This window comes from Chitinilyticum piscinae (assembly GCF_015223195.1).
In the GTDB taxonomy this organism is placed as follows: Bacteria; Pseudomonadota; Gammaproteobacteria; order Burkholderiales; family Chitinibacteraceae; genus Chitinilyticum; species Chitinilyticum piscinae.
In genome coordinates this window covers 338544-394534 of the sequence record NZ_JADFUA010000003.1, presented here as the reverse complement: position 1 = coordinate 394534, position 55991 = coordinate 338544, and the positions used below count along the sequence as shown (strand labels likewise).

51 protein-coding genes, 1 tRNA gene and 1 pseudogene (2 of these 53 cut by a window edge) are annotated in these 55991 nt (G+C 60.4%); 19 read left to right on the top strand and 34 right to left on the bottom strand.

Going from position 1 to position 55991, the window contains the following annotated elements:
* Positions 1-1453, bottom strand: partial view of a chitinase gene (locus INR99_RS07780; protein ID WP_228098144.1) — the 5' portion only. It extends 248 nt beyond the left edge of the window; 1453 of the gene's 1701 nt are visible here — the first part of the coding sequence; the start codon lies at positions 1451-1453; its stop codon lies beyond the left edge, outside the window.
* 324 nt (positions 1454-1777) lie between these two features.
* Between INR99_RS07780 and INR99_RS07775 the strand changes: the two genes are divergently transcribed.
* Positions 1778-2014: an RNA-binding S4 domain-containing protein gene (locus INR99_RS07775; protein ID WP_194115750.1), complete on the top strand. Its 237-nt coding sequence runs from the start codon at positions 1778-1780 to the stop codon at positions 2012-2014.
* Between the two features lie 50 nt (positions 2015-2064).
* Here the strand turns inward: INR99_RS07775 and INR99_RS07770 are convergent, their stop codons facing one another.
* The 7 genes from INR99_RS07770 to INR99_RS07740 all read right to left on the bottom strand — a co-directional run bounded on the left by INR99_RS07770 (position 2065) and on the right by INR99_RS07740 (position 7148).
* Entirely contained in the window at positions 2065-3084 is a 1020-nt protein-coding gene (locus INR99_RS07770; protein WP_194115749.1) for an ATP-binding protein, read from the bottom strand.
* A complete protein-coding gene (speD, locus tag INR99_RS07765; RefSeq protein WP_194115748.1) occupies positions 3077-3463 on the bottom strand; it encodes an adenosylmethionine decarboxylase in 387 nt (128 codons plus the stop codon). The genes INR99_RS07770 and speD overlap by 8 nt, the downstream gene beginning before the upstream one ends.
* The gene (locus tag INR99_RS07760) at positions 3464-3622 is read right to left on the bottom strand and encodes a hypothetical protein (RefSeq protein WP_194115747.1); all 159 of its coding nucleotides are present in this window, start codon (positions 3620-3622) and stop codon (positions 3464-3466) included.
* 3 nt (positions 3623-3625) lie between these two features.
* Positions 3626-5104, bottom strand: coding sequence for a DUF4178 domain-containing protein (locus tag INR99_RS07755; RefSeq protein WP_194115746.1), 1479 nt, complete (start codon positions 5102-5104; stop codon positions 3626-3628).
* Positions 5105-5186: 82 nt separating this feature from the next.
* On the bottom strand, positions 5187-6290 hold the full coding sequence (locus INR99_RS07750) for an SPFH domain-containing protein (RefSeq protein WP_194115745.1): 1104 nt from the start codon (positions 6288-6290) through the stop codon (positions 5187-5189).
* 28 nt (positions 6291-6318) lie between these two features.
* Entirely contained in the window at positions 6319-6750 is a 432-nt protein-coding gene (locus tag INR99_RS07745; RefSeq protein WP_194115744.1) for a DUF4124 domain-containing protein, read from the bottom strand.
* Positions 6747-7148 carry a DUF350 domain-containing protein gene (locus tag INR99_RS07740; protein ID WP_194115743.1) on the bottom strand — a complete coding sequence of 134 codons (402 nt, stop codon included), beginning with the start codon at positions 7146-7148 and terminating at the stop codon, positions 6747-6749. Before INR99_RS07740 ends, INR99_RS07745 begins: the two co-directional genes overlap by 4 nt.
* Positions 7149-7212: 64 nt before the next feature.
* On the opposite strand from INR99_RS07740, the gene INR99_RS07735 reads away from it, so the two are divergent.
* Together INR99_RS07735 and INR99_RS07730 are read left to right on the top strand one after the other, a co-directional pair.
* Entirely contained in the window at positions 7213-8724 is a 1512-nt protein-coding gene (locus INR99_RS07735; protein ID WP_194115742.1) for a polyamine aminopropyltransferase, read from the top strand.
* Positions 8724-10331 (top strand): FAD-dependent oxidoreductase, encoded by a 1608-nt coding sequence (locus tag INR99_RS07730; protein WP_194115741.1) that lies wholly within the window; start codon positions 8724-8726, stop codon positions 10329-10331. Before INR99_RS07735 ends, INR99_RS07730 begins: the two co-directional genes overlap by 1 nt.
* A gap of 85 nt (positions 10332-10416) precedes the next feature.
* Here the strand turns inward: INR99_RS07730 and INR99_RS07725 are convergent, their stop codons facing one another.
* The 8 genes from INR99_RS07725 to INR99_RS07690 all read right to left on the bottom strand — a co-directional run bounded on the left by INR99_RS07725 (position 10417) and on the right by INR99_RS07690 (position 19703).
* A complete protein-coding gene (locus tag INR99_RS07725) occupies positions 10417-12303 on the bottom strand; it encodes a potassium transporter Kup (protein ID WP_194115740.1) in 1887 nt (628 codons plus the stop codon).
* A gap of 238 nt (positions 12304-12541) precedes the next feature.
* Positions 12542-14506 carry a PhoX family protein gene (locus tag INR99_RS07720; protein WP_194115739.1) on the bottom strand — a complete coding sequence of 655 codons (1965 nt, stop codon included), beginning with the start codon at positions 14504-14506 and terminating at the stop codon, positions 12542-12544.
* Between the two features lie 207 nt (positions 14507-14713).
* Positions 14714-15289 (bottom strand): 50S ribosomal protein L25/general stress protein Ctc, encoded by a 576-nt coding sequence (locus INR99_RS07715; protein WP_194115738.1) that lies wholly within the window; start codon positions 15287-15289, stop codon positions 14714-14716.
* 137 nt (positions 15290-15426) lie between these two features.
* Positions 15427-16377 (bottom strand): ribose-phosphate pyrophosphokinase, encoded by a 951-nt coding sequence (locus INR99_RS07710; RefSeq protein ID WP_194115737.1) that lies wholly within the window; start codon positions 16375-16377, stop codon positions 15427-15429.
* 61 nt (positions 16378-16438) lie between these two features.
* Positions 16439-16515: transfer RNA gene (locus INR99_RS07705), tRNA-Gln, on the bottom strand.
* A gap of 22 nt (positions 16516-16537) precedes the next feature.
* Complete coding sequence (gene ispE / locus INR99_RS07700; protein WP_194115736.1) at positions 16538-17401, bottom strand: 4-(cytidine 5'-diphospho)-2-C-methyl-D-erythritol kinase; 864 nt, start codon at positions 17399-17401, stop codon at positions 16538-16540.
* The gene (gene lolB / locus INR99_RS07695) at positions 17398-17976 is read right to left on the bottom strand and encodes a lipoprotein insertase outer membrane protein LolB (RefSeq protein WP_194115735.1); all 579 of its coding nucleotides are present in this window, start codon (positions 17974-17976) and stop codon (positions 17398-17400) included. The genes ispE and lolB overlap by 4 nt, the downstream gene beginning before the upstream one ends.
* Positions 17976-19703, bottom strand: coding sequence for a tetratricopeptide repeat protein (locus INR99_RS07690; RefSeq protein WP_194115734.1), 1728 nt, complete (start codon positions 19701-19703; stop codon positions 17976-17978). Before INR99_RS07690 ends, lolB begins: the two co-directional genes overlap by 1 nt.
* 119 nt (positions 19704-19822) lie before the next feature.
* On the opposite strand from INR99_RS07690, the gene mutM reads away from it, so the two are divergent.
* From mutM to INR99_RS07670, 4 genes are all read left to right on the top strand, one after another.
* Positions 19823-20641: a bifunctional DNA-formamidopyrimidine glycosylase/DNA-(apurinic or apyrimidinic site) lyase gene (mutM, locus tag INR99_RS07685; RefSeq protein WP_194115733.1), complete on the top strand. Its 819-nt coding sequence runs from the start codon at positions 19823-19825 to the stop codon at positions 20639-20641.
* Positions 20642-20753: 112 nt separating this feature from the next.
* The gene (locus INR99_RS07680; protein ID WP_228098143.1) at positions 20754-22757 is read left to right on the top strand and encodes a dynamin family protein; all 2004 of its coding nucleotides are present in this window, start codon (positions 20754-20756) and stop codon (positions 22755-22757) included.
* A gap of 117 nt (positions 22758-22874) precedes the next feature.
* Positions 22875-23624 (top strand): copper homeostasis protein CutC, encoded by a 750-nt coding sequence (locus INR99_RS07675; protein WP_194115732.1) that lies wholly within the window; start codon positions 22875-22877, stop codon positions 23622-23624.
* A 317-nt stretch (positions 23625-23941) separates the two neighbouring features.
* Positions 23942-24766 carry an undecaprenyl-diphosphate phosphatase gene (locus INR99_RS07670; protein WP_194115731.1) on the top strand — a complete coding sequence of 275 codons (825 nt, stop codon included), beginning with the start codon at positions 23942-23944 and terminating at the stop codon, positions 24764-24766.
* A gap of 57 nt (positions 24767-24823) precedes the next feature.
* On the opposite strand, the gene INR99_RS07665 is transcribed toward INR99_RS07670, so the two are convergent.
* The 7 genes and pseudogenes from INR99_RS07665 to INR99_RS07635 all read right to left on the bottom strand — a co-directional run bounded on the left by INR99_RS07665 (position 24824) and on the right by INR99_RS07635 (position 31269).
* On the bottom strand, positions 24824-25741 hold the full coding sequence (locus INR99_RS07665; RefSeq protein WP_194115730.1) for an ABC transporter ATP-binding protein: 918 nt from the start codon (positions 25739-25741) through the stop codon (positions 24824-24826).
* Positions 25742-25751: 10 nt separating this feature from the next.
* Positions 25752-26594 (bottom strand): hypothetical protein, encoded by an 843-nt coding sequence (locus tag INR99_RS07660; protein ID WP_194115729.1) that lies wholly within the window; start codon positions 26592-26594, stop codon positions 25752-25754.
* Positions 26595-26603: 9 nt separating this feature from the next.
* Positions 26604-27266, bottom strand: coding sequence for an ABC transporter permease subunit (locus INR99_RS07655; protein ID WP_194115728.1), 663 nt, complete (start codon positions 27264-27266; stop codon positions 26604-26606).
* A 251-nt stretch (positions 27267-27517) separates the two neighbouring features.
* A complete protein-coding gene (locus tag INR99_RS07650) occupies positions 27518-27940 on the bottom strand; it encodes a hypothetical protein (RefSeq protein ID WP_194115727.1) in 423 nt (140 codons plus the stop codon).
* A gap of 113 nt (positions 27941-28053) precedes the next feature.
* Positions 28054-28147, bottom strand: a pseudogene (locus INR99_RS17985) (prepilin-type N-terminal cleavage/methylation domain-containing protein); the annotation flags it as partial.
* A 79-nt stretch (positions 28148-28226) separates the two neighbouring features.
* Positions 28227-28403 carry a type IV pilin protein gene (locus tag INR99_RS17800; protein WP_194115725.1) on the bottom strand — a complete coding sequence of 59 codons (177 nt, stop codon included), beginning with the start codon at positions 28401-28403 and terminating at the stop codon, positions 28227-28229.
* 151 nt (positions 28404-28554) lie between these two features.
* Entirely contained in the window at positions 28555-31269 is a 2715-nt protein-coding gene (locus INR99_RS07635) for a beta strand repeat-containing protein (protein ID WP_194115724.1), read from the bottom strand.
* A 314-nt stretch (positions 31270-31583) separates the two neighbouring features.
* On the opposite strand from INR99_RS07635, the gene INR99_RS07630 reads away from it, so the two are divergent.
* The 5 genes from INR99_RS07630 (at position 31584) to INR99_RS07610 (ending at position 41233) form a co-directional block, all read left to right on the top strand.
* Positions 31584-31967 (top strand): response regulator, encoded by a 384-nt coding sequence (locus INR99_RS07630; RefSeq protein WP_194115723.1) that lies wholly within the window; start codon positions 31584-31586, stop codon positions 31965-31967.
* Positions 31968-31996: 29 nt separating this feature from the next.
* Positions 31997-32359: a response regulator gene (locus INR99_RS07625; protein WP_194115722.1), complete on the top strand. Its 363-nt coding sequence runs from the start codon at positions 31997-31999 to the stop codon at positions 32357-32359.
* A gap of 36 nt (positions 32360-32395) precedes the next feature.
* On the top strand, positions 32396-32911 hold the full coding sequence (locus tag INR99_RS07620) for a chemotaxis protein CheW (RefSeq protein WP_194115721.1): 516 nt from the start codon (positions 32396-32398) through the stop codon (positions 32909-32911).
* 45 nt (positions 32912-32956) lie between these two features.
* On the top strand, positions 32957-35143 hold the full coding sequence (locus tag INR99_RS07615) for a methyl-accepting chemotaxis protein (protein WP_228098142.1): 2187 nt from the start codon (positions 32957-32959) through the stop codon (positions 35141-35143).
* 75 nt (positions 35144-35218) lie between these two features.
* A complete protein-coding gene (locus INR99_RS07610; protein WP_194115720.1) occupies positions 35219-41233 on the top strand; it encodes an Hpt domain-containing protein in 6015 nt (2004 codons plus the stop codon).
* 96 nt (positions 41234-41329) lie between these two features.
* Here INR99_RS07610 and INR99_RS07605 read toward each other — a convergent pair whose 3' ends face one another.
* The 6 genes from INR99_RS07605 to INR99_RS07580 all read right to left on the bottom strand — a co-directional run bounded on the left by INR99_RS07605 (position 41330) and on the right by INR99_RS07580 (position 45006).
* Entirely contained in the window at positions 41330-41611 is a 282-nt protein-coding gene (locus INR99_RS07605; protein ID WP_308431464.1) for a TfoX/Sxy family protein, read from the bottom strand.
* Complete coding sequence (locus tag INR99_RS07600) at positions 41608-41886, bottom strand: hypothetical protein (RefSeq protein WP_194115719.1); 279 nt, start codon at positions 41884-41886, stop codon at positions 41608-41610. Before INR99_RS07600 ends, INR99_RS07605 begins: the two co-directional genes overlap by 4 nt.
* An 18-nt stretch (positions 41887-41904) precedes the next feature.
* Positions 41905-42654: an adenosylcobinamide-GDP ribazoletransferase gene (gene cobS, locus INR99_RS07595; protein WP_228098141.1), complete on the bottom strand. Its 750-nt coding sequence runs from the start codon at positions 42652-42654 to the stop codon at positions 41905-41907.
* A complete protein-coding gene (locus INR99_RS07590) occupies positions 42654-43274 on the bottom strand; it encodes a histidine phosphatase family protein (protein WP_194115718.1) in 621 nt (206 codons plus the stop codon). Before INR99_RS07590 ends, cobS begins: the two co-directional genes overlap by 1 nt.
* A complete protein-coding gene (gene cobT, locus INR99_RS07585; RefSeq protein ID WP_194115717.1) occupies positions 43271-44323 on the bottom strand; it encodes a nicotinate-nucleotide--dimethylbenzimidazole phosphoribosyltransferase in 1053 nt (350 codons plus the stop codon). The genes INR99_RS07590 and cobT overlap by 4 nt, the downstream gene beginning before the upstream one ends.
* Before the next feature lie 116 nt (positions 44324-44439).
* Positions 44440-45006 carry an NAD(P)H-dependent oxidoreductase gene (locus INR99_RS07580; protein ID WP_194115716.1) on the bottom strand — a complete coding sequence of 189 codons (567 nt, stop codon included), beginning with the start codon at positions 45004-45006 and terminating at the stop codon, positions 44440-44442.
* A gap of 149 nt (positions 45007-45155) precedes the next feature.
* Between INR99_RS07580 and arsN2 the strand changes: the two genes are divergently transcribed.
* The 3 genes from arsN2 (at position 45156) to mobA (ending at position 47534) form a co-directional block, all read left to right on the top strand.
* A complete protein-coding gene (gene arsN2, locus INR99_RS07575) occupies positions 45156-45602 on the top strand; it encodes an arsenic resistance N-acetyltransferase ArsN2 (RefSeq protein ID WP_194115715.1) in 447 nt (148 codons plus the stop codon).
* Positions 45603-45617: 15 nt separating this feature from the next.
* Entirely contained in the window at positions 45618-46349 is a 732-nt protein-coding gene (locus INR99_RS07570; protein ID WP_194115714.1) for a peptidylprolyl isomerase, read from the top strand.
* A gap of 153 nt (positions 46350-46502) precedes the next feature.
* A complete protein-coding gene (mobA, locus tag INR99_RS07565) occupies positions 46503-47534 on the top strand; it encodes a molybdenum cofactor guanylyltransferase MobA (protein WP_194115713.1) in 1032 nt (343 codons plus the stop codon).
* Here mobA and INR99_RS07560 read toward each other — a convergent pair whose 3' ends face one another.
* Positions 47535-47906, bottom strand: coding sequence for a SirB2 family protein (locus tag INR99_RS07560; protein ID WP_194115712.1), 372 nt, complete (start codon positions 47904-47906; stop codon positions 47535-47537).
* A 126-nt stretch (positions 47907-48032) separates the two neighbouring features.
* On the opposite strand from INR99_RS07560, the gene INR99_RS07555 reads away from it, so the two are divergent.
* Entirely contained in the window at positions 48033-48767 is a 735-nt protein-coding gene (locus INR99_RS07555) for a pseudouridine synthase (RefSeq protein ID WP_194115711.1), read from the top strand.
* A 73-nt stretch (positions 48768-48840) separates the two neighbouring features.
* Positions 48841-49584, top strand: a complete 744-nt coding sequence (locus INR99_RS07550) for a TlyA family RNA methyltransferase (RefSeq protein WP_194115710.1) — start codon at positions 48841-48843, stop codon at positions 49582-49584.
* 109 nt (positions 49585-49693) lie between these two features.
* On the opposite strand, the gene cysN is transcribed toward INR99_RS07550, so the two are convergent.
* The 4 genes from cysN to nadD form a co-directional block, all read right to left on the bottom strand.
* Positions 49694-51130: a sulfate adenylyltransferase subunit CysN gene (gene cysN, locus INR99_RS07545; RefSeq protein WP_194115709.1), complete on the bottom strand. Its 1437-nt coding sequence runs from the start codon at positions 51128-51130 to the stop codon at positions 49694-49696.
* 121 nt (positions 51131-51251) lie between these two features.
* Complete coding sequence (gene cysD, locus INR99_RS07540) at positions 51252-52178, bottom strand: sulfate adenylyltransferase subunit CysD (protein WP_194115708.1); 927 nt, start codon at positions 52176-52178, stop codon at positions 51252-51254.
* Positions 52179-52344: 166 nt separating this feature from the next.
* On the bottom strand, positions 52345-52716 hold the full coding sequence (gene rsfS / locus INR99_RS07535) for a ribosome silencing factor (RefSeq protein WP_194115707.1): 372 nt from the start codon (positions 52714-52716) through the stop codon (positions 52345-52347).
* A gap of 107 nt (positions 52717-52823) precedes the next feature.
* Positions 52824-53468, bottom strand: a complete 645-nt coding sequence (gene nadD, locus INR99_RS07530) for a nicotinate-nucleotide adenylyltransferase (protein WP_194115706.1) — start codon at positions 53466-53468, stop codon at positions 52824-52826.
* 200 nt (positions 53469-53668) lie between these two features.
* Here nadD and INR99_RS07525 point away from each other — a divergent pair, with 200 nt between their 5' ends.
* Both INR99_RS07525 and INR99_RS07520 read left to right on the top strand, forming a co-directional pair.
* Entirely contained in the window at positions 53669-55843 is a 2175-nt protein-coding gene (locus INR99_RS07525; protein ID WP_194115705.1) for a patatin-like phospholipase family protein, read from the top strand.
* 60 nt (positions 55844-55903) lie between these two features.
* A protein-coding gene (locus tag INR99_RS07520) for a hypothetical protein (protein ID WP_194115704.1) crosses the window boundary here: on the top strand, positions 55904-55991 show its 5' portion. The gene runs 221 nt beyond the window's last position; 88 of the gene's 309 nt are visible here — the first part of the coding sequence; the start codon lies at positions 55904-55906; its stop codon lies off the right edge, out of view.

Below are 55991 nucleotides of genomic sequence, written 5' to 3'. Positions count from 1 at the left end.
GTGCCGGGAACTGGAAGTTGGTGCCAGCCACCTTGAAGCCGGTCAGCAGCATGTCGGTCATGGCGACGTGGAAGTCCGCGTTGCCCATGGTGTGATAGCTGTTGTCCAGCCCGGTGATCGGCCCGGAGTTGTAGTCCTGCACGTGCAGCAGGGTCAGGTCGTTGCGCATGGCGTAAATCACCGGCAGGTAGGCGCCGGCACGGGTGTCGCACCCTGCGCAATTGCCACCGTAGAAGCTGTAGCCCAGTTGCACGAAGAAGGTTTCCGGTGCCATGGTCAGCGTGAACTTGCTGCCGTACTTCGCCTTCAGCTGCTTCAGCGCGCTGATCAGGTTCACCACGACCGGAGTGGTCGGGTTGGCCAGATCATTGTCACCGGGGTTGAGCTGCAGCGAGTGGCCCTCGAAATCGACGTCCAGACCATCCAGACCATATTTGTCGATGATGGCGGAAACCGAATTGACGAAGCTGGTCACCGCTGCGGCATTTTCCAGACGAACCTGGCCGTTGGCGCCACCGATAGAGATCTGCACCTTCTTGCCTTGTGCCTGCTTGGCCTTGATCGCCGCGATGAACTCGGCTTCCGATTCCACATTCGGGCATTCGGCAACCGAGCACATCTTGAACGCAACCTGGCCGGAGGTCGACGAGGTCGGCTCGGCAAACGACAGGTTGATGATGTCCCACTTGTCCGACACATCGCTCATGCGGATGTAACCTGACCCGTTGGCAAAGCTGGCGTGCAGATACCCGACGAGTACGTGCTTGGGCAGGCCGTCACTGGTGCCGGTTGGTGTCGGGGTCACGGTCGGAGTCACCACGGGGGTGGGCGTGGCCGTCGGCGTCGGCGTGCCGGTAGGCGTGGGCGTTGCCGTGGGGGTGGGTGTTGCAGTTGGTGTCACGGTCGGCGTCGGGGTGGCTGTCGGCGTCGGGGTATTGCCGCCGCCCGAACAGTTGCCCAGATCTTTCCACACGCCCCATTCGGTCGATTTGCTCGGGTCATCACCCTGCGTCCACCACTTGGCACTGTAGTTGTGACCATTGAAGCTCACGGTTGCTCCGCCGTTGTAAGCGGTCGCCGGATTCCAGGCCGTGTAGCAATTTCCGGACGACGTTGGGATCACGGTGGGGGTGACTGCCGGCGTCGGTGTTGCGGTCGGTGTCGCCGTCGGCGAGGGGGGCGCGGTTGGTGTGGGCACCGGTGTGCCGGTCACGGAGCTGGCACCAAGATCCTGCCAAAGTGTCGGTGTGCTGTTGGGTGTCCAGCCGGCGCCAACATAGGCGGTGTGGGTAACCAGAGCCTTGTAGTCGTGGCCGCTATAGCTGACGACGGTGCCTGCGCTGTAGGTGCTGCCTTCCTGCCAGACCGGTGCCGCGTGCGCCAGCGCCGAAAGCAACAGACTCGATAGTGTGAGCGACAGCAGGGTGCGCCCACGGGTGAAACGAGTGGTCATTCGGTACTCCTCCAATTGTGTTTTGCTTTGCTTGTTGTATGCGGAGCCTGTCCGCAGCCTATTCTTGAGCTTTCGGCAAGTGCGGTGCAAGTGCATGATTGAAAATAAGAAAGTTAGATTTCGGTAATGTTGACTACACCGCGTCGCGAAGCCTGAGTTGCTGCGGTTTGCCGGCTGCCGGCGGCCATCACGCCATGAGTGCGACTGTTGCCGCCGGCACACAGTCCGCCGTGGCAAGCTGTTGGGGGGCGGCAAGGTTTTCATGCGGGCCAAGGCGTGCGCTGCTATGCTGCCTGCCTGTATGAATCAGGCAGGACAAGCACAATGCAAGCATTTGAAGTCGAGCTGGATCAGGAGTACATCGCCCTCAATGATCTGCTGAAGATCACGGGCGTGGTCGATACCGGGGGAGCCGGCAAGCTGATGGTGGCCTCGGGGGTGGTCAAGGTTGATGGCGTACAGGAGCTGCGCAAGACCTGCAAGATCCGCCCCGGGCAGGTGGTGGTTGTCGGGGATGACGATGTGATGATCACCGTGGTAGCCATGCCCCCTGAAGAATAGTCGGGGTATGTCATGGTGGCCCTTTATTGATGTTGGCTTTGGCCTTATGGCTATGCGGGTATCTGGCTAGCGCGCGCATGCAGCGCATTAAGCAGTTCCGGTTCGGCTTGCCAGTTGCCGGAATTGGCTTGCTGCAGATGCCCGGCGCGTTCCAGATAGAGCTGGGATAGTGCGGGTTGACCCTGTGCCTGACCGATCCGCGCGGCGATCTGGCACAGCTCGGCCTCGACATAGGTCATGCGGTCGGCTTCGGCGATGCGCAGACCATGCTGGACCAGATTCAGGGCCAGCTGCAGATTGTCGTCGCGCAGATGCAGCGTCGCCAGCAAGCCCAGCAGTTTGGCTTCGCACCAGTGCGAGGGTGATCGCACCAGCATTGCCAGCCCGTCTTCCGCCAGCTGTTCGGCTTCGGCGAATTCTTCCTGGTCGACCGCCAGCTCGGCCAGCCGCAGCAGGATTTCAGCCTGGAAAAACAGAAAGCCGGTCTGCTGGCATAAGGCGAGGGCATTTTTCAGGATTGCGCTGGCTTCTGCCGCGGCCCCGCTGCAACGCAGATCCCAGCCGAGACTGATGGCGGCTTTGGCCGTCAGGTAGGTCTGCTGCAGCGGCGGCAGCAGGCGCATTGCTTCACGGTGGAAGGTGGTCGCCAGCGCCAGCTCGCCAATTGCCGAGCAGCAATGCCCCAGTCCGATGCAGGCCAGCCCCAGTTCACGTGGCTGGTTGCCCGCGAGCTGGCTTTGGTCGAAGCTGGCGAGCCAGTGCTCGGCGGCCAGGCGGAATTCGCCTGCCGTGTAGTACTCGCGCCCCAGCCGCTCATGAATGACCGGCTCGAAACGCTGCAAGCCGAACTGGCGGCACCAGGACAAGGCCTGCAGCAATTCGCTGCGCGCCCCGGCATGGTCGCCGATCTGGTCTTCGATCAGGGCCAGCAGGCTCGCTGCTTCGACAAAGCCCTGCGGGTTGTTGCCGATGCGCCAGCGGTTCAGCAGCTGGCGGCATTCCTGCAGGGCAGCCAGAGGATGCTGATAGAGCAGGTCTTCGATTGCGCTGATTTCGGGAATGTCACTCATGCTCGTCGGGGCCGGTGCTGGCCACCAAGCGGGAAGATCCCCGCAGTATACGCTGCAGACTGGTGCGCAAGGGCTGGAGCTGACGGATGAGCTCGTCCAGTGCCGCATCGCTTTCGGCCTGCCCGCACATGAACAGGTCAATGGCCGCGTAGCCATGCTCCGGCCAGCTGTGAATGCTGATGTGGGATTCCATCAGCAGCAGCATGCCGGTCACGCCCTGCTGCGGGCCGAAATGATGGAAATGGCGCTGCAGCACTGTGGCACGTCCGGCCAGGGCCGCAGCCTCCAGCGCGGCGGCGATGTACTGCGGGTCAGCCAGCAGTGCGGCATCACAGCCATGGAAATCGGCAATCAGATGCCGGCCCAGCGGTGCATCCACTTACTTGTGGCCTCCGCCCGAGCTCCAGCCACCCGAGGAAAAACCGCTGCCCCAGCCCCGGCTGCCGCTGGAGCCAGAGCTGCTGCACGAGCTCATGTTGAAGAGCGTGCACAGCGACACAATGGCAATGCAGTAGGCCTTGTACAGTCCGCGACCCATGACTTATTCGTCCTTGTTGAATTTCAGCGGCAGCTGCAGCAGCCACCAGGCCAGGCCCATCCAGATCAGGCCCGAAAAGGTAAACGCGCCGAACAGCAGAATCGGGATGTTCAGCAGGAAGAGGAAAATGGTTGCCAGCGTGGCCATGCCCTTCATCGTGCTGGCGTCAGTTTCGCTGCCAGCCGCGTTGCTGCCCTGGTAGTGGGTCGAGACGACTTCTTTCTTGCCGAACCATTGTGCCACCAGTTCGCGGGTGAGCTTCCTGGACTGGCTCCAGTTGATCTCGCTGAGGGTGCTTTCCTTCGAGAGCCGCAAGCCGTTGCGTTCGTACTCGCGGTAGGTGGTGATGTCCCCCACCTTGACCCGCCAGTTGAACGCGCCGGCCGCGTAGGTCACGCGGGCATCATAGGTCGGGTAGAGCTTGCGGTATTGTTCCTTGTTGAGTGTGACGGAGTTTTCGCTCCAGCTCTCCGGCCATTTGTCGAGCACCGTCGCTTCGAACCAGCCGTCACTGGTTTCCACCAGCCATTTGAAGCCTTTCTTGGCGTGATACAGCAGGTATTCGCTCCACGCCGAATCCGCGTCGCCGACTTCCTCCAGCTCGATCAGGCCGATGATGGTCCACCAGTTGTCGCCTTCGATCGTGGCCTTGTCGCCGATGTCGAGCGAGGCATGGTAGCGCTGCGCATCCTCATGCTTGGCCAGCACCGTGGCGCGATCGCCCGAGCAATCCACTTCGCTGTGACACGACGGGCAGACGATCTGGGTGGCGACCCCGGCCTTGTAGTTGAGCGGGCTGCCGCAGTTCGGGCAGTCCAGCACATTGTTCGCGCCCTTGAGCTTGCCGGCGCTCTGCAGGATTTGTTCGCCGTCGCGCAGCAGCTGGCAGCTCAATTCGTCCAGCACCACTGCCGAGCCGGCGTAGAGTCTGGGCGTGGCATCGGAATAGTCGATGGTCAGGAAACGGTCGCCCGAGCGGCAGTCAACCACCTTCGCCTCGTAGCCCTCGCCGACGACAAAGGGCAGCTCGCCCTGTCCGCCGACACAGCGTGCCGTGCGCACATCGGTGGCGATGAAGCTGCGCCCGGCGTGCTCGTAGCGGAATTCCGGGCGCATCTGCTCGAAAGGCGTGGCATTTTTCGCCGGACCGATGTCCAGCGTGAACATGTACTGCCCCGACGCATCGGCCAGCCAGCCGCCGCTGCCGTCGTCGAACATCACATACCATTCGTTCCACAGCCCGGCCTCGTAATGCAGCTGGATGCGGCCGACCACGGTGAAGTTGCGCTTGGCAAAGGTGCCCGAGGTGCCGATCTGGATCGGCGAATAATCTTCGAGCACGCGGCCGATCTTGCCGATGTCTTTTACTTCATTGGCATCGCGCAGCACGGTGCTCTGGCAGTACTCGCACACGGCGATCGTCGAGATCGTCGAGCGGAACAGCACTTCGGCGCCACAACTGGGGCAGGCGGTACGGTACATGGCGGGTGTCTTGTCGATAGATTACAGGGTATTTCCCTGTAGCCTTTTTAATTATTTGGCTACAGGGAAATACCCATTGGGTTCAGCCCAGCAGTTTCTTCAGCACTTCAGCCTTGGCCGTGTCGTAATCGGCCTGGCTGATCAGGCCGGCGTCGAGCAGGCCTTTGAGCTTGGCCAGCTTGGCCTGCGGATCATCCCCCGCCGGGGCAGCCGGAGTTGCTGCAGGCGCAGCGCCGGCGACCATGCCGACACCGACGCCACCGTCAGCGCCCATTACGATGCCGGCTGCTGCCGGGGCTACCGGCTGCTGGGCCGCCGCGGGGTTCAGCGCGGTATTCATCGCATTGGCCATCACCTGACCCATGCCGATGCCGGCGGCCATGCTGGCACCGACGCCGGCCATGCCGCCTTCGTTCTGTGCCGCGAGCGGAATCGCGTTGGCAGCCTGGTATTGCGTGTAGGTCTGCATATTGCCGATCATGCCCATGCTGATCCGGGTGTCGAGCGCCTTTTGCAGTTCTTCCGGCAGCGAGACGTTTTCGACGGCAAAGTTGTCCAGCAGCAGGCCGTATTTGGCAAACACCGGGACCAGCGCTTCCTTGATCTTCTCGCCCATCAGGCCCTGGTTGCCGGCCATGTCGATGAAAGGTACGCCGCTGGATCCCAGTGCGCTGGTCATGGTGGAAATCACCAGATTGCGCAGTTGCTGCTCGACTTCGTCACGGGTGTAAGTCTCGCGCGTGCCGCTGATTTCGGTGTAGAACAGTTTCGGGTCGGCGATCTTGTACGAGTAAATGCCGAAGGCGCGCATGCGCACCATGCCGAAATCCGCATCGCGGATGGTAATCGGCTGCGGTGTGCCCCACTTGCGGCCGAGCTGCACGCGGGTGCTGAAGAAATACACGTCCGATTTGAAAGGCGACTGGAACAGCTTGTCCCAGTTCTTCAGGTAGGTGAGTACCGGCAGGGTTTGCGTGGTCAGCTTGTGCATGCCGGCCGGGAACACGTCGGCCACCTTGCCTTCATTGACGAACACCGCGGCCTGCGATTCGCGCACGGTGAGGCTGCCGCCATACTGGATTTCGTTGTCGGCCATCGGATAGCGCCAGGCCAGCACGCCGTCCTGATCCTCCTGCCATTCCAGGATGTCGATAAACTGTTTCTTGATGAAAGAACCGAGACCCATGGTGAGTTCCTCTTCGTGTTAAACCGGCTTAATTACCGGAGCAATTATGAAATTTTCGCTCTTTATTCAGCCTATTGCGCTCGCCTTCAACGTACAGCTTGTTCTCTTCGTAGCGCTTGAATTCGGCGTAGCTGCCTTTCTTATTTCCGTACATGCCATCTGAAATCGCCATGGCTTCGGCTTCCTCCAGTGAATACAGTTGGCGGTCAAGAAAGTCACAGTACTCGACATTGCCGTTGCGCTTGGTGCCGGCAGTGCTACTGGCCGGCGCCGGTTTCGCCACGGGGGCGGGTGCTGCCTTGACCGTGGTGCTCTGTTCCCGCGCCGTGCCGGTACAGGGCTGGTCGCCGTAGCTGAAACTGCCGTCGCTGTTCTTGCATTTGTACATGCCCGCGCTGGCTGCAGGGGCCAGCAGCAGTAGTGCCAACAGCAGCCCGCAGCTGATGGTGCTGCGGATCACGACAGCGAGCCGGCGTTGATGATGCCAACGGCCAGCGAGACGCTGCCGGCGAAGGCGCCGACGGCGATGTTGTTTTCGATCAGGGCTTGCGCCATGCCCTTCACGCAGCGGCCCAGTACGATGTGCACGACGATTTGCGCGATCATCGCCAGCCCGCCCCACATCAGGAAATATTCCAGCTTGTTCACATGCCAGGCGCTGGAGGCAATGGTCAGCGAGAAGCCGATCAGCGCGCCGCCATACGAGAGCGCGGCTGCCGTGCAGCCTTCGCGGATCAGCTTCAGCTCGTCAATCGGCGTGACCCAGGCATAGATCACCGAGAACACCACCAGCAGGGCAATGCCGCTGCCCAGATAAGTGAGGTAGGTCAGCAACAGGGGGAGATACGTGTCGAGCATGCGGTTTCCTCGCTGCAATCAGGCATAATGCCGTCCATTCTTACCCAAAACTGATGAAATTGCCATGCGCGACCGCTTGCTGATTCTTTCTGTGTTTATTGTGGCGTCCTGCGGTCTGGCTTACGAACTGATTGCCGGCGCGCTGGCGAGCTATCTGCTCGGCGATTCGGTGCTGCAGTTTTCCTCGATCATCGGTACGTATTTGTTTGCGATGGGGCTGGGTTCGCACTGCTCGAAGTATGTGAAGGAGGAGCGTGCGCTGGCGACCTTCATCGATGTCGAGCTGCTGGTCGGGCTGATCGGCGGTCTGTCGGCGCTGTTCCTGTTTCTGGTGTTTGCCTGGGCCAATGCGCCGTTCCGCACCGTGCTGTATGCGCTGGTGGTGATCTGTGGTGCATTGGTGGGGATGGAAATCCCGCTGGTGATGCGTGTGCTCAACCAGCGCAAGACCGCCTTTGCCGACATCGTCAGCCGGGTGCTGACCTTTGACTACATGGGGGCACTGGCGGTATCACTGCTGTTTCCGCTGGTGCTGGCGCCCAAGCTGGGGCTGGCACGCACCGCCCTGCTGTTCGGCATCTGCAATGTGGGCGTGGCGCTGTGGACAGCCAGGGTGTTCCGCCGCGAGCTGGTGAACCCGGTGCATTTCTACCTGCGTGGCGGCATTGTGCTGATGCTGCTGGGCGGCTCCTTTGTCGCTGCCGACCGGCTGACCGCGTGGAGCGAGAAGGCCATCTACGGTGACGAGATCATCCACGCCGAAACCACGCACTACCAGCGGCTGGTGCTGACCAAGTGGCAGGATGATCTGCGCCTTTATATCAACGGCAATCTGCAGTTCTCCAGCCGTGACGAATACCGCTATCACGAGGCGCTGGTCCACCCGGTGCTGGAAAAACAGCCGTGGACCAGGAAGGTGCTGATTCTCGGGGGCGGCGACGGGCTGGCGCTGCGCGAGGTGCTGCGCTACCCGCAGATCGAGAGTGTGACGCTGGTCGACCTGGATCCGGCGATGACGACACTGTTTTCCACCTCCGCGCCGCTGGTGGCACTGAACAAGGGGGCGCTGAAGGACAAACGCGCCCACGTGGTCAATGAAGACGCTGGCCAGTGGCTGGAGAAGGACAATGGTGTGTTTGATGCCATCATCATCGACTTCCCCGACCCCAGCAATTTCGCGCTCGGCAAGCTGTATTCGGTGCCGATGTTCCGGCTGGTGAACCGCCATCTGGCGCAGAACGGCCTGATGGTGGTGCAGTCCACCTCGCCGATGCATGCACCGCGCTCGTACTGGAGCATCAACAAGACGCTGGAAGAGGCGGGTTTTGTCACCACGCCGTATCACGCCTATGTGCCGTCCTTTGGCGAATGGGGTTTCATCATCGGGGCGAAACAGGCCGGCTATACGCCGCCCACCGCGTACCGTTTGCCGATGAAATTCCTCGACACTGAGTCGACCCGGCAGATGTTCTTCTTCCCGCCGGACATGCACAAGGTCGACGTGGAGGCCAACCGGCTGAATAACCAGTCGCTGGTGCACTACTTCGAACAGGACTGGTCGCGGGTGCTGCGTTGATGGAGCTGACACGGCGCAAGGTGTTGCAGCTGGGGCTTGCAGCCGGTGCGGGGATGGCGCTGGGCGGCTGCAAGCTGCTGCAGCTCGGGCTCAATATCAAGGGGTATTGGCCCGGAATGCTTGAAGGCCATCTGCTGCGAGGCAATACCCAGCTACCTGCTCCGTCGGTTGAGCGCAAGGTCGGTGTCGCCATTCTCGGCGGTGGCGCGGCGGGCCTGTTTGCCGCCTGGAAGCTGGTACGGGGCGGTCGCAAGGATGTGCTGCTGGTCGATGGCCCCGAGTTCGGTGGCAATTGTGCGGCGGGGGCGCTGGGCGGGCTGGCCCATCCTCGTGGCGCACACTATCTGCCGCTGCCTTCGCTGGAGTCGCGCCATGTGCGCGAGCTGCTGGCCGACATGGGTGTGATCGAGCGTGATGCGTTCACCGCGAAGCCTTACTTTGACGAGCGGGTACTGGTGCATGCGCCGGAAGAACGTCTCTGGGTCGACGGCCGCTGGCAGGAAGGGCTGCTGCCGCGCACCGGCATGGATGCCGACGAGCTGAAACAGCAGCAGCGTTTTCTGGATTTTGTCGCGGGCTTGCGCGACAAGACCGGCAGCGATGGTCGGCGTGTGTTCGCCATTCCGCTGGTGCTGTCCTCCACTGACCCGCAATGGCGGGCGCTTGATCAACTGAGTTTTGCGCAATGGCTCAAGCGCGAGGGTTATACCGCGCCGGGGCTGCTGTGGTATCTGGATTACGCCTGCCGAGATGATTATGGTGCCGGTAGCGCCCAGACCTCGGCCTGGGCAGGGCTGCATTATTTCGCCAGCCGTGGCGGACATGCTGCCAACGCCGAAGAAGGTGCGATTCTCACCTGGCCGGATGGCATCAACCCGCTGGTGCGTCATTTGGCCGCAGCGCTGCAGCCCGCGCAACGCCTGGCGGGCATGGCGGTGCAGGTGACTGATGCGGGCAAGGCCGTGCACGTTGACGTGCTCAATGTGCTCAGCCGCAAGGTGACGCGACTGATCGCCGATCAGGTGATCTGCGCGATGCCGCTGCATGTTGCCGCACACGTGGTCAGCGATCTGGCCGGGCTGGGTTTCGATCTGCACCGGCATGGTTTGCCGCATGCGGCCTGGCAGGTGAGCAATTTCCTGATCGATGCCTTTCCGCAGGAGCCGGTCGAGCATCCACTGGCCTGGGATAATGTCGTGTATGGCAGCAATAGCCTGGGCTATGTGAACAGCACGCACCAGCTGATCCGCCAGTACAAGCCCGAAAGCAGTGTCTTCACGGCCTATCACGCCTTTGCCAATGAAGACCCCCGTGCGGTACGGGCCCGGCTGGAACACGCCAGCGCCGAGGCGCTGTACGAGGTGGCCGCGCAGGATCTGCAGCGCGTCTACGGCTGGCGCTGGCGGCAGCATGTGCAGCAGGTGGAGATCACCGTGCGCGGCCACGCGATGAGCACGCCGGCTCCGGGCTTTCTGGGCAATCCGGGGCTGGCCGCCTTGCGGGCGCTTGACGGCCGGATCCGCTTTGCCCATGCCGACCTCTCCGGACTCTCGGTCTTCGAGGAGGCCAGCTGGTGGGGCAATCAGGCGGCCGAGGCGCTGCTCTAGCCCTTGCCCGTCATTGCATTCTTTTGGTATGTCTTTGCGGACTTTTATTTGAAAGCGCTGCGTGGCAATAGGTGACTAGGTATTGCTAGAGCTCGATCTGCATGCCCATTTCCACCACCCGGTTGGGCGGGATGGCGAAATAGCTGGTCACGCGTGCCGCGTTGCGCATCATCAGACTGAACAGCATGCGCCGCCAGCGCGCCATGACCGGGTAGGGCGACGGAACAATGGTTTCGCGGCTGAGGAAATACGACACCTGCATCGGATCGCAATTCAGCCGTGCATCCAGCGCACCAGCCTGCGCCAGCGCTCTGGGAATGTCCGCGCTGTCCTTGAAGCCGTAGCACACCAGAATCTGGAAGATGCTCTCGCCCAGCTGGCGGATCACCAGCTGCTGCTCCTGCGGCACATACGGCTCGTCGGCCGTGCTGACTGTCAGCAGGATGACCTGCTCGTGCAGGATCTTGTTGTGCTTCAGATTGTGCAGCAGGGCGTGCGGTACCGTGTCGCTGCTGGTCGTCATGAAGACGGCCGTGCCTTCGACGCGCGGCAGGCCGCCGTGCTCCAGGGTGCCGATAAAGCCATCCAGTGGCATTTCGCCTTCCCGCAGCCGGTACATCAGCAGAGTGCGACCGCGCTTCCAGGTCATCATCAGCGTAAACAATGCCAGCCCGACCAGCAGCGGCATCCAGCCGCCTTCGTGAATCTTGAGCGAATTGGCGGCAAAGAAGGCCAGATCGACAAGCAGCAGCACTCCGAGGACGCCAAACAGCGCGGCGCGGCGTAGCGGCGTAGTGTGCTTGCCCAGCACCAGAAACGCCAGCATGGTGGTGATCACCATCGTGCAGGTCACGGCAAAGCCATAGGCGGACGCGAGTGCGCCGGACGAACGGAACGCCAGGATCAGCACGATCACCGCCAGCAACAGCGCCCAGTTGATCTGGCCGATATAGATCTGCCCCTTTTCCGCTGCCGAAGTGTGGCGTATATCCATGCGCGGGGTGAAGCCAAGTTGAATCGCCTGGCTGGCCATCGAATACGCGCCGGATATCACCGCCTGCGAGGCGATCACGGTGGCCAGCGTCGCGAGCAACACCAGCGGAATCAGCCCCCAGCTAGGCGCCAGCAGGAAAAACGGATTCTTGATGGCCTCCGGCTGCGCCAGCAGCAGTGCGCCCTGGCCGAAATAATTGATCACCAGCGAGGGCAGGACCAGCCCGTACCAGGCATTGCGGATGGCCGTCTTGCCGAAATGTCCCATGTCGGCGTACAGCGCCTCGCCACCGGTCAGGCACAGTACGACCGCGCCCAGCAGCACGAAGCTGGTTCCCGGCGCGTTGGCAAAAAAGCGGATGGCGTGCAGCGGATTGAGGGCCGCCAAGACCTGCGGCGCGTGGAGAATGCTGGCGATGCCCATGACCGCCAGCGTGGCAAACCACAGCAGCATCACCGGGCCAAAAATGCGTCCGACCGTCGCGGTGCCGCGGGATTGCACGGCGAACAGCCCGATGATGATGCCGATGCTCAGAGGCAGAATCAGCGGGTCGAACTGGTGTGATACCACGCCGATGCCCTCGACCGCCGAGAGTACCGAGATCGCCGGCGTGATGATGCAGTCCCCGTAAAACAGTGCCGCGCCGAAAATCCCGAGCACCACTACCAGCCTGGCCAGCCGGGGGTGGCCGGCCGTTTCGCGCTGCGCGAGCGCCAGCAGTGCCAGGATACCGCCTTCACCCTTGTTGTCGGCACGCAGGATGATGCTGACGTATTTCAGCGAGACCACCAGCATGAGGGCCCAGAAAATCAGGGACAGAATGCCAAGGATGTTCGCCGGGGAAAGCGCCAGCGCGGCCGGGCCGGTGAAGCATTCCTTGAGTGTGTAGAGCGGGCTGGTGCCGATGTCGCCATAGACGACGCCAAGCGCAGCCAGTGTCAGTGCGGCGCTGCCGGTTTGCGCGGAATGAGAGCTCATGAATTGCTTTCCTGAACGGGGTGGCCAGCATAGCGCTGCCGCTGGCGGGCCGGTTTGATGCAGGTCGCCTGGCGCAGGCGACGGTGCGTGGCGCGTATCTTAGGCTTCTGCCTCCGGCGCGGGATTAGCAAACGTTAATCAGGACCGGGGTCTGCGAGGGGTATTGAAATGTATATGGCCCTGCACAGCGTTTTGCGCCATGCAGGGCCATAAGGGTGCCGGGGTATTGGCGTAAGGCTTACAGGCCGATCACGCCGCCGTCGTCACGGGTAATGACCACGGTGCCCGAGCGCGGGCGACCGCCCAGCGCGCCATTCGGCCAGCTGGAGATCGCCTTCGGGTTGGCAGGGTCATTGCGTTCACTGTCCGGCTCGCCCGGATGCTGGATGTTCACGAACAGTGTGCGGTGGTCGGGGGTGAAGGCAATGCCGGTGATTTCGCAACCGCGCGGGCCGGTCAGGAAACGGCGCACCTCGCCGGTTTGCGGGGTCATCGCCAGCATCTGGTTGTTGCCCATGCCGCTATATTCTTTCTTGTTCAGCGTGCTAGTCGAAACGTCAGTTTGAATCCACAGAATGCCGTTCCTGTCGAACATCAGGCCATCCGGGCTGCCGAAGATGTCGCCCTTGATATTGCCCTTGTGTTCCTCCTTGGCGGCCTTGTCGTTGCCGGCCAGCACGACGATATTCCACTGGAAGGAGGTTGCCGTCGGATTGTTGCCGGCTTCCAGCCAGCGGATGATGTGGCCGAACAGGTTGTTGGCGCGCGGGTTGGCGGCGTCCGGGCCGGGCTTGCCTTCCTTGCCGCGTTCGCTGTTGTTGGTCAGCGTGCAGTAGATTTCGCCCTGATTGTGCGGGTTGACCGTGGTCCACTCCGGCCGGTCCATCTTGGTTGCGCCAACGTGGTCGGCGGCCAGGCGTGTCTTGACCAGCAGTTCACCCTGATCGCGGAAGCCGTTCTCGGCGGTGAGGCCGTGCTTGCCGTGGGTGAGTTCCAGCCATTCGCCGCTACCGTCGGCGTTGAATTTCGCCACGTACAGCGTGCCCTCGTCGAGCAGGTTGGCATTGGCCTTGCGATCCTTGGCGTTGTAGGGACGGGCAGTGACGAATTTGTAGATGTATTCGAAGCGCTCGTCGTCACCCATGTAGAAGGCGCAGCGGCGATCCGGAGCGATGGCGACCGCCGCACCTTCATGCTTGAAGCGGCCCATGGCGGTGCGCTTCACCGGTTTGCTGTCTGGATGGTAGGGGTCGATTTCGACCACCCAGCCAAAGCGGTTGGGTTCGTTCGGGTTGAGTTGTGCGTCAAAGCGCGGATCGTGCTCGGCCCAGCGGTAGCCGGCATCGCTTTCCTTTACACCGTAGCGCTTGGCATTGAAGCCCTGCGGCTTCATGTTGTTCGACCAGTCGACGAAATAGCCGTTCCAGTTTTCCTCGCAGGTCAGGTAGGTGCCCCACGGGGTCCAGCCATTGGCGCAGTTGTTCAGTGTGCCAACGACTTCCCGGCCGCTCGGATCATCTGCGGTTTGCAGTAGTGCATGGCCAGCAGCCGGGCCACTGAGACGGCAGGGCGTCAGCGTGCTGATGCGGCGTGCGTATTTCGATGGCAGCACCTGCTGCCAGCCATTGTCGTTCTTCTTGACCTCGATGACCGAAACGCCGTGCGCGGCTTGCGCCTTTCTGACCTTGGCGGCCGTCCAGGTCTTCATGCCGTCCGGATGCAGCAGGCCATCGTCGGTGTATTCGTGATTGATGGCCAAGAGGCCGTGGTTGCTGCTCTGGCTGCCGTAGGGCAGCGGGAAGAAATGCATGCCATCATGGTGCATGCCGGACTGAGCCAGCTGTTCCTCGGCGCTGTTGCTGCCATCCTGCCTGAAGGCTGGCATGTTGCCGGCGATCCCGACCGCATCCCCCCAAGCATTGACCAGCTGCGCGCGGTAGCCGGCCGGAACGGTCACGGTATCGCTTTCCGAGAGGGAAATGGCGCTAAAGCCCAGCGCCAGCGGTTTCAGGGTCTTGCCGGCTGCGGCGGCACTGGCCAGTTGCGGCAGTCCGCCCAAGAGCAGGCCGGCCGCTGCTGCGCCGGTGCCGGTCAGCAGATTGCGGCGGCTGACGCTGAGTTCGACCAGCTGGCTGACTTCACTGAAGGCAGAGTTGGCAGAGTCGTTGCAGATGACGGATTTGTCGGAATAGCTTTTGGTCATGATTGCGGGCAATGGGACGGAAAGCCCGCATCATCACGGGGCGCGATGACACGCCGATGACTGTTTGATTGCAGTTTTGCTGCAAGGGGTATGTGCTGTGATTTGCTGATGCTGTTGCCTTATGAGGCAACACATTGCCAGGCATGCCGGGTACAGGCATGAAAAAACCGGCTCCGCAGAGCCGGTTTTTCCCGGGCAGGCAGGCGATTAAGCCTTGGCCTTGTTCAGGATGGCCACAGCCAGGTCGTTGCCGCGCAGCAGGCTGACCAGCTCGGCGCCTTCCGGCAGCTTCAGGTCGGACAAGTGCACGTTCGGGTGACTCGCTTCCAGCTTGCTCAGGTCGACTTCGACGAAGTCCGGTACCTTGGACGCAGCTACGCGAACCAGAACATCGTTCAGGGCGTAGGAAACGGTACCACCTTGCATCTTCACGCCCACGCTGCTATCGGCGTTGGTGAAGTGCAGCGGAACCTTGATCTCAACCTTGGTTTCGTTGTCAACGCGCTGGAAGTCAACGTGCAGGACTTGCTGCTTGAACGGGTGGTACTGAACTGCGCGCAGCAGAACCTGTTCGGTAGCGCCGTCGATGGACAGGTTGATCAGCGAGGTGTGGAACTTCTCGTCTTGCAGGGTGTAGTACATTTCGTTGTGGTCCAGGGACACGCCAACCGCGTCCTTGCTGCCACCGTAAACGACTGCCGGCAGACGGCCAGCCTTGCGCAGGCGGCGGCTCGCTCCGGTACCCTGTGCAGGACGGCTTTGTGCATTGATGTCAAAAGTCATTTCAAAACTCCGTTTCGTCATTTAAACGCGGGTCCCCCGCGACCAGGGCGACCAGCGATTCGAGGGGTATTCCCCTGAATGCATTTGCCCCACCAGGCTGCAGGCTAATACCCTGCGATCTGATGGGGCTGGTTTCTTTAGTCAACGAAGAGGGTGGAAACCGATTCTTCGTTATTGATGCGGCGCATCGTTTCGGCGAGCAGGCCGGCGATCGATACCACGCGGATGCGACCAGTGGCCTGGGCCGCTTCCGGCACCGGAATGGTGTCGGTGACGACCACTTCATCCAGCTCGGAATTCAGGATGCGCTCGATGGCGGCACCGGAGAATACCGGGTGGGTGGCGTAGGCCAGCACGCGCTTGGCGCCGAACTTCTTCAGTGCTTCGGCGGCCTTGCACAGGGTGTTGGCGGTGTCGATCATGTCGTCGATGATCACGCAGGTGCGGTCTTTTACGTCACCAATGATGTGCATGACTTCGGCGACGTTGGCCTTTGGACGGCGCTTGTCGATGATGGCCATGTCGACATTGAGTTGCTTGGCCATCGCGCGGGCGCGCAGTACGCCGCCGACGTCGGGCGACACGACCATCAGGTCGTCGTATTTCTTGTCGCGGATATCCTCGAGCAGTACCGGGGTGGCGTAGATGTTGTCCACCGGAATGTCGAAGAAACCCTGGATCTGGTCGGCGTGCACGTCAACGGTCAGCACGCGGTCAACGCCGGCAACCGTCAGCATGTTGGCCACAACCTTGGCCGAAATCGGTACACGGGCGGAGCGCGGGCGGCGATCCTGGCGGGCATAGCCGAAGTAGGGGATGGCGGCGGTGATGCGGCCGGCCGAGGCGCGCTTGAGCGCGTCGACCATCAGCATGATTTCCATCAGGTTGTCGTTGGTCGGCACACAGGTCGACTGCAGGACGAACACGTCGCGACCGCGAACGTTCTCCAGCAGCTCGACGGTGACTTCACCGTCGGAAAAGCGGCCGACGGTAGCACGCACCAGCGAGATGTCGAGGTGATTGACCACTTGTTCGGCAAGGCGGGGGTTAGCATTGCCGGTGAAAACCATGAGGCTGTCGTAAGCCATTGTCCAATCCCAGAAACGAGAAAAGCGTGTAATCGTCGAATTACACGCTTTTCTTTATTAGTGGCAGGGGAAGAAGGATTCGAACCTTCGCATGTCGGAATCAAAATCCGATGCCTTAACCAACTTGGCGACTCCCCTAATGAACCTGCTTTTTGATTGCTCAATCAGCAAACTCATATAACTGGTGTTGACTCAATGATCTGGCAATAAAGCCAGTCATTTCGTCTGGAAGCTGCGATATTACTTGATTTGCAGCGTCTTGTGAAGCGAATTTCGCAAACACACAACTTCCTGATCCGGTCATTCTCGCTTCACCGAATTGGCCTAGCCAATCAAGGTGTTTCTGTATTAGCGGGAACTTCCTGCTCGCTACCGCTTGCAAGTCGTTTTTCGTTGCAGCGCTGTTGAGGACGCGAACTATAAGGGGGGGCGTATTCCGTGTCAAGCGTTCGTCGCAAAAAATTTCCGGTGTTGGCACGTGCACGCGGGGGTGCAGGACGACAAACCATTGATCGAGCGATGGAACTTCGGTCATACGCTCACCAATGCCTTCGACGAAGGCTGTGCGGCCAAACAGGAAGAATGGGACATCGGCGCCCAGCCTTACCCCCCAGTCCATCAGCATCTGGCGGGAAAGGTTGAGATTCCACAGGCGATTCAGTGCCAGCAGCACCGTGGCCGCATCCGAGCTGCCGCCACCCACACCGCCTCCCATGGGCAGAATCTTGCGAATGCGCAGCGACATGCCGAGCCTGCAGCCAGTCTGTTCTTGCAACAGGCGGGCGGCGCGGATGCACAGATCGCTTTCTGGCGCGATGCCGGGTATGGGGTTGAGATGGACGAGTTGCCCGTCATCACGCACCCGTAGCTCGATGGTGTCGCAGCGATCGATCAGCTGAAAGGTCGACTGAAGCAGGTGATAGCCATCGTCGCGACGGCCGATGATGTGCAGGAAAAGGTTGAGCTTGGCGGGTGCCGGTAAGGCATAAAAGCCGTCCGGCTGGCGGAATTGATCAGGATTCATGGTGCGGAAGGCAATTCGGAGGTCGGATTGTCGATGGCGTCGGTAATCACGATGCGCAATTGCAGGTCGTCCCGGTTCGCCTGGATCCGGTAGGGCTGCTGGCGCTTGCCCAGCGGGCGGAAGTCGCGTGCTTCGATGGTCCAGCCATCCTGGCGCAGGGTCACGGTGCCCTCCTGCTCATGGCGTTCGGCTGGAGTAAATGGCGAAACTTCGCCGCGCAGCCACCAGCGCAGGCCTTCCAGTGGCAGCGACAGCCCGGTGAGGTCTTTCAGTAGCGCCTCCGGATCGTCGGCGGCCTGGACCATTTCCCCCCCCTGCTCGAAGAGCGCCGACAGCGGCAGGCCGTCGTCGTCATAGCGGATTGTCAGGGCTGCAAGGGTTTGTCCCAGCGGCGAATCGATCGAAATCCGGTCTTCCTGAGCGGAGGCCTGCCAGCCAAACATGGCTTGCTGGCTTTGCCGGGCGTCACGGATGCTGAGCTTGCCGCTCAGGGCATAGCCGGACGGCGGCGCGCTGGGCAGTTGCGCGCAGGCGGCCAGCACCAGCACGGAAAATAAGGCCAGCCATTCCCGCATTACAGCCCCAGCCGGGTACGCAGTGCATCGATGTCTGCCTGCTTGCCCCCCCGTTTTGCCACTTCGGCCAGCAGGTCACGGGCATCCTTGCGCCGCTCGAGTTTTGCTAGCGTTTCGGCCAGGTGCAGGCCAATTTCCGGTTCTTTTGATGCACTCCAGGCTTTCTGCAGCCATTCCAGCGCTTCGGTGTAGCGCCCTTGCCTGAAACGCAGCCAGCCAATGCTGTCCTGCAGCGCCGGATTGTCCGGCTCGAGCGTCAGGGCTTTTTCCAGGAGCAGCTGTGCTTCCTCGAGTCGCTCGGTACGGTTGGTCAGTAGGTAGCCCAAAGCGTTCAGTCCCGCCGGGTTGTCCGGTGACAGAGCCAGGTTCTTGCGCAAGTCTCGTTCTGCTGCCGCAATGTCACCAGCTTCGTCAGCGTAGATTGAGCGGTCGTAATACAGATCGGGATTATTCGGGTATTTGCTCAGCGCTGCGCTGAGCAGGGCTCGGGCCTGGGCAAGCTCGCCCAGTTCTTTCCAGACCAGCGCCTGGACTTGTGCTTTGGTAACGGCTTCTTCTTCGTTGCCCTCCGGGAGGGCTGCAGCGGCCTGCAGTGCGGCGTCGCGCTGGCCATTGCGTGCCAGCAGGCGCGGCTCGCGCTCACGCACCCGTTCGAGATATTGGCGTTCGGTGACCTTGCCGTAGGCGTCCAGTGCTGCGGCCCAGTCACGCTGCTCTTCGGCGATCTGGCCCAGATAGAGGTAGAAGAGGCTGGGCTCGTCGGGCTTGAGCTGTAGCAGGCGTTCCAGTAGCGACTTGGCTTCATCGAAGTTGCGCAGTTCGATGGCGGTGACGGCTGTTCCGGTCAGTGCTTCCGGATTGTCCGGTTGCATCTTCAGTGCATGCTGGTAGGTGTCGTGCGCTGCGGCGATTTGCCCCTGTTCGGCCTGCAGACGCGCCTGCGACAGCAACAGGGCGCTTGACATCGGGTTGGCGGCACTGGCGTCCTTGAGGATGGCGAGACTGGCCTGCGGGTCGTTGCCAGCCAGTAGCTGGGCCTTGTAAATGGCTGCCGGTTCCCAGTTGGGGCGCAGTTGCAGGGCCAGATCCAGCTCGCTAATCGCTTCGCTGTTCTGGCCGGCCGTGGCCAGCGCATAGGCGGTCGCGAAATGGGCTTCGGGCAATTCAGGGTACTGGCGGGCGAGCTCGCGAGTGGTGTGCAGCACCGCGCTGCGGTCGCTGGCCTTGCCCCAAAGCAGGTGCAGCTGGCGGAAAAAACCGGGAGCTTCGGCCGGGTTTTTGGCAATAACCTGCTGCAGGTACGGCGTAGCGTCATTGATGCGGTTGGCCCGGATCAGGAGGCCGATAATGATCTGCTGGGCGCGCGGAGAAGCCGGGTCGATGCTGATCCAGCGCTCCGCCGATTCAAGCGCGATAGCGAGTTGGCCGCTGTTGAGGCTGAGTTCGGTTGCCCGTGCGGCCAGCCGGGGATCCGGGGCGCGCTTGCTGAGTTCGTTCCAGAGCTGGGCTGCCAGTACGCCATCACCGCGCTGGGCCGCAATGTCACCGACCAGCAGCAGTTGCATCAGGTCCGGCGTGAGATCCAGTGCCGGCAAAGACGCTGAACTGCTTGCTTCGTCCTGCGCAGGCTCGCCGGCCGCCGGTGCGGCAGCAATGCCCGGTGCGGACAGGCCCGCCGCAAGCAGGGCAGCAAGAATGGTGAAACGGAAGGTAAGCAGCCGCGACATCGAGGCAATCCGGGCAAGGTAGGAACAGCGATATTAGGTAAACTGGCGACAAAGTCCAAGCGCTGCGGATGAAATCGGCATTATTGCAGTGCGGCCTTGTGTCTGGCGGAGGATAAACCGTGCCCGAGTTACCCGAAGTAGAAACCACCCGCCGCGGTATTGCGGGGGCGCTGATTGGCAAGACGGTTGCCCAGCTGGAAGTGCGCAATCCGCGCCTGCGCTGGCCTGTGCCGGATGATCTGGCGCATTGCCTCAAAGGCCGGCGCATTCTGGATGTGGCCCGCCGCGCCAAATACCTGCTGGTCGTCGTCGAGGGCGGCGCCGCGCTGATCCACTTGGGCATGTCGGGCAGTCTGCGGATCCTGACCCAGCCGTTTCCGGCTGAAAAGCATGATCATATTGATCTGGTTCTGGAGGATGGCGTGCGATTGCGTTACCGCGATCCGCGGCGCTTTGGTGCCTGGTTGTGGGTAACGGGGGATGCTGCCGCACACCCTTTGCTGGCCTCTCTGGGGCCTGAGCCGCTGTCGGAGATGTTCGATGCTGCGTGGTTGCAGCGTTGCTGTGCCGGGCGGCGCATTCCGATCAAGCAGCTGATCATGGATAACCACCAGGTAGTAGGGGTGGGCAACATTTATGCCGCAGAGAGCCTGTTTCGTGCTGCCATCCATCCCCTGACGCCGGCCGCTGATCTGCCGCCCGAGACGCTGGTCAGACTAGTGGCGACAATCAAGGAAGTACTGGCTGAGGCCATTGCATTGGGCGGAAGTACTTTGCGTGATTATGTGGATAGTGATGGCAAGGCAGGGTATTTCATGCTGAACAGCTATGTATATGGCCGGGAAGGCGATACCTGCCGGGTGTGTGGCGAAATCATCCGTCAGGTGCGAATCGGTCAGCGGGCCAGCTGTTACTGCCCGCGTTGCCAGCCGCGCTGATATATACCCGACAGTCAGCCCCTCTCCTAAGCTGACAAAGTTGCTGTTGCGGCAATTAGCACGCAAAATCAGACTGGACCTTAAAAGAACGTAATTCAGGATCGGGGGTGACATGAGCGCCGACTATTTGCATCAGGACAGCATTGCCGCCAATGACTACATGGTGGCTGACTTTCAGGCTTACAGCGCCTGGCGTGCCCATCTCACCCAGCAGATTGCCCAGCTGCAACGCTGGCTGGCCGAGCAGGACCTCAATGACGCCCAGACCGATCTGCGCATCAAGGCGCTGACCGAGAAACTGCGCGAGGATAAGCTCAATATTGCGTTTGTCGCGGAGTTTTCCCGCGGTAAATCCGAGCTGATCAATGCGATTTTCTTTGCGCATTATGGCCAGCGCATCCTGCCGTCGTCGGCGGGGCGCACCACCATGTGCCCGACCGAGCTGCTCTACGATCCGGACCGCGTGCCGTCGATCCAGCTGCTGCCGATCGAAACCCGTGCCGGTAATGTTACGACACAGGAATATCGCCGCTACAAGGACGAGTGGACCACCATCGAGCTGGATCTCGACAGCCCGGAGGCGCTGCTGGAGGCATTTCGCGAAATCGGTGCGACCTGCAAGGTCAGTGTCGATACTGCCAAGCAGTATGGCCTGTTCGACGAGACCGATCCCGATCAGGTCGTGACGGTCGACGCGGACGGCAAAGTGGAAATCCCGTGCTGGCGCCATGCGGTGATCAATTTTCCGCACCCGCTGCTGGAACAGGGGCTGGTGATTCTGGATACTCCGGGCCTGAATGCCATCGGTACCGAGCCGGAACTGACGCTGAACCTGCTGCCCAATGCGCATGCCATCCTGTTCATTCTGGCCGCGGATACTGGCGTGACCAAGAGCGACATCGACGTTTGGCGCAACCACATTGCCCGCGGTCAGGGCAACCGCCATGGCCGCCTGGTGGTGCTGAACAAGATCGACGGGCTGTGGGACCCGCTGAAGACCGATGCCGAAGTCCAGGCCGAAATCGACAAGCAGATCAAGACCACCTCGGAATTGCTGAATATCACGGCTCAGCAGGTATTTCCGGTCTCAGCGCAGAAAGCACTGGTGGCCAAGGTGCAGGATGACGAAGCATTGCTCGCCAAGAGCCAGCTCTCGCATCTGGAGCGTGCCCTCTCTGACGACCTCCTGCCCGGCAAGCAGGACATCGTTCGCGATGCCACCCAGGGGGAGGTCGAGGACATCGTGCTGGCTGTGCGCTCGATCCTGAATACCCGCCAGGAAGGGGTCAACGAGCAGCTGGCCGAGCTGACCGGGCTGCGTGGCAAGAACCAGGACGTCATCCTGCAGATGATGGACAAGGTTCAGGAAGACAAGAAGCAGTTCGAGCAGGGGCTGGTGCGTTTCCAGGCTTTGCGCAGTGTGTTCAGTCAGCAGACTAACAAGCTGTACTCGCTGCTTGGCAAGGATGCGCTCAAGAACGAGATCACCCGGATTCGCACCCAGATGGAGCGCAGCATTTTCTCCTTCGGCGAAGGCGGCCTGCGCAGTACGATGGATCGTTTCTTCCTGGATGTGAATGCCTCGATTGCCAAATCGGCCGAACAGGTTGCGGAAATCCAGGCAATGATGGCCGCGATGTACAAAAAGTTCAGCGAGGAGCACGGCCTGGGGCAGGTGACGCCGCCGCCGTTCTCCACCCTGAAGTACCACAAAGAGCTGGCGCGTCTGGAGCGCTCCTTCCGCGAGCACTTCAATACGGTCGGCAATATCCTGACGACCAGCCAGGGGCGTCTGACGCGCAAATTCTTCGAAACCATTGCCAGCCGCGTAATCTATGTATTCGATGTGGCCAACCGTGATGTGGAGAATTGGCTGAAAGCCGTGATGGCCCCGATGGAAACCCAGGTGCGCGAACACCAGCTGCAGCTGCGTCGCCGTCTGGAAAGCATCAAGCGCATTCACAAGGCAACTGATACGCTCGAAGATCGCATCAAGGAGCTGAACGAGTTCAGCGCGCAGTTGCAGGAGCAGCTGCATGCCATTGATGGTCAGCTGCGCGGCATCTACACCACCTTGAACGCGGAAATCCGCGACTTCTCGCGTCAGGCCGCCTGATACCAGCCAGCCAGTAGACAACAACGCCGCGCCAGCCGCGGCGTTGTGCATTTCTGCCGTGCAGTAAGGCCGCGGCTGCGCTCTAATAGGGCTTTATGCCGAATCGGGGTGGACCACATGCAGAATGCAATCGAGCTGGAAATCTGTGCGGGATCGGTGACATCCTGCCTGGCTGCGCAGGAAGGCGGTGCGCATCGGGTCGAATTCTGCGACAACCTGCTGGAAGGCGGCACGACACCGAGTTATGGACAGCTGGCGGTTGCGCGTGATCGTCTGTGGATCACGCTGAATGTGATCATCCGGCCGCGTGGTGGCGATTTCCTCTATACCGATCTCGAGTTCGAAGTCATGGAACGCGACGTGCTTGCGTGCAAGAAGCTCGGTGTTGATGGGGTGGTGATCGGTATTTTAACGGCCGATGGCGAGATTGATGTGCCACGCTGCCGCCGGCTGGTCGAGCTGGCAGCTCCAATGCAAGTTACCTTTCATCGCGCATTCGATGTTGCGCGGAACCCGGAACGAGCACTGGAAGACATCATTGCGCTGGGCTGCAACCGCCTGCTTTCCAGTGGCCAAGCCGCCAGTGCACTGGAGGGTGCGGCATTGCTACGCCAACTGCAGCACCAGGCTGGAGAGCGGCTGCGTGTCATGCCTGGCTCCGGTGTGCGTGGCAGCAATATCGCCGACCTGGTGCGACTGACTGGTTGCCGGGAATTTCACAGCTCGGCGCGGGCCCCCTTCCGGAGTGGCATGCAGTATCACAATCCGGCGGTCAGCATGGGGATTCCGGGGCAGGACGAATACGCACTGGTGGAAACCAGCCCCGAGCTGGTGCGTGAGTTACTGCGGAACGCAGAATCTGCCTGATGGGTATGGCTCTGTAGGTATCGCCTGTATTGGTTTTTTGTTCAATGGGGCTTTGGGTATCTGAGGGGGGGTAAAAAAGCGGGCACCTTGCGGTGCCCGTTCAATCAGGGAGGAGATGAGCAATTAGCGCATTGCAATTGCCATATGGGGCAGGGTCACTGCCCCAACGCCTACTCTGACCAGCTGATCGGGCAGGAAGTTCCAGCGTTGGCATGAAAATGGACAAAAAGTAATTAAGTCACACGGGTGAAACCTGCACGGATGGCAGTGCCTGCTGCGTATAATCCCGGCTGTTCCGAACTCCAGCGAATTTCGACATGGACTATCTGCTGCTGTGCAAGGCCCTGATCATGGGGGTGGTCGAAGGGATTACCGAATTCCTGCCGATCTCCAGTACAGGCCATCTGATTCTTACCGGTGATCTGCTGGGTTTTCTGAGCAAGGAAAAGCGGGATGTGTTCGAAATATTCATCCAGCTCGGCGCCATGCTCGCCGTGGTCTGGGAATATCGCCAGAAGCTCCTCAACACGGTGGCTGGAGCCCGCCAGCCCGGCCGCGAACGCACCCTGTTGCTGGGCGTGCTGATCGCCTTCATGCCTGCCGCTATTCTCGGCAAGCTGTTTTCCGAAACCATCAAAGCTCATCTGTTTCAGCCCGTACCGGTTGCGCTGGCCTTCATCATTGGCGGTCTGGTTATCCTGTGGGCAGAAAAACGGCAGCATACGGTGACCGTCGCAACGGTAGATGATCTGACTCTCAAGGACGCCCTGAAAGTCGGGCTGGCGCAGTGCTTGGCGCTGATTCCCGGGACGAGTCGTTCCGGCGCGACTATCATCGGCGGCCTGTTTTTTGGCTTGTCACGCAAGGCTGCGACCGAGTTTTCCTTTTTTCTGGGCGTGCCAACCCTGGGCGCCGCCTCGCTTTACAGCCTGTATAAGCACCGCCATGTGCTCGAGGCCGGCGATGTGCCAGTGTTTGCGGTCGGCTTTGTCACCTCTTTCATTTTTGCTTTTATCGCTATTCGTGCGCTGATCCGCTTTGTCTCCACTCATACTTTCATCGGTTTCGCTTGGTACCGTATTGCCTTCGGACTAATCGTACTGGCAACCGCTTACAGTGGAATGGTGAACTGGACAGTTTGATGCAGGATCGAGTCTGGGCCAGAATGTCTGCTTAGACGTGCCGGAGTGGTCCAGAAACTAGGCTTCACTGCCGACATAACCGGAAGCACTACCTTCGGCTGTTTCGTAAAAAAGTCGTTCAAGTTGTGACCCTGCTGGTTTGAAGCTGATTACATGTTCGGTATCACGTCTTATGCTGTCTAAAAACGACCAAAGCTGATTGGCAGGTAGTTCAATCCGCCATACTCCATCGGGGAGTGGACGTGCGCCATCCCTTTGTTCTCCGCGATATTCCACAACCATGACGGCGTTGTCATGGGCCATCAGCTGGCTCGGTTTTTGTGTGGCGCGCAGAGTGCCCTTGAAGATCAGGCCAAAGCGGTCGGCAAGTCGCTCGACGTCATACAGCACGTGGGATGAAAAAAACAAAGTCCCGCCATTACGGCTGTATTCTGCAAGAAGGTCCACCACTTCTCTGCGGCCAATCGGATCGAGGCCTGATAGTGGCTCGTCCAGAATGAGCAAGCGTGGATTGATTGCCATTGCACTGGCTAATGCGGTCCGCTGGGTCATGCCCTTGGAAAATTTCCTCACAACTTTGTTTGCTACGGCATCAAGACCGAAACGCTCTAACCACCCCATGCTGTGCTTATATGGCTTATCAACCTTGACGTGATGCATTTTTAGGCTGAGCTGTACAATTTCCAATGGCGTTAGATAGTCGTATAGATAGGGATTTTCTGGAACATAACCAATCCCTTTGCGGGCTTCTGGGTTTGAAGATTCAAGCCCGAAGAGTTGTGCGCTGCCGCCGTCTGGCCGGACGACGCCCGTGAGTATTTTGATTGCGGTGCTTTTCCCGGCGCCATTCGGGCCGACAAAACCAAATGCTTCACCTTCGTGAACCTCGAGGCTCACCTGGTCCAGCGCATTTATTTTCCGGAATCGTTGGTCGCGGTAGCTTTTAGATAGCTTGCAGATTGTAATTGCGTGCATTTGTTGGGTGTCAATTTCGGCGATAGATGAATTCGGCTTGACCTTCGGCGTTGATCTGATATCCGATTTTAAATGGGTCGTTAGGTATTTCTTGCAGAACGCCGCTTTCCAGAAGGTCGGATAGATCTTTCGGTGCCGCGCCGTACCGTACCCTGTAAGTGGTGCAGGCATTCTGGATGGTGATTAGACCATCAAGTCGGGTAATACGGGCGAATAGTATTTTCTTCAGTTGCGGGTGCGATGTGCTCTTGTACATTTGCATCAGCAATGCTTTGGCGGCTTCTGGGGTTTCTCCTTGCTCAAGCCATTTGCTGATCATTGCTTGAAAGGCGGCATGGTTTTGTGTGGGGGCTCTTGGAATCGCGTAATTGTTAAGAGTCGCGATTGCCAAGCGCGGTTGCCGTAGAAAATATTGTTGATTGAAGGCTAGAAAAAAGCCTGGCATATAATCCCAGCGCCTAGCCTTGGCAGAGACACCAAGTAGCTCGTTTGCGGCGGTTACTTCACCTTGCCATGGCAAAACTGCTTGAGCAATGTAATAGTTGTCGCCGCTGTAGGGGTTCAGTCGTGCTGCACTTACTTGAATCCTTGCGAGGGTTTGTATGGTGTCTGAGTCAACAGATCCAGTGGTTAGCGTAACAGCCCTAAAAACCCCAAGATTGGCGGCAAGATGACTATCCCCTCCCGCAAGAAAAATCTGTGCGCTCTCCGGAAGAATAACCCGCAATCGATCAGCGGCTGTATTTTTTTGCGGTGGGCCAAGTGTATCGATAGAGTTTTTGTAGACAAAGGCCGCGGTGAGGCAAGCCGCAAGCCAGAAAACCCAGCGCCAAATTTGGATTGGATGCTGCATTGCCTAGCCTCAGTGGATGTCGCGTTTACTTAGTGAAAGGCAACAAAGCAACAGCATTATTACAATGTAGCTCACCGACATGGTTAGGGATGCTTGCAGCTGGTCGGCGCTGATTGTTGCGCGATAAAGCGGCCAGTCGCGAAGATCAAGTCGGGATAAGTCTGGCAATATCCATTGCAGTTTTTGTACGCTGCTGGCGAGTGAGGTATTAATTTGTGACTCACCAGAGTTTAGATAGGCAAGGACACCTCCAAGGCTGCGTGCTGATACAGCGAATGCCGCTCCCATAAATACGGGCATTAGCGAGCTTGTTGATACCGTGGTAATTAGTAGCGTGAACGCGGTAATGATCAAGGTATCCAGCCACAAGTAGGCCAGCGTAATGGCATATGGGCTACCAAGATCGAAGGTATGGAAGTGCTGGTAGCCCATGGATGAGTTTTGCACAACAATCCAGAGCAATCCTCCTAGGAAGGCGATGCTGCAGCCTAGAAGTGTACCGATGCCAATGAAGCGGCCAACGATATAGGTGGCTCGCGGTGCAGGGTAGGCTAGCACCCAAAGTAGATTTTTGCGATCAATGTCTTTCGCAACCATTTCCAGTACCCAGAATAGTCCCAGTAGGGTGGCGACTAGTTTTATGGCTGAAATGCCGATGTCGAGCGCTACCACCATCGGCTCCCGTCCGGAAAAGGTTGCGGCAAGGTAGGCGCTGGCAATCAGAGCGCACCCGATCAAGAAAACCGTGCGCTGTGCGTGGGATCGGGAGCCCGAGCGAATAACCAGTAGAGCGTGCTGGCTGATGGCTGTCAACATAAGAAGGTAGGGTGGAAAGTGTGTTTTATCTAAATGCCAATGCTAATTCTGTCCAAACAAAAACGCCAGCATTGCTGGCGTTTTTGTATATTGCGCGCTGTGTGCAATTAGAACGTGCAAACTTCGACGTCTGTCTGTGTGGCAATTGGAGGCATTACCAACGGACCGGTCGGGTTGGTGTTTTGGCAAGCTCGTGCGGCGCTGCTGAATGCGCCCACAGCGCCCGCGAAGGTGCGGTTGCCCTTCTTTACGTTAAACGCACCTACCGAGAACATGTCACCAGCCGTGGCACCAGTGGTGCTCGTGGCGGTGGCGTTCCAGCTGAGGCTTACATTTGCGGATGGCTGGAAGGTGAATTCAGACACGATGTATTCATTTGTTGCGCCGGGTGTCGGGGTAATTTGCAACAGATCCGGAGTGTTGACGCCGTCATAGGTATCTGTTGGCGATTTAGGAGTTGTTGCAGCATACACGGCTGCGGAGGTGATGGCTGCAGCAAGGGCAAAACGCAGGGCAAGGGTCTTGTTCATGGTGTTCATCCTTGAGTGGTCTGATTACTGGGCCGCGTTGGCTTGAGCAGCGGTCAGCAGATTGCGGGCGTCGCTTTGAGCCGCCTTGTTGCCGGCTTTGTTCTGGTATTCGTTGATGGCCGGAATCGCGATGGCGGCCAGAATGCCGATAATCGCAACGACGATCATCAGTTCGATCAGGGTAAAGCCCTTTTGCAGTTTCTTCATGGTTTGACTCCTGGTTAATGGGCTGGGCTGTCGGCCCCGCGCTCGGTATGTATCCAAGCAATGTCTGTGCCAGATACGGTTACTGCAGTGAATTTGCTTGTCCGGCGGTGAGTAAATTGCGAGCGTCGCTCTGCGCGCTCCGGTTTGCGGCTTTGGCTTGTGCATCAGTAAAGGTGGTGATGGCGATGCTGGCCAAGAGGCCAATGATTGCCAAGACAATCATCAGTTCGATCAGGGTAAAGCCGTCTGCTTTCATGGCGATCTCCTTGAGTGGTACTGGCTACGAGTATTTGCAGCAAAGTTCGAGCCAGAATCCATGGTGCCTAAAATTGTCACCTAGTGCTGAAAATCGGCAGAAAAAAACCGGGCGGAGAGCCCGGTTTGTTAGCGTTGACAGCGTTTAGTGATTAGAGAATCAAATCGCCGACGAGCAGGGTGGTGACGCCGGTCAGGGCGATTTCGAACTCGGCGGCAGAGTCAGCGTCGGTGCTGGCATAGAGTACCCCGTTTGCAAAGCGTAGTTGGCCGGTGGCATCGGTGGTGCTGAAAGCTGCACTGCTGATGAAGGTGAAGGCTTGGTCGCCAGCTAGGGCTGAGTTGGCATCCAGTAGGGAGAGGTTGATCTCGTCCGAGCCGGAAACGAAGTCGCTGATGGCTTCGCGTCCAGTACCGAGAGCACTGTCCGTGATGGCGGAATACACAAATGAGTCGTTGCCTGCGCCGCCGGAAAGGGCGTCCTTGCCTGCGCCGCCAGTGATCGTATCGTTGCCGTCGCCGCCGGTCAGCGCATTGGCTGCGCTGTTGCCGACCAAGATGTTGGCGAGTGCATTGCCTGTGCCATTCACGGCGGCTCCGCCAGTGAGGGTTAGGTTATCCAGTGTGCTACCCAGTGTGAAAGTGACGCTGGATTTGACAGTATCCACGCCGCCGGTGTCATTGATGGTGTCTCCGCCGTCGGTGATGTAGGTGTCATTGCCTGCGCCGCCGTTCAGGGTGTCTGCGCCTGTGCCGCCATTCAGTGTGTTGTCGCCGCCATTGCCGGTCAGGGTGTTGGCCAGCGAATTCCCTGTTGCGTTGCCGCCGGTAGCAGTGCTGGAGAGGGTGAGGTTTTCGAGGTTGGCGCCCAGTGTCCAGCTGAGTGCTGTAGTTCCTGTGAGCTGGACGGTGTCGGTGCCGCCAGTGGTAGATGATTCGGTAATCACGTCATCGATGGAGTCGACCTTGTAGGTGTCGTTGCCATTGCCGCCGATCAGGGTGTCGCGACCGCCTTGCCCATCAAGAATGTTGTTGAACTCATTGCCGGCCAGGGTGTTGTTGGTGCTGCTACCAAAGGCATTAAGTGCGCCAGAGGCTCCGGCTACCAGGGTGAGCTTTTCGACTTCCGTGCCTGCCGAAAGATCATAGCTCGTCGTTGATCGTACTTCATCTGTGCCCCCGTTGGCGGCTTCGATGATGGTGTCGCTTGTTGAGTCAACGGTGTAGATGTCGTTGCCGAGGCCGCCGGCAAACGTGTCGGTACCGCCGCCGCCAGCAAAGATGTTGCTGCCGCTATTGCCGGTAAGATAATTGTTGCCCGAATTGCCGGTGGCATTAATGCTGAGTGTGCCGATGAGGGTGAGGTGTTCTAACCCGGTTGCTAATGTGTAGGTGACACTGGATTTAACCGTGTCGGTGCCCGCGGTATCGGCGATGGTGTCGCCTCCGTCGGTGATGTAGGTGTCATCACCATCGCCACCATTTAGAGTGTCGGCGCCACCCTTGCCATCCAGTACGTTGTTGCCACTGGTGCCATTGATGGTGTTGTTACCGGTGTTGCCGCTGCCGTTCAAGTTTCCACCAGAGAGCGTCAGGATTTCGAGGTTTGCTCCGAGGGTGAAGCTTGCCGTGCTCTCTACAGTATCGGCGCCCCCTGTGCTGCTGCTTTCAGTGATGGTGTCGCCACCATCAGTGACGTACGTATCGTTGCCGTTGCCGCCAATAAGGGTGTCGGTGCCGCCATTCCCGTTTAGGGTGTTGTTGCCGTCGTTGCCGGTCAGTTTGTTGTTGCCGCTATTGCCAGTTGCGTTCAGGTTGCTGCTGCCCAGCAGTTTGATGTTCTCTACATTGGCGTAAGAGGCAAGACTCAGGGTGAGTGTGCTACTGCTGACGGTGTCGGAACCGGCGCCGGCCAGGGTGGTTTCGTTGACTGCATCGGATGCAGAGTCAACGACATAGGTGTCATCGCCTGCGCCGCCCGTCATGATGTCATTGCCGGAGCCGCCGTCCAGGGTGTTTGCGCCGATATTGCCAATCAGGATGTTGTTTTTGCTATTGCCGGTGGCGTTGATGCTGGCGCTGCTGGTGAGGGTCAGGTTCTCAATATTTGCAAGTGTGGCCAAGCTGTAGGTGACACTCGACTCGATGAGGTCGATTTCGGTCGACAGGGTTTGTGTTTCTGTAACAACGTCGAGAATGTTGTCGATAATGTACTTGTCGTTGCCGTCGCCGCCAATCAAGGTGTCCGCGCCGGAGCCGCCGTTTAAGGTGTTGGCGTTGGCATTGCCGGTAATCTGGTTGTTGGCCGCGTTGCCCATGCCGGTCGTTGCGCTGCCCTGCAGGATCAGGTTTTCAAAATTGATCCCCAGGGTGAAATTGACGCTACTCTGGACTGTGTCGGTGCCTTCGTTGGCGTTCTCGGTTATGGAGTCGCCGCCGTCAGTGATATAGAGGTCGTCGCCCGCGCCGCCGAGCAAGGTGTCTGTACCACTTACGCCATTGAGGGTGTTGTTCCCGCTGTTGCCGACAAGTTTGTTGGCTAATGTGTTGCCGGTGGCAGTCAGAGCACTGCCAAGGAGAGTCAGATTTTCGACATTCGCCCCCAAGGTCCAGTCGACAGTGCTGAATACAGTGTCGGTGCCAAGGGTTGCGCCTTCAACAATTACGTCACTGGTGGAGTCGATATAGTAAATGTCGTTGCCTGCGCCGCCGATCAGTGAGTCATTGCCAAGGCCGCCATCAAGCGTGTCACTTTCGGAGCCCCCGGTGATGGTGTCGTTGCCGGCATCACCAAAAATGGAGTCGCCGCCCGCAATGGTGTCGATGATTAGATTGTCGTTGCCTGTGGTGCCGTTGATAATTGACATGGTCGGTCTCTCCTTGTTTCGAATTGATGATGACAAGTGGTTGGGTACGGCTTGTCATGTGTTTGCGCTGGCTGTCTGCGTGCGCAATCTTGCTATCATTGCAAATTTCGTACCAAGAAAGCAAAAGTACTGACAGGAGGCGCTATCGCTGCGTGGTGTTGCATCTTGGGCGGGTGTTCGGGGGGGCTTGATCTAAATGCCTTGTCCATGTGCTAGCGCTGAACGTATGATTTGCCGGAAACAAAAAGACTTTGCAGTCTGGTTGCGGCAGGGGCTTCTCCTGTCGCAAGTAACTAGTCCTAGGATCTGTGCGAATGCCGAATTTGACTGGCGTGAAGGTTATGGTTATCGATGACAGCAACACGATCCGCCGTAGTGCCGAGATTTTTCTTGGCCAGGCTGGGTGTGAGGTCATTCTTGCTGAAGATGGTTTTGATGCTCTTGCCAAGATTGCAGATCACCATCCTGATCTAATCTTCGTCGATGTGATGATGCCTCGGCTGGATGGCTACCAAACCTGCGCGCTGATCAAGAAAAATCCCAAGTTCAAGGCAACGCCGGTGATCATGCTGTCCAGCAAGGATGGCTTGTTCGACCGTGCGCGCGGGCGCATGGTGGGGTCCGACGAGTATCTGACCAAGCCGTTCACCAAAGACAGTCTGCTGGCCGCCGTCGGCGCGCACGCGCAGGCTGCCTGATCATTGTTTTTTCAAGCGAAACGACCGATATGACAATCAAGAAAATCCTGATCGTAGATGACTCCCCGACCGAGCGTCACTTCCTGGGTGAGCTGCTCACTAAAAACGGCTTTCAGGTCATTGCGCTGGAGTCCGGTGAGGAGGCTGTAGCCAAAACCAAGGATCTGCAGCCTGACCTGATCCTGATGGATGTGGTGATGCCGGGCATGAATGGCTTCCAGGCTACCCGCACGATCAGCAAGGATGAGGCAACCAAGCACATCCCCATCATCATGTGCACCTCCAAGAACCAAGAGACCGATATGGTCTGGGCTCGCCGTCAGGGCGCGGTCGAGTATGTGGTCAAGCCGGTCGACCCGCAGGAGTTGCTGACCAAAATCGGCAAGCTGTGACAATTTTCGTCACTTGGATGATTTTAGGGGTGAGTCATGTCGAAGCGCGTTAGTCTGCGGGAGTATCAGGAGGGCGTCGTTGCACGCTTGCAAACGGCGACGACCGTTGCGCAGGTGGATGCGCGTCTGGGGGTGCAGATTGGTGCGCAGAATTGGCTCGTTGATCTGGCGGACGTTGCCGAGGTCATGCCGGTCCCTGCTGTTGCCTCGGTGCCGCTGGCGCAAGGATGGTTTCGTGGCGTGGCCAATATCCGCGGCAATCTGGTCAGTGTTGCCGATGCTGCCGCATTTTTCGGTGAGCCTCCCTTGGTGCCGACTCCGGCTAGCCGATTGCTGCTGATTCAGCCTCGATTATTGCCACACGCATCCATTCTGGTCAGTCGCATGCTGGGGCTGAAGCATCTGGCGGATCTGGAAGTGCTGGCTGAGGATAATGCTGAAAAGTCGTGGCAGGGGCAGGTTTACCGCGATGCAGCGGGTGTGCGCTGGAATGCGCTGAAAATGGATGAACTGGCGCAGTCGCCAGTATTTCTGCAGGTTGGTATCGCATAACAAGGCAAAAACCGTTGATGTAATGCGACGGGAGGAGAAGTCAGCATGGCAGTGATGGAGCGCATCCGCAGTCTGTTTTCCGGGGCCGGTAAATCCGGAGCAGGACAAGCTGCGGGAGAAAAGAAGGGTTTTGACCCGCTGAAAACCACCTGGATTCTTGACCGGATCAGGGTTCCTGATGCTGATGAAAGCAAGTTGCTCAAGCCCTTGCCCCTGATTGGCCACTGGAGCAGCCGTCAGCAGATGGCTTTGCTGCTCTTGCTGGTGCTGGTTTCCGGCATTGCCTTCGTGGTTGTGGCGCTGCTTTCCTTCCGTGCATCCAATCTGAACGCGGAGCGCCGCTCGATCGCCACGGAAATGCAGATGCTCTCGCAACGACTGGCACGTGCTTCCACTCAGTCTGTTCAGGGCATTCCTGCGGCCTTCCCGGTTCTGCGTGATTCCTATGAAAAATTCGGCTTGAACCTCGAGCAACTGCAATCAAGCCGCGGTTTTTTTTCCATGAGCGTCGGTGTGACCGATGAGCTGGACAAGATCAATGCAACCTGGTCGACCAACTTCAAGCCAGGCGCTCAGCCGCCTCGCCCTAATGTACAAACCATTCTGGAGCAGCAAAAGTCACTGGAGGCCGTAGGCAAGGCGGTTGAGGGCATTAATGCCAATGACACAAACCTGCTGGAGCAGATTCAGCAATTCAGCGGCTCTCTCGCTGAAAACGGGGCGACCCAGCGAGAGCTGGAAGCGGCCGGGCAGCTCGGTATGCTTTCCCAACGTATGGCCAAGAACGCCAATGCCACTCTCGCCAGTGAATTGATCAATCCTGACGTGGTATTCCTGCTGGGCAAGGATGTGGCGACGTTCAAGGATATCGTCGATGGTTTCCTGCAGGGTAATGATGAGCTGGGCTTGCGTCCGGTGTCTTCCTCCGCGCTGGTGGCCGAGCTGAACGGCATCAAAACCTCGTTTGCCGACTTCGAAAAGGTGGTGACATCGTTCTCCAAGAACATGAAGCCTCTGGTGGATACCCGCAAGGCCAACCAGAGCATCGTGAAAGAGTCGGACGCCTTGTTGCTGGCAACCCAGAATCTGGCCGCAGCTTACGAGAACCGCACGGCAAACCTGATCACCTCGGTGCTGGAAGCCTGTCTTGCTGTCATTGCGGTGGGCTCACTCTACCTGCTGGTTCGCGTGTTCAACCAGGAATCCGTGCGTCGCCGCCTGAATTCTGAAGCGGAAAACCGCAAAAACCAGGATGCGATTTTGCGATTGCTGAATGAAATGTCCGATCTGGCCGATGGTGACCTGACTGTCAGGGCGTCCGTAACCGAAGACTTGACGGGCGCGATTGCTGACTCGATCAATTACACGATTGAAGAATTGCGTACACTGATTGGCGGTATCAACCGTGCTGCTTCGCAGGTGGATGGCTCGGCAGGACAGGCGCAGGCCATTGCCAATGAGCTGCTTCAGGCTGCTGAACGCCAGTCTCAGGAAATCGAGCAAACTTCCAGCAACGTTGAACGGATGGCTCGCTCGATTCAGGGTGTATCGGCAAATGCCGCAGAATCGGCCCAGGTGGCCAAGACCTCCCTGGAGGCCGCGGAGCAAGGTGCCGAGGCTGTAAATAACCAGATCAAGGGTATGGGCGAAATTCGCGAGCAGATTCAGGAAACGGCGAAGCGGATCAAGCGACTGGGTGAATCTTCCCAGGAAATTGGCGAAATCGTGGAGCTGATTTCCGACATTACCGAACAGACTAACGTACTGGCGCTGAATGCCGCCATCCAGGCCGCAGCCGCCGGTGAGGCCGGTCGCGGCTTCTCTGTGGTGGCCGAAGAAGTTCAGCGACTGGCGGAGCGCTCTGCAGAAGCAACCAAGCAGATCGGCGCGATTGTGAAGACAATTCAGACCGATACCCACGATGCGGTGGCTGCGATGGAGCTGTCGACCCAGGGTGTAGTTGAAGGTGCAAAGCTGTCTGATGCAGCCGGTACCGCACTGACCGAAATCGGCCGTGTATCGAAAGAACTGGCTCGCCTGATTGAAGGTATTGCGCACGAAACCGAGGCGCAGACTGATCTGGCCTCACGGGTCACTCAGGCCATGCGCGAAATTCTGGCGATTACGCAGCAGACCACGACCGGTACCAAGCAATCGGCCGAGTCGGTTGGTAAGATTTCCGGCCTCACATCGGAACTGAAGGCTTCGGTTTCGGGCTTCAAGCTGTCCTGATTCCCTACAGGCACGTGATTTACTGAGCCAGATGGTGCGCAAGCGCCGTCTGGCCGCTGCGACGGGTTCACCGCCATGAGCATTCATACCGAATTTGATAAAAGCTCTCTGACTTGGGTCAAGGGCGAGATCGACAGTGCCCTCCAGCGAGCGCGGGAAGCGTTGCAGCAGGCCTCCGTATCCGGGGATGCCGCATCTCTGCGCCATGCCCGCACGCATTTGCACCAGGCTTATGGTGCGCTGGAGCTGGTGGAGCTTGCTGGGCTGGCGCGCTTTTGCGAAGAGGCCGAGCAGCTGATCCAGGCTCTGGAGGAGCAACCATCTTTTGAGGTTCCGGCGGTACTGGATCAGGCGGTGCATGAGATTGCCCAGTATCTGGAGCGGCTGCAGGCAGAAATGCCGAATGTGCCGCTGGTGTTGTTGCCCAGCTTTGCCGCCCTGGCGCAGGCTCGGGGCACTCAGGTGACTGGTGCTGAGCTGTTTTTCCCGCAGCTGATGCTGGATCTGCCTGCCGGCCTGCCAAAGAAGGTGATCGGCCAGGCCGAATGGCCGGCATTTGTCCGGCAGCGTCGTGCCATGTTCGAAAGCGGGCTGTTGCGTCTGTTGAAAGGGCAGGTTGCGCTAGCTCGCCCGATGGCGGGGGCGCTGGCCGACTTGGCCAAGGCGCAGACTTCGTCGGTGGCGAGTGCATTCTGGTGGTCTGCGACAGCGCTGCTTGATGCGCTGGCGACGGCGCGTAATGCCGATTCGCTCGATCTCGCACCGCGACAGTTGTTGCTGCGTCTCAATCTTCAGCTGCGCCGCCTTGCCGATGGCTCCAACAAGATTGCCGAGCGCCTATTCCGCGACATGCTGTATGTGCTAGCTCAGCTGGATTGCGACAGTGCGCTGGCTCGCCATCTGGTAACCGCTTTCGAATTGCGCACGCTGCTGCCGGGTGACGATAACACCATGAGCGCTGGTGCGCAGGCAGCCATGCGGGATGCTCATCGTCTACGCGATGATATCGGGACGCTGAAAGAGGGCTGGGCGCGCCTGTCTGCAGGTCAGCGCGATCGCCTGCCGCAGCTGCGGCAGCACATGCAGGAGGTCTCGGTGCGTCTGGCCGCACTGGATCTGCCGGCATTGCAGAGACTGGGCAACGCGTTGTCAGCCGCACTGGCAGGGCTTAATGGCGAGATCGGCGAGGCATTCGCACTCGAGTTTGCTACCGGGCTGCTGCTGGTGGATCACGCATTGCAGGCTTTCCCGCGCGAGGCGGACGATTTCGATTTGCAAGTGGACGCCGTCATTGCACGGTTGGCTAACCCCGGTGCCGCCGTCGATGTGCCGCATCTCGATACCATTAGCCAGGCCGCACAGGAGCGCCTGCTGCTGGCACAACTTGCGCATGAAATGCGCAGTAACCTCCAGGAGCTGGAAGAACTTCTGGATGCGTTCTTCCGCAACCCCGAGCAGATCGATGGTCTGGGTGCGGCTGAGCCGATGCTGCGACAGGTTCAGGGTGCCTTGCTGATGCTGGATCGCCCCCTGGCGGTTAGCCTGCTCGAAGAATCGCTGCAGCGTATTCAGGAATACGCCGGTGCCAAGCGTACGGTGGTGCAGGATGAACTGGAACTGCTGGCTGAGGCCTTATCCGCTCTTGGCTTCTTTGTTGATGACCTCGAGCAGGGGCGCGATCAGGAAGCCTTGTTGCAGCCGCTACTCGACAAGCTAACAGGGCGTGAACAGGCGAGTGTGCAGGCTCCGGACGAACTGGCCGCAGTCCTCGAGCCGGAGTTGGTTCACGACGTTGTGGTCGACGAACTGGCCCCTGCCAGTCAGGTCGAGTCGCAGTCTGTCTCGGTAGAGCAAGTAGCTGAACCGGTCGTGGTTCCGGTGGCGAGTCCCGCTCCTGCGCGTCCGCTGCCGGTGTCCGAGATGGCGGTGGATGCCGAGCTGCTTGAGGTCTATCTCGAGGAAGCGGTCGAAGTACTCGCAACGATTGCCAGTCATCTGGATATCTGCCGGCATGCGCCGCATGACCGTGAAGCATTGACCGTCATCCGGCGTGCCTTCCATACCCTCAAGGGCAGTGGTCGCATGGTCGGCCTGAACCAGCTGGGCGAAGTGGCCTGGACAATTGAACAGGTCATGAACAAGTGGCTCCAGGCAGAGCGTCCGGCTTCGCCGGTATTGCTGGAGCTGGTTGCTCAAGCGCATGCGGCTTTTGCTGGCTGGGTAGCCGAACTGCAGGCTGCAGGCGCTGCCGCTGTTGAAGCGAGTGAGATCGACGCGCTGGCCGAGCGGGCCAGGCTGAGCCTGGAAGGTGGAGCCGAAGCAGAGGAGGCTACCGCGGCTCCTGTTGCCGAGCCGCAATTGAGCGTGCAAGCACCTGCCGAGGTCGTGATCGGAGCCGTGACAGTCTCGCCGGCGCTGTTTGATATCTTCCGGGAAGAGGCGGCAAGCCGCCTGCAAGCACTGCAGCATGGTGTATCCGTGCTGGCCGAGCGCGGCGAAGTCGAGGATGGCTTTGTGCTGGCAGCCCATACACTGGGCGGGATCGTTTCAACCACCGGTTTCCGTGCCCAGGGCGAGCTCGCCTATGCGCTCGAACATGCCCTGCAGCAGCTCGGAGCCGAAGCCAGCGAGCATGTTTCCCTGTTTGTCGATGCCGCAGCACACTTGAGCGGCATGCTGGAAGACATCTTCGCACTGCGTGCACCACAAGCAGCGCCGGAATGGGTGGCGAGGCTTGAAGCAATGCGGCCGCAAGCGGTGGAGCTGGATATTGCTGCGGATGAGCCGATTGAGCTGGATGCCGAGATTCTTCCGGTCGACGCCCCGCTCGAATTACCGGTGGTCGACCTTGCGCACGATGATCTCGCTGCATTCTTGCAGACTGAACCATCCGGCTTGCAACTTGAAACGGTGGCGCTGGATGAGCCGGTGCTGGACGAGCTGGTGTTCGAGGAATTGGCCCCAGCTGTTACTGATGCAGCAGGTGTGTCGGCCGCTGAAGAGGTGGAGCTGGCACTTGCCGGGACTGCCCATGATGCGCCCTTGATGGCCGATGCCGTTCATGTGCTGCTGGAGCAGGATCTACCGGTGCTGGCGGCACCGGGTACTGGCGCAGTGGAGCTGCCTGACGCGCAGAGCAGTGAAGAAGTCGCTGGCACACTGGAGGCCGTGAATCTGGATCTACCAGAGCTGGGGGATGCCCAGCCGGATGAGACGGAGCAATTGCTGGATCTTGATGCGCTCCCCGCGCTTGATCTGGATGATCTTGCGATTCTCGACATCCCGGCGGATGCCGACGTCAGTCTGGATGAAGCGCCAGAGCTGCTGCTGCAGGGTATTGGCCTGAAGATCAATGAAGAATTGGTTCTGCCGGATATTGGTGCCGAGGTATTGCCTGATTTGCCGCTGATGGACGAGCTGACTGCCGCCGAGGTCGAGCCGGTGGCGGCACTGCCGCTTGAGCCCCTCGAGTTGGCCTTGCCGGAGCTGGATCTCTCGCTCAGCCTGCCCGCCGAAGCCGAAGCCGAAGCCGAAGCCGAAGCCGAAGCCGAAGCCGAAGCCGAAGCCGAAGCCGTCACGATCAATATCCTCGAACATGACACCGATGCTGAGTTGCCCGTTCCGGGAATGTTCGAGCCCGAACTGGATGTGCCCGACCTGGCCGAAGAGCATGCCGTTGTAGCCTTCCCGGACGTGCTGGAAGCCCAGGGTGCCGATGTCGAACTGGCCGTGCTGGCCGGTGCCGCGGCCATGCCCGAGTTGCTGGTACAGGAGCAGGCTGCGCCGGAAGTACAGGTCAGTATCGACGCGGCATTGGCCGATGATATCGATGAACAGCTGCTACCGATTTTCATCGAAGAAGCCGATGAGCTGTTGCCCCAGCTGGCGGCGCAACTGCGCGAGCTGGTTGCGGCGGATGGTGATCCGGCGGAAATCATCAAGGGCATGAAGCGTACCCTGCACACCGTCAAGGGCAGTGCACGGATGTCCGGTGCAATGCGCATGGGTGAAGTGGCGCACCAGATGGAATCCCGCCTGATCGAGGCTGGCAGCGCCATCACACCGGCGCTGCTGTCCGGGCTGGAAGCCGAATACGATTTCATGCACTCGCTGTACGACGAGCTGTCGGGACGCAAGCCGGCGGCCCAGCCGGTCGCCGCGGCGCAGTCCGTCGCAAGCGAGCCCGCTGCAGTGCAGGCTGCCCCAGCTGTCGCGCGAGCCGATGTGCCGCGCCAGTTGCTGGCCGCTGCTGAGACCGACAGCAAGACCAGTATCCGCGTGAAATCCGAGCTGGTTGACCAGCTGGTCAATCAGGCCGGTGAAGTGGCGATTGCCCGGTCGCGGATCGAAGCCGAAATGCTCGCGCTCAAGTCCTCGCTGATGGATCTGACCGAAAACGTGACCCGTTTGCGTGGCCAGTTGCGCGAACTGGAAATCCAGGCCGAGTCGCAGATGCAGGCGCGTAATCGCGAGCTGCAGGATGCCCATGTCGAATTTGACCCGCTGGAATTCGACCGTTTCACCCGCCTGCAGGAAATCACCCGCTTCATGGCCGAAAGCGTCAACGACGTGGCGACCGTGCAGCACAACCTGTTGAAGAACCTTGACGAATCCAGTGCAGCCTTGCTGGCCCAGTCACGCATGACCAAGGAACTGCAGCAGAGTCTGATGCGCGTGCGTATGGTGCCTTTTGGCAGCGTTTCCGAGCGTCTGTATCGTCTGACGCGCCAGGCTGGCAAGGAAACCGGCAAGAAGGTCAACCTCGAGCTCAAGGGCGCGCGGGTCGATATCGACCGGGGTGTTCTGGAGAAAATGATTTCGCCGTTCGAGCACATGCTGCGCAATGCGGTCGACCACGGTCTGGAATCGGCCGATGCCCGTCTGGCTGCCGGCAAGCCGGAATTCGGCGAAATCCAGATTGAAGTGCGTCAGGAAGGCAACGAACTGGTGCTGCAGCTCAAGGATGATGGCCAGGGGCTGAATCTGGAGCGCATCAAGGCCAAGGCGTTCGAGCGTGGCTTGATCCCGGCCGGTCGCGAACTGTCGCAGCAGGAACTCTGTCAGCTGATTTTCGAGCCGGGATTCTCCACGGCCAGTCAGGTGACCCAGCTCTCGGGGCGCGGCATCGGCATGGATGTCGTGAAAAACGAGATCTCCAATCTGGGTGGCAAGGTGGATGTGAGCACCGAGCCGGGCGTCGGGACGACCTTCACCATCCATCTGCCACTGACCCTCGCGGTCACGCAGGTGCTGCTGGTCAAGGCCGGCGAGCGCCTGATTGCGATTCCGTCGGTGATGGTCGAGCAGGTGCAGGAAGTGAAGATGGAGGCGCTGCAGCGCCTATACGACACCCGCGAGCAGGAGTGGCTGGGGCATCGCTACCGCTTTGCCTATCTGCCGCGCCTGGTCGGCGATGCCACGACGCTGCCGGAACAGAAGCGCTACAACACCGTGCTGTTGCTACGCTCCGGTGCCGAGCGGATTGCTTTGCACATCGATGAGCTGGTGAAAAACCTGGAAGTGGTGGTCAAACCGATCGGGCCGCAGCTGGCGCGTGTGCCGGGCGTGGTGGGCGCCACTGTGCTGGGTACCGGCGAGATCGTGCTGATCATGAACCCGCTGACCCTGCTGGCGCTGGCGCCCCAGATCAGCCAGGCAGGTCGTCAGGCCGCCGAAGCGCAGGCCGCTGCACCGGTCGCAACGGCAGAGGAAGCGCTGCTGCAGGCTCCGGTGGTGATGGTGGTCGACGATTCGCTCACCGTGCGCAAGATCACCAGCCGCCTGCTGGCGCGCGAAGGCTATCAGGTAGTGACGGCCAAGGATGGCGTCGATGCCTTGCAGCAATTGCATGATGTGAAGCCGGCCGTGATGCTGGTCGACATCGAAATGCCGCGCATGGATGGCTTCGAGCTGACCCGCAACATCCGTGCCGATGAAGGCACCCGCGCGATTCCGATCATCATGATTACCTCGCGCACCGCCGACAAGCACAAGAACTACGCGTTCGAACTTGGCGTGAATGTCTTCCTCGGCAAGCCATATCAGGAAGACGAACTGCTGGGGCATATCCGCCACTTTGCCGGTCAGTAAAACGCTGCACATGCCGAAACAAGCAACCCCGCTCAGGCGGGGTTGCTTGTTTTCAGGGTATGGCCATGAAGGCACTGTTGTATCTGGCTTGTGGGGTTATGGGGGGGCGGGTACATCCTGTTCATCCTGTGCTGCCAGTTCGGCCAGCAGCCGGCTGCGTTCCTTGCGGGCGATGTCCTGCCAGTGGCGGCCAGTCAGTGCGCCTTCCAGTGCCCACAGCAGGTTCAGGCTGACCGATTTGCCGGCGTGCCGCCTGATTCGTCGCCAGGCGGCAACGGCCCCGAGCTGTGCCAGTTCGCCGTGGCTGTGAATCCCGGCGGCATGCAGCATGGCCTGGGATTTGGGGCCGAGCCCGGGTAGCTCAGCGAGCGAATTCACTGCGGGCTTTGCGGCAGGTCGGGCAGGCCGTAGGCGCTGAGGATGTAGTCAAACCGGTCGGCCTCCAGCGGCGTGCTGCACCAGCGCTGCAATTGTGCGACGCGGGGCGCATCCAGCAGATAGGCAAGCTGCATGTCGGGGTCAGGCCGATCTTGCTCGTTGCAGAACAGGCTGAACAGGAATTCGGTCGGAACGTCGTCAGCCAGCTCGATGCTGCCCAGCGGCGCCCCGTCCATGCCTTTTTCCCAGACTTCGAGGATGCGCTTGATTTTCATGTGTGTGGCCCTGTGCAATCAGGTCGTCATTATAGCGGGTGCCAGCACCGCGACGAGCAGCAGCGCAATTTCACTCAACTCAATGCCTGCCCCCAGGCAATCCCCGGTGACTCCGCCCAGGCGCCGGGCCAGCCACTGGCGATAAGCCAGCAGCACCAGCGGTGCCAGCAGCAGGGGCGGAGCCAGCCAGAGGCTCAGCACGAGCAACCCGAGCAGATTCAGCAGGCCGGCCCATGGCCTGCGCTGCCAGCCGAATTGTTCGGCCATCCCCGGCGCGAGTGGCGGCAGCGTCTGCCATAGGTATACCCCGAGACGTGCCCAGCCAGGGATTAGCAAAATTGCGAGCAAGCCGGGCATACCCTGCCTGGCCAGCAACATCAGTAGCAGCAGTTTGCCGGTGCCGTGCACGATGAGTGTCAGCACGCCAAAGCTGCCCAGATGCGGATCCTTGAGTACCGCCAGAAAGCGCTGGGGATCACGGTGAGCCGCGCCCAGGCCATCGGCCATATCGGCCAGCCCGTCCAGATGCAACCCGCCTGTCAGCCATACCCATCCCAGCAGTCCCAGCCAGGCAGCTAGCCAGGGGTCGATAAGGCTGCCTGCCACAAGCAAGGCGGCCAGCATGCTGCCCAGCAGCAGGCCGACTAGCGGAAACCAGGCGACGGCGCGTGCCAGCAGCGCGGGCGAGAAGTTGCCAACCTGTGGCGTGGGCAGCCGGGTAAGAAACTGGATGGCCAGAATCAATGGCCGCAGATCAGGCCCGCGCATCAGTCCGGCAGCGTGTTGTCGAGCGCCAGCAGCATCGGGGGCCAGCCGTTGGCCTCGTTGTCCCACCAAAGGCTGACCACACCGGCCGGGGCGACCCAGAACTGGCTGTGCCGGCTGGCAGGCAGCCCGAAGGCATGCAGCAGCAAGGCCTTGATCGTGCCCTGATGGGCAAACAGCAGCCGGTGTTCGGCATCCGGTGTCCGCGCCAGCCACTCGTGAAATGCCGCGAGCGTGCGGGCGCTGAAGTCGTCCCAGCTTTCGCCATTGGGCAGCGGGCTGGCCTGCGGATTGCGCTGCCAGTCATCCCAGGCTTGCAGCTCCTGTGCGCTCCAGTTGGCCTTGGATTTGCCGTCCAGATCGCCCAGGTGCTGTTCGGCGAAGCCGTGCGCCAGATGCAGCTGCAGCCCCAGGCTGGCCGCCGCATCAAGCGCGAAATCGGCGCAGCGCGCCAGCGTGGACGAGGCGATTGCGTCAACCGGCTGCGCGGTGAGTTGCTGCCACCGACTGCGCAGCTGTGCACGGCCGTCGGCAGACAAAGGGGCATTCGTGCTGCCGAAGACGTGGTCATGGCTGCCAGTCGCGCAGCCGTGGCGTACCAGCGTGAGGCGGAAGGCGCTCATGCGGCGGGCCCGGCGACGCCGGCCTCGGCAAAGGTGGCCATGTCGCGATGCAAGGCCAGTGCCGTCTGCAGCAGCGGCAGAACCAGTGCGGCACCGCTGGCTTCTCCCAGCCGCAGATTGAAATCCAGCAAAGGTGAGAGCCCGAGTTCGGAGAGACAGTGGCGGTGGCCCAGTTCCTGCGAGGCGTGGCTGGCCAGCAGCCAGTCGCCAACGCTGCTGTCGTGACGCACCGCCACCAGTGCTGCGGCAGTGCTGATGAAGCCATCCAATAGGACCGGAACGCCCAGCGCCGCGGCCTCGCTATAGAAACCGGCCAGCGCGGCGATTTCCAGGCCGCCAACTTCGGCCAGCCAGTCCATCGGGTTTTGCGCGCCAGCCTCGCGGGCACGGGCCAGAGCATCGCGAACGACGCTGACCTTGTGTTCGCGTGCCACCGCATCGATCCCGGTGCCCAGCCCGACGATCTCGGCGGGGTCGGCGCCAGTGAGCGCACAGATCAGTGCAGCTGCAGCCGTGGTGTTGGCGATGCCCATTTCACCACCGATCAGCAGATTCTTGCCGCGTTCCTGTCCTTGTCGCGCGGCAGCTGCGCCGATGTGCCAGGCCTTGCGGCACTCATCGCGGCTCATGGCGGCTTCGCGGCGCAGATTGCCGGTGCCAGCGCGTACCGGCATGCGGAAGAAGCGGGTGGTGGCGCCGGGATCAATGACCGGCTGGAGGTAGTCCGTGGCGACGCCGACGTCGACGACCGCGAGCGTGGCCTGGCCTTCGCGTGCCAGTACATTGATTGCAGCGCCGCCGGCCAGAAAGTTGAGCACCATCTGGCTCGTGACTTCGGCGGGATAGGCCGAAACCCCTTCGCTGGCAACGCCATGATCGGCGGCGAAGATCACAATGGCCGGCTTGAGTCGGCCCGGGGTGCCGCTGCCCAAGCGGGCGGCAAACCAGATGGCCAAGTCTTCCAGTTTGCCGAGGCTGCCCGGCGGTTTGGTCAGCTGCTGCTGGCGTGCGCGTGCCGCATCGGCACTGGCGAGATCGAGAAAATGCATGACGTGAATGCGGGTGATCCGTGGTGCAGCGACCTTACGCGCTTGCGCCGTCGTGGGCAAGCGCCTTCCGGCTATGCTCGGCGGGTAAAAATACCCGCTGTGTCGCGCGGGCTGATTCAGCCCAGCGCGCGGACCCGGCTGTGCGGGCTGAGCAGCAGTGCACGGTAGCGCTGTGCGAATTCCTGCACCTGCACCAGTTGCGATTCGGAAACGTCGATTCCCGGGATGTTGGGTACGCCGTGCAGGATCAGCGGCGTCTGCAGCACCATACCAGTCAGGTGTGCCATTGCGCCGAAAGGGCTGAGCAGCTGTTCGATCGTGTGGTGGTGATAGCCGGCAGCCGTGTAAGCGCACTCGGGGCCGCCGCTGCTGATGATCAGTTGCAAGGGTTTTCCGCGCAGTTTCTGCGCCTTGCCGAAGGCCCAGCCGAAGCTCAGCACCTCATCCATCCACAGCTTGAGCATCGGCGGCGAACTGAACCAGTAGAAGGGGAACTGGAAAATCAGTCGCGCGGCGTGCTCGCAGGCCTCCTGCTCGGCTGCGGTATCGATGTCGCCATGGGAGTACACGGCTTCCAGATGATGGATTTGCACGTCCGGCAGATCATCGATGGCGTCGATCAGGGTGCGGTGTACGCGCGAAGTCGCGAGATGGGGATGCGAGAAAATCACCAGATTGCGCATGATGTCCTCCGGTCTGGCGGGTCATGCTTTATCCTAGCCCAGAGCCCCGCTGCTTGCTGGAGTGTGCAATTTGCGCATGATCAGGATGTGCGATCGCGCGGGGTTTTACCCTGATGGACTCTACCGATTGGCCAACCGGGAGCTAAATGATGCAGGTCGAGGTGGTTCGCGAGCACGAGAAACGGGCGCAGATCAGGGGGCTGCTGCAGGCCGAAGGGCTGGTGGTGGCCGATCTGGACGAAGCTGCGCTGACATTGTGGGCGCTGCAAGAGCAGGGGCAGGTGATCGCAGCCGCTGGGCTGGAGGCGTTGGCGGACGTGCAATTGTTGCGTTCGCTGGTCGTCGGCGATCACTGGCGCGGCCGGGGATTTGCTGTCATGCTGCTGGCTGTTCTGGAAGAGCAGGCGCGTCAGCGCGGAGCCCGCGAGCTGTGGCTGCTGACAAGCTCTGCCGAGGGCTACTTCCGCAGGCATGGTTACCGCCCTGTTCTGCGTGACCGGGTGCCGGCAGCACTGGCAGCCTCCCGCCAGTTTGCCTCGCTGTGCCCGGCCTCCGCCGTCTGCATGTGCAAGACACTGACATTTGAAACCAACTAGTTACAGGAATACCTCATGAGCATTACCGTCAATGGCGCGGCGATTAGCGATGCGATGATCGAAGCCGAAATCCCGCACCATCAGGATGCAGCCGAGCCGCGCGAAGCGGCTATCCAGAACCTCATCGTCCGTGAGTTGCTGCTGCAGCGCGCGACCGAACTGGGCGTGGCCGAGGGGGCTGACGAAGAGCGCATCGGCAATCTGTTTGACCAGGAGTTGCAGATCGAGCCGGCCGACGATGCGGCCTGCCGCGAGTTCTACGATCACAATCCGGAAAGCTTCCAGCGCGGCGAGCAGATCGAAGCCAGCCACATCCTGTTCGCCCGCGAAGACGGCCTGGCCGGTTCGCTGGTGAAGGCCAAGGCGGAAGGCATTCTGGCCGAACTGAAGGCTAACCCGTCGCGCTTTGCCGACCTGGCACGCGAGCATTCGACTTGCCCGTCCGGCCGTCAGGGCGGTGACCTGGGCGCATTCGGTCGTGGCCAGATGGTTCCGGAATTCGAGCAGGCGGCCTTTCGCCTGGGCGACAACGAGCTCTACGATGGTCTGGTGGAAACCCAGTTCGGTTTTCACATCATCCGCTCGGGCAAGAAGAGCACTGGTGAAGCGGTGAGCTTTGATGAGGCCAAGGAGCGCATCGCCCACTTCCTGAACAGCATGGCGTCGCAGCGTGCCGTTCACGAATACATCGGCGGCCTGTTTGCCAATGCCGACATCCAGGGCTACCAGCCGGCAGTGCAGCACTAAGTCTTGCCCATGCCGTAGCGAACACAAGGAGCCTCTGGCTCCTTTTGTCGTTTCTGGCTACCCGTGATGACTTGCCGCTTGCCGAGGCTGCGCGGCTGCGCCATAGTTGCGTGATAAATCAGGCAGCGCTGATATGCGCAACAGGAGCAGGGCATGTCGATGGTGGATGCCGTCATTCTTTCGGGCGGCGCCGGGCGCCGGATGAACGGGCGCGACAAGGGGCTGATCGAGCTGTCCGGACGTCCGCTGGTGGGCTGGGTGATTGATGCCTTGCAGGCCCAGACCTGCAGGGTCGGGCACATCATGATTTCGGCCAATCGCAACCTCCCTGACTATTCCCGCTTCGGTTATCCGGTATTGCGTGATGTGTACCCCGGGTTCCCCGGCCCCCTGGCCGGTGTGCATTCCGCCGCGCTGGCTTCGCCTGCCGATGCCTTGCTGGTTCTGCCCTGCGATGCGCCTTTCCTGCCTGATGATCTGCTGGCCCGGCTGCTGGGCAAGCTGCATGAGGGCGGCGGGGCCGTGACCGTGCGGGTAGGCGGGCGCCAGTTGCCCTATCCCTGTCTGCTGGAACGCGCCATCTTGCCGCAACTGATCGAGCGCATGGCTCGCGGTGATTTCGGACTGGCCGAATGGCTGGCCGAGCTGGGGGCGGCCGAAGTGGAGCTGCCGGCCGGCAGCATTGCCAATATCAACAGCTTTGACGATCTGGCCATCCAGGCTGCACGGCTGGCCGGTGTTGAAACGATTGCCCTGCCCACCGAGTCTGCGAGCGGCGGCGCGCGTGCCGGTGTGGCGCGTGCCGCTGGCGAGCTGCGCATGCAGGCTGATACCTTGCAGCTGTTTGAAGATGGCAGTCTCGCGGATCTGCTGGGGCTGGCGCGCGCGGCAGCGATGCTGGCCGCCAAGCGGGCCGGCGAGCTGGTGCCGCAGCATGCCCCGCAGCCGCTTGGGGGCATCCGGCTCGAATTCCGTGCGGATCGACTGCGCAACACCCTGCACTGTCAGGCGAGTGTCGAGGCGCGCGAGGGGCGCGCCGAGACCGAGGCGCTGCTGGCAGTGAATCTGGCCCTGATCACCATCATGGAAAGCTGCCGCGAAACTGATCGCGGGCTGGTTCTGGGCGAGGTTCGTCTGCTGGACGTCGCAGCGGCTCCCGCGGCCGCGATGCCGGCCGTGCTCTGATCACAGCAGGTTCAGGCTGGGCGAGCGCGTCATGGCGACCGCGATAATGTAGCCAAGACACAGCAGGGCGGCGAAAAATGCCGCCGGGTTGCGCCGTTTGAGTGCAATGCCACCCAGGCCGATGTAGGCCAGCAGCGCACACGCCTTGGCGCTCAGCCACGGTTGTACCAGCGGGTATTGCTGGCTCATGACGGCAAGTCCGATGGCGGCAGCCAGCAGCAGCGTGTCGTTCAGGTGCGGCAGCCAGCGCAGCACGGGCCAGCGTTCTTTCCAGTCGATGCCGGCCAGCATCAGTCCGCCACGCAGCGCGAAGAGGATGCTGGTCATGATCACGCAGGTGATGTGCAGGTGGCGCAGGGCAAGATAGCTCATGGCGTAGAAGGAAGTGAAAGCCCGAGTCTACCGTGTCAGCGCCGCCGCCGGGATGTCCGCGATGCGCGCGGCGGCTTACTGCGTTACCATTCCGCTTTTGCCGCACCCCTGAAAGCGAGTCCGAACATGAGTGAACCCCTGCGCCTGTCCAAACGCATGGCCGAGCTGGGCCTGTGCAGCCGCCGCGAGGCTGACGAATACATTGCCAAGGGCTGGGTGAAGGTCGACGGGGTTGTCGTGGACCAGCTTGGCAGCAAGGTGCTGCCCGAACAGCGCATCACGCTGGATCGCCAGGCGCATGCCGCACAGGCCAATCGCGTCACCGTCCTGATCAACAAGCCGGTGGGCTATGTCTCCGGGCAGGCCGAAGATGGCTACAAGCCCGCCTCCGTACTGGTCGTGCCGGAAAATCACTGGATCGACGACCCGTCGGGTATCCGCTTTGCGCCGGGGCACATCAAGGGGCTGGCGCCGGCTGGCCGGCTGGATATCGACTCGGTTGGCCTGCTGGTGCTCACGCAGGATGGCCGGGTCGCAAAGCAGCTGATCGGCGAGAACTCGGTCGTGGAGAAGGAATACCTGGTGCGCGTCGAGGGCAAGCTATCCGATTCCGACCTGCGCCTCTTGAATTTCGGTCTGTCGCTTGATGGTGAAAAGCTCAAGCCGGCACGGGTGCACTGGCAGAACGAAGACCAGCTGCGCTTCATCCTGACCGAAGGCAAAAAGCGCCAGATCCGCCGCATGTGCGAGCTGGTCGGGCTGAAGGTCACGGGCTTGAAGCGGGTGCGCATCGGCAACATCATGCTGGGCAATATCCCGACCGGGCAATGGCGCTACCTCGGCCCGACCGAGCGTTTCTGAGTAAATACATTGCCATGTATTCCGATAGGGTCATTTTAAAAATTAGCCTGTAGGCATATACCTGGAGGGTCTCGTGCCGCGCGCCGATCTTTTGCTTGTCGAACTGGGGCTGGCCACCTCGCGCACTGCTGCTCAGGCCATGATTGGCGCCGGCCGTGTCAGTGCCGATGGCCGGCCGGTCAGCAAGGCCAGCCAGATGCTGACCGCCGCCGCCGAAATCGTCATCACTCCGGATGAACTGGACCGCTATGTCTCGCGCGGCGGGCTCAAGCTTGCTGGTGCACTGCAAAGCGCGCGGCTCGGCGTCGACGGCATGCAGGTGCTGGATGTCGGTATCTCCACCGGCGGATTTACCGATTGCCTGTTGCAGGCGGGCGCGCGCAAGGTCATCGGTGTCGAAGTTGGCCACGACCAGTTGCACCCGCGCCTGCAGGCTGATTCCCGCGTTACCCAGTTCGAAGGTGTCAATGCGCGCCATCTTACCCTGGAGCTGATTGCCCCGGCGCTGGACGGCTCGCTTGATCTGGTGGTTGGCGACATATCGTTCATCTCGCTGACCCTGGTGCTGCCGGCCTTGCGGGCAGTGTTGCCGGAAGGCGGCTTGCTGCTGTTTCTGGTGAAGCCGCAGTTCGAAGTCGGCCCCGAAGGGCTGGGAAAGGGCGGCATCGTGCGCGATACCGCGCTGTACCCGCAGGTCAGCGCCAGAATCTGCGGGGCCGCGACGATCGCCGGGTTTACCGTGCTCGATTACTTCGAAAGCCCGATTCAGGGCGGTGACGGCAACCGCGAGTTCTTTATCTACGCGCGTGCGGTGTAGCGGACAGGTCTGCTTCTACCTCCAGCTACGCAGGTTGCCTGCCGAACGCAGCAGAACAAACAAAAACCCCGACCGCAAAGCCGGGGTTTTTGTCGATGCGAATTGCGGCTTACTTCAGCAACTGGCTGACGTCCTTGGCCTCCCAGTGCGGGAAGTGTTTGCGCACCAGGGCGTTTAGCTCGACTTCAAAGGCGCGCAGGCGGCTGAGTTCGTCCAGATCGCTGGCGTTCGCGCTGCTGGTGGCGGCTTCGATGACCATGCCGGCGCCGGCGGTGGCATTGCTGAGGCGGTCGATGATGATGAAGCTGCCGGTGCCGCGACACTCGGTGTAGGGGTCGAACACCACCGGGGCGTTGACTTCGATGGTGACGCGGGCGATTTCGTTCAATTTCAATTCGTCCGCCGCGGCGTGCTCGAGGGTATTCACGTCAATGCGGTGCTGGATCTGGGCTACACGGCCATACACCTGCTTGCCGGCCAGCTTGAACGCGTATTCCTTGCCGACGGTCAGCGGGTTGTCGTTCATCCAGACCACGTGCGCGGCAAAGGCCTGGCTGACTTGCGGCTGGGCATCCTGCGCACGCACAATCATGTCGCCGCGGCTGATGTCGATCTCGTCTTCCAGTGTCAGCGTGATGGCCTGACCGGAGAAGGCGGCCTGCAGGTTGCCGTCGAAGGTAACGATGTCCTTCACTTTCGAGCGACGTCCGGACGGCAGGGCGACGATTTCATCGCCCGGCAGGATGTGGCCGGCGGCGATGGTGCCGCAGAAGCCGCGGAAATCCAGATTCGGGCGGTTGACGTACTGCACCGGCAGGCGGAAGGCATCGAGCTTGGCATCCTTGCTGATCTGCACGGATTCCAGCAGCCCCATCAGCGTGTCGCCCTCGTACCACGGGGTTTGCGTGGATTCGTTCACCACATTGTCGCCGCGCAGCGCGGAAATCGGCACGAAGCGGATATCGGCAATGTCGAGTTGCTTGGCGAATTCGAGGTATTGCTGCTTGATTTCGTTGAAGCGCGCTTCGCTGAATTCGACCAGATCCATCTTGTTGACCGCGACGAGCACGTGCTTGATGCCCAGCAGCGAAACGATGTAGCTGTGGCGACGGGTCTGCGTCTGCACGCCGTAGCGGGCGTCGATCAGGATGATGGCGAGGTCACAGGTCGAGGCACCGGTGGCCATGTTGCGGGTGTACTGCTCGTGGCCCGGGCAGTCGGCGATGATGAACTTGCGCTTCTCCGTCGAGAAGTAGCGATAGGCCACATCGATGGTGATGCCCTGTTCGCGCTCGGCCTGCAGGCCGTCCACCAGCAGCGCCAGATCGATTTCCTGGTCGGTGGTATTGTACTTCTGGCTGTCTTTCTGGATCGCGGCCAGATGGTCTTCGAAGATCAGCTTGGAGTCATGCAGCAGGCGGCCGATCAGCGTGGACTTGCCGTCATCGACGTTGCCGCAGGTGATGAAGCGCAGCAAATCCTTGTTTTCGTGCTGTTTCAGGTACGCCAGGATGTCGCTGGCGATCAGGTCGGATTGGTGGGACATAGTGGGTCTCGCGTAGGGTGGGTGCGTAACCCACCGGGCAATCAATAATGGCGTCGCTGCGGTGGGTTACGGTCTGCGACCTAACCCACCCTACATCTCTCAATTTCTGTGGTGAAGGGGTTTAGAAATAACCTTCCATCTTTTTCTTTTCCATCGACCCCGCGCTGTCATGGTCGATGGCGCGGCCCTGGCGTTCGCTGGTGGTGGTCAGCAGCATTTCCTGGATGATTTCCGGCAGGGTCTGCGCTTTGGACTGCACGGCACCGGTCAGCGGGTAGCAGCCCAGCGTACGGAAGCGCACCCATTCCTTGCGGCGGGTCGCGAGCTGTTCCGGGGTCAGGTACTGCAGGCAGCGCTCATCGTCGATCATGATGGTGGTGCCGTTGTAGTCCACGACATCGCGCTCGGCCGAGTAATAGAGCGGCACGATTTCGATGTTTTCCAGATAGATGTATTGCCAGATATCCAGCTCGGTCCAGTTGGAAATCGGGAAGACGCGGATGGATTCACCCTTGTCGATGCGGCTGTTGTAGATGTTCCAGAGTTCCGGACGCTGGTTTTTCGGATCCCAGCGGTGATTCTTGTCGCGGAAGGAGTAAACGCGCTCCTTGGCGCGGCTCTTTTCCTCGTCGCGGCGGGCGCCACCGAACGCGGCGTCGAAGCCGTACTTGTTCAGTGCCTGCTTGAGGCCTTCGGTTTTCATCACGTCGGTGTGTTTGGCGCTACCGGCGGTGAAGGGGTTGATGCCGGCCGCAACACCTTCCTCGTTCACGTGGGTGATCAGCTTCCAGCCTTCGGCTTTCTGCTTGTCACGCAGCTTGTACATGTCCTGGAATTTCCAGGTGGTGTCGACGTGCATCAGCGGGAAAGGCGGGATGCCGGGGGCAAAGGCCTTGCGTGCCAGATGCAGCATCACGGCGGAATCCTTGCCGATGGAATAGAGCATCACCGGGTTTTCGAACTCGGCGGCAACTTCACGGATGATGTGGATGGACTCGGCCTCCAGCTGCTTGAGGTGAGTCAGTCTCGCTTCACTGATGGTATTCATGGGACGTGTTTCGGCTCGGATATCGTTATGACGTGGCGCATCTGCGCGAGCAGAATGTACCGGAATAAGCTGCAAAATAAAAATAACCAGTCGTTCTATGCATATAGAGCATTGGGCAATAAAAAAGCCGATGGTTTCCCATCAGCTTTTTGCGGTGTACGCCTGGTCAGACGGCCGACCAGGCCTTGCCCAGCGGGTTGAAGGTCGGTTTCTGGCCGCCCCACAGCTGCTCCAGATCGTAGTAATCGCGGACTGCCGGCAGCATCACGTGCACGACCAGCTCGCCGGCATCGACCAGCACCCACTCGCCGGACTCTTCGCCCTCGGTGGAAACGATCTCGTAGCCCTTGGCCTTGAGTTCGACGGCAACATTGTTCGCCAGCGCGCGCACCTGACGGTTCGAGTCGCCGGTGGCGACGATCATGCATTCGAACAGCTCGGTCAGCTTGGTGGTGTCGAGGCTGAGGATGTCCTTGCCCTTGATGTCTTCGAGGGCTGCCACGGCGATGTCGCGCATGGCCAGGGTGATTTCATTCATGCTGGATCCTTCTGCGGGCGCTGGTGCGCCCGGGTGTTGCCCGGCAGACCGGGAAACAGGGTTAACGGGTGTTGCAGGCAAAGACCCTGCATTCTGGCAGGGTACGCTCAGACGGGGTCGCTGCTCTGGCGGTAAAGGCCGCTGGAGACGATGCTGGCCGCAACGGGGGTCAGGTCGCTGACATCCTCGCCCCGGGCCAGCCGCTGCCGCAGGGCAGTGCTGGAGACGCTGAGCAGTGGCGCAGGCAAAACGCTGATTTTACCGTGACTTAAGGCTTCTGGCGAAGCAATTGCCAGTCTTTTCTGTAACTGATCGCTGACGGGCGGTGGGAGGGTGGCGAAATCGAAGCCAGGTCGTGCGGCCACCACCAGGTGCCCCAGCTCAAGCAGCTGCTGCCAGTCACGCCAGCCGGGCAGGCCGGCCAGCGAATCGCCGCCGATCAGCCACACCAGCAGGGTTTGCGGGTGTTCGCGTTGCAATTCGCGCAGCGTATCAATGGTGTAGCAGTAACCGCTGCGGCGGACTTCGCGTTCGTCGAGTACCAGCCCGGGCTGCGCAGCAATGGCTTCGGCAACCCAGTCCGCCCGTTGTTGCGGCGAGACTGGCGGAGGCGGGCGGTGAGGTGGTACCCCCGTTGGTATCAGTCGGACTTCTTGTAATTTGAATGTGTCTCTGAATATACCTGCCAGTTTGATGTGGCCGTAATGGACCGGATCAAAGGTTCCGCCATAAATTCCGAGTGGGGGGTGCATCGGGGTGCCTGATCATGCCGCGATAGTGAACCCACCGAGCTTACTGCAAATCGCCGGGCAAGGCTGCGTGGCTGTGCCTGTCATCGCAATGTTATGCCATGCAGGCAGAGTGGCCGGTGAAGAGTCCGCGGCTGCGCTGCTGATGCCAGCGGCCTGCGGGCTGGTTACAATCAGCGCTGTTTTCCCTTGCGGATATCGGTATGACACTCTTTCCTTGCCGGCAGCTGTGTGCCGCCCTGCTTGCCATGTCGCTCAGCGCTGCCGTACTGGCGGCCGAGCGCCCCCGTATCGGGCTGGTGCTGGGCGGGGGCGGAGCCCGCGGGCTGTCGCATATCGGGGTGCTCAAGGTGCTCGAGGAAGCACGCGTGCCGGTCGACTGCGTGGTCGGTACCAGCATGGGCGCGCTGGTGGCGGGCAGTTATGCGACTGGTCGCTCACCGGCTGAGCTGGAAGAAAAGGTCAAGGCTGCACCCTGGGACGAGTTGCTGAAAGGGGTCGTGGCACGCAGCACGTCCAGCTACCAGTCCAAGCGCGAATCCGAAATGAATATGGCTATTGAGGTCGGCTTGAACAACGGCAAGGTTCAGCTGCCCGAGAGCGCCATTTCCACGCAGGGCATCGAGTTTTTCCTGCGCGATCTCAGCCGCCGCGTGAGCGCGAACAGTTTTGATGATTTGCCGACCCCCTACCGTGCGATTGCTACCGATCTGGTCAGTGGCGACATGGTGGTCATGAAGGATGGGGATCTGGTTTCTGCCATGCTAGGCAGCATGGCGGTGCCCGGGGTATTTCCTCCGGTGGAGCGGCAGGGGCGGCTGCTGGTCGATGGTGGCCTGGTGCGCAATGTCCCGGTCGATATCGCTCGTGACTTGTGTGCGGACGTCATCATCGCCGTCAATGTGGGCACCCAGCCGCTCAAACGGGAAGAGTTGCGCAATATTTTCAATATTGCCGACCAGTACACCCGCCTGATGATGGAGCAGAACGTCAAACCGCAGCTCGCCAGCCTGGGTGAGCGCGATGTGCTGATCAGCCCCGAGCTGGGCGAGCTCAGTTCGACCGATTTCGACAAATCGGTACAGCTGATTGCCCGTGGCGAGGTGGCGGCCAGGGGGGCGCTGACACAATTGTCCCGCTACAGTCTGACACCCGAAGACTATGCCCGCTGGCAAGCGCGCCGCAGCGAGCGGCAGGTGCCGGTGCAGGCCATCCAGGATGTCCGGATCAGCCCGCAGAAATGGGTGAATCCGGCCGTAGTGACGAGCCGGATCGATGTGACGCCCGGAGCTCCGCTGGATGTGCCGGCGTTGGAAGGCCGGTTGCGCGAGATCATGGGGACCGGTGATTTCTCGCAGGTAAATTACCAGCTGGAACAGGGGGAGCGCGGGCAGCGGTTGACCGTCCAGCCGGTGGAAAAATCCTGGGGGCCGAATTATCTGGGGCTGGGGCTCAACTTTGCGACCGATTTCGACCGCTGGACAACGGGTGGCGTTACGGCCCAGTACCGCCGTACCTGGCTGAATGAGCTGGGGGGGGAATTCCGCGTGCTCGGGCAGCTGGGCAACAACCTCAATGCCCATGCGGAATGGTTCCAGCCGCTGTTTGTCGACAAGACGCTGTTTGTGGCGCCGTATGCGGGTTACCGCAATATCGACGAGTATGCCTGGCTGCATGACAGCAATGTGGCCACCTACCAGAATGTGACCCGCTACGCCGGTGTGGACATCGGTTCCCTTGTCACCGACTACGGTGCTGAGCTGCGTGTCGGTCCGGTCATGCACACCTACAGCAGCAAGGTTACCGTGGGGGCTCCGTGGCTGCCCAGCCAGCACATCTCCGATTACGGAGTGCAGTTGCAGCTTTACTACGACCAGCTGGATGATTATTTCTTCCCGACTCATGGCGCGATGCTGCATCTGGAAGGCTATCAGTCCATGGGAGGCACCGAAGGCTATGAAAGTTACAACCGGTTCGGCGGCTCGACGCGCTGGGCTTTTGGTCATGGCGATACGGCAGGCTATGTGAAGCTGGCAGGCATGGTGGCAGGTGGCAATCTGCCCGCCGCCGAGCTGGCCAGTCTGGGCGGTTTCATGAATCTGTCGAGCTATCACGTCAACCAGCTGGTCGGCGAAGAGATGTACTACGGGGGGCTCAATCTCTACCATTCGACCCCGTATGGCTATCTGGGGCTGATGCTCGAGGGTGGCCAGGTCGGCGGTGTGCCCAGTACGGCCGATTTCTATGGCGATAGTTTGCGCTGGTCGGCGATGCTGTACTGGGGTGCCAAATCCTTCCTCGGGCCAGTCTATGTCGGCTTCGCCTACGGTGACAATGGTCGTGGCAAGCTCTACTTCAATCTGGGCCAGCCCTATTGACGGTGTGCGCAGCAGGTTCTGGATGGGTGTATGCTGAAGCAGTAAGCAAGCGGGGGCATCATGTACATCCAGACCGTGATTTTCAGCCTGCATCCCGATGTGCCGGACGAAGCATTCCTGCCGCTGGCGGCCGAGCTGCACGACTGGC

What these genes read in the sequence shown, in the direction of transcription:
- INR99_RS07775 (WP_194115750.1), top strand. Translation starts at nt 1,778, where the DNA reads ATGCAAGCATTTGAAGTCGAGCTGGATCAGGAGTACATCGCCCTCAAT.
- INR99_RS07770 (WP_194115749.1), bottom strand. Translation starts at nt 3,084, where the DNA reads ATGAGTGACATTCCCGAAATCAGCGCAATCGAAGACCTGCTCTATCAG.
- INR99_RS07760 (WP_194115747.1), bottom strand. Translation starts at nt 3,622, where the DNA reads ATGGGTCGCGGACTGTACAAGGCCTACTGCATTGCCATTGTGTCGCTG.
- INR99_RS07755 (WP_194115746.1), bottom strand. Translation starts at nt 5,104, where the DNA reads ATGTACCGTACCGCCTGCCCCAGTTGTGGCGCCGAAGTGCTGTTCCGC.
- INR99_RS07750 (WP_194115745.1), bottom strand. Translation starts at nt 6,290, where the DNA reads ATGGGTCTCGGTTCTTTCATCAAGAAACAGTTTATCGACATCCTGGAA.
- INR99_RS07740 (WP_194115743.1), bottom strand. Translation starts at nt 7,148, where the DNA reads ATGCTCGACACGTATCTCCCCCTGTTGCTGACCTACCTCACTTATCTG.
- INR99_RS07735 (WP_194115742.1), top strand. Translation starts at nt 7,213, where the DNA reads ATGCGCGACCGCTTGCTGATTCTTTCTGTGTTTATTGTGGCGTCCTGC.
- INR99_RS07730 (WP_194115741.1), top strand. Translation starts at nt 8,724, where the DNA reads ATGGAGCTGACACGGCGCAAGGTGTTGCAGCTGGGGCTTGCAGCCGGT.
- INR99_RS07725 (WP_194115740.1), bottom strand. Translation starts at nt 12,303, where the DNA reads ATGAGCTCTCATTCCGCGCAAACCGGCAGCGCCGCACTGACACTGGCT.
- INR99_RS07720 (WP_194115739.1), bottom strand. Translation starts at nt 14,506, where the DNA reads ATGACCAAAAGCTATTCCGACAAATCCGTCATCTGCAACGACTCTGCC.
- INR99_RS07715 (WP_194115738.1), bottom strand. Translation starts at nt 15,289, where the DNA reads ATGACTTTTGACATCAATGCACAAAGCCGTCCTGCACAGGGTACCGGA.
- INR99_RS07710 (WP_194115737.1), bottom strand. Translation starts at nt 16,377, where the DNA reads ATGGCTTACGACAGCCTCATGGTTTTCACCGGCAATGCTAACCCCCGC.
- ispE (WP_194115736.1), bottom strand. Translation starts at nt 17,401, where the DNA reads ATGAATCCTGATCAATTCCGCCAGCCGGACGGCTTTTATGCCTTACCG.
- lolB (WP_194115735.1), bottom strand. Translation starts at nt 17,976, where the DNA reads ATGCGGGAATGGCTGGCCTTATTTTCCGTGCTGGTGCTGGCCGCCTGC.
- INR99_RS07690 (WP_194115734.1), bottom strand. Translation starts at nt 19,703, where the DNA reads ATGTCGCGGCTGCTTACCTTCCGTTTCACCATTCTTGCTGCCCTGCTT.
- INR99_RS07680 (WP_228098143.1), top strand. Translation starts at nt 20,754, where the DNA reads ATGAGCGCCGACTATTTGCATCAGGACAGCATTGCCGCCAATGACTAC.
- INR99_RS07675 (WP_194115732.1), top strand. Translation starts at nt 22,875, where the DNA reads ATGCAGAATGCAATCGAGCTGGAAATCTGTGCGGGATCGGTGACATCC.
- INR99_RS07670 (WP_194115731.1), top strand. Translation starts at nt 23,942, where the DNA reads ATGGACTATCTGCTGCTGTGCAAGGCCCTGATCATGGGGGTGGTCGAA.
- INR99_RS07665 (WP_194115730.1), bottom strand. Translation starts at nt 25,741, where the DNA reads ATGCACGCAATTACAATCTGCAAGCTATCTAAAAGCTACCGCGACCAA.
- INR99_RS07660 (WP_194115729.1), bottom strand. Translation starts at nt 26,594, where the DNA reads ATGCAGCATCCAATCCAAATTTGGCGCTGGGTTTTCTGGCTTGCGGCT.
- INR99_RS07650 (WP_194115727.1), bottom strand. Translation starts at nt 27,940, where the DNA reads ATGAACAAGACCCTTGCCCTGCGTTTTGCCCTTGCTGCAGCCATCACC.
- INR99_RS17800 (WP_194115725.1), bottom strand. Translation starts at nt 28,403, where the DNA reads ATGAAAGCAGACGGCTTTACCCTGATCGAACTGATGATTGTCTTGGCA.
- INR99_RS07635 (WP_194115724.1), bottom strand. Translation starts at nt 31,269, where the DNA reads ATGTCAATTATCAACGGCACCACAGGCAACGACAATCTAATCATCGAC.
- INR99_RS07630 (WP_194115723.1), top strand. Translation starts at nt 31,584, where the DNA reads ATGCCGAATTTGACTGGCGTGAAGGTTATGGTTATCGATGACAGCAAC.
- INR99_RS07625 (WP_194115722.1), top strand. Translation starts at nt 31,997, where the DNA reads ATGACAATCAAGAAAATCCTGATCGTAGATGACTCCCCGACCGAGCGT.
- INR99_RS07620 (WP_194115721.1), top strand. Translation starts at nt 32,396, where the DNA reads ATGTCGAAGCGCGTTAGTCTGCGGGAGTATCAGGAGGGCGTCGTTGCA.
- INR99_RS07615 (WP_228098142.1), top strand. Translation starts at nt 32,957, where the DNA reads ATGGCAGTGATGGAGCGCATCCGCAGTCTGTTTTCCGGGGCCGGTAAA.
- INR99_RS07610 (WP_194115720.1), top strand. Translation starts at nt 35,219, where the DNA reads ATGAGCATTCATACCGAATTTGATAAAAGCTCTCTGACTTGGGTCAAG.
- INR99_RS07600 (WP_194115719.1), bottom strand. Translation starts at nt 41,886, where the DNA reads ATGAAAATCAAGCGCATCCTCGAAGTCTGGGAAAAAGGCATGGACGGG.
- cobS (WP_228098141.1), bottom strand. Translation starts at nt 42,654, where the DNA reads ATGCGCGGGCCTGATCTGCGGCCATTGATTCTGGCCATCCAGTTTCTT.
- INR99_RS07590 (WP_194115718.1), bottom strand. Translation starts at nt 43,274, where the DNA reads ATGAGCGCCTTCCGCCTCACGCTGGTACGCCACGGCTGCGCGACTGGC.
- cobT (WP_194115717.1), bottom strand. Translation starts at nt 44,323, where the DNA reads ATGCATTTTCTCGATCTCGCCAGTGCCGATGCGGCACGCGCACGCCAG.
- INR99_RS07580 (WP_194115716.1), bottom strand. Translation starts at nt 45,006, where the DNA reads ATGCGCAATCTGGTGATTTTCTCGCATCCCCATCTCGCGACTTCGCGC.
- arsN2 (WP_194115715.1), top strand. Translation starts at nt 45,156, where the DNA reads ATGCAGGTCGAGGTGGTTCGCGAGCACGAGAAACGGGCGCAGATCAGG.
- INR99_RS07570 (WP_194115714.1), top strand. Translation starts at nt 45,618, where the DNA reads ATGAGCATTACCGTCAATGGCGCGGCGATTAGCGATGCGATGATCGAA.
- mobA (WP_194115713.1), top strand. Translation starts at nt 46,503, where the DNA reads ATGTCGATGGTGGATGCCGTCATTCTTTCGGGCGGCGCCGGGCGCCGG.
- INR99_RS07560 (WP_194115712.1), bottom strand. Translation starts at nt 47,906, where the DNA reads ATGAGCTATCTTGCCCTGCGCCACCTGCACATCACCTGCGTGATCATG.
- INR99_RS07555 (WP_194115711.1), top strand. Translation starts at nt 48,033, where the DNA reads ATGAGTGAACCCCTGCGCCTGTCCAAACGCATGGCCGAGCTGGGCCTG.
- cysN (WP_194115709.1), bottom strand. Translation starts at nt 51,130, where the DNA reads ATGTCCCACCAATCCGACCTGATCGCCAGCGACATCCTGGCGTACCTG.
- cysD (WP_194115708.1), bottom strand. Translation starts at nt 52,178, where the DNA reads ATGAATACCATCAGTGAAGCGAGACTGACTCACCTCAAGCAGCTGGAG.
- rsfS (WP_194115707.1), bottom strand. Translation starts at nt 52,716, where the DNA reads ATGAATGAAATCACCCTGGCCATGCGCGACATCGCCGTGGCAGCCCTC.
- nadD (WP_194115706.1), bottom strand. Translation starts at nt 53,468, where the DNA reads ATGCACCCCCCACTCGGAATTTATGGCGGAACCTTTGATCCGGTCCAT.
- INR99_RS07525 (WP_194115705.1), top strand. Translation starts at nt 53,669, where the DNA reads ATGACACTCTTTCCTTGCCGGCAGCTGTGTGCCGCCCTGCTTGCCATG.